This window comes from Micromonospora sp. NPDC050795, assembly GCF_044456785.1.
GTDB lineage: Bacteria > Actinomycetota > Actinomycetes > Mycobacteriales > Micromonosporaceae > Micromonospora.
Genome location: NZ_JBITGE010000045.1, coordinates 1 through 48,320 on the forward strand (window position 1 = coordinate 1; position 48,320 = coordinate 48,320).

General features: G+C 71.1%; 42 protein-coding genes and 2 pseudogenes. 19 read left to right on the forward strand and 25 right to left on the reverse strand.

The window, feature by feature from the left end:
• Nucleotides 1–181: 181 nt before the first annotated feature.
• The gene (locus ACIBEF_RS28710) at nt 182–1,354 is read right to left on the reverse strand and encodes a lactonase family protein (protein ID WP_396796377.1); all 1,173 of its coding nucleotides are present in this window, start codon (nt 1,352–1,354) and stop codon (nt 182–184) included.
• Between the two features lie 228 nt (nt 1,355–1,582).
• On the opposite strand from ACIBEF_RS28710, the gene ACIBEF_RS28715 reads away from it, so the two are divergent.
• A complete protein-coding gene (locus ACIBEF_RS28715) occupies nt 1,583–1,978 on the forward strand; it encodes a hypothetical protein (RefSeq protein WP_396796379.1) in 396 nt (131 codons plus the stop codon).
• Nucleotides 1,979–2,030: 52 nt separating this feature from the next.
• On the opposite strand, the gene ACIBEF_RS28720 is transcribed toward ACIBEF_RS28715, so the two are convergent.
• The gene (locus ACIBEF_RS28720) at nt 2,031–2,780 is read right to left on the reverse strand and encodes a glyoxalase (protein ID WP_396796381.1); all 750 of its coding nucleotides are present in this window, start codon (nt 2,778–2,780) and stop codon (nt 2,031–2,033) included.
• Nucleotides 2,781–2,946: 166 nt separating this feature from the next.
• Here ACIBEF_RS28720 and ACIBEF_RS28725 point away from each other — a divergent pair, with 166 nt between their 5' ends.
• Genes ACIBEF_RS28725 through ACIBEF_RS28740 form a run of 4 tightly spaced genes read left to right on the forward strand, consistent with a single transcriptional unit; the run spans nt 2,947 to nt 6,198 of the window.
• Entirely contained in the window at nt 2,947–3,873 is a 927-nt protein-coding gene (locus tag ACIBEF_RS28725; RefSeq protein ID WP_396796383.1) for a hypothetical protein, read from the forward strand.
• A complete protein-coding gene (locus tag ACIBEF_RS28730; protein WP_396796384.1) occupies nt 3,870–4,319 on the forward strand; it encodes an ABA4-like family protein in 450 nt (149 codons plus the stop codon). Before ACIBEF_RS28725 ends, ACIBEF_RS28730 begins: the two co-directional genes overlap by 4 nt.
• 5 nt (nt 4,320–4,324) lie before the next feature.
• A complete protein-coding gene (locus ACIBEF_RS28735; protein WP_396796386.1) occupies nt 4,325–5,575 on the forward strand; it encodes a sensor histidine kinase in 1,251 nt (416 codons plus the stop codon).
• Nucleotides 5,572–6,198 carry a response regulator gene (locus ACIBEF_RS28740; RefSeq protein ID WP_396796387.1) on the forward strand — a complete coding sequence of 209 codons (627 nt, stop codon included), beginning with the start codon at nt 5,572–5,574 and terminating at the stop codon, nt 6,196–6,198. Before ACIBEF_RS28735 ends, ACIBEF_RS28740 begins: the two co-directional genes overlap by 4 nt.
• Before the next feature lie 3 nt (nt 6,199–6,201).
• Here the strand turns inward: ACIBEF_RS28740 and ACIBEF_RS28745 are convergent, their stop codons facing one another.
• Nucleotides 6,202–6,918, reverse strand: a complete 717-nt coding sequence (locus tag ACIBEF_RS28745; RefSeq protein ID WP_396796389.1) for a YoaK family protein — start codon at nt 6,916–6,918, stop codon at nt 6,202–6,204.
• Between the two features lie 70 nt (nt 6,919–6,988).
• Between ACIBEF_RS28745 and ACIBEF_RS28750 the strand changes: the two genes are divergently transcribed.
• Entirely contained in the window at nt 6,989–7,669 is a 681-nt protein-coding gene (locus tag ACIBEF_RS28750; protein ID WP_355006525.1) for a GntR family transcriptional regulator, read from the forward strand.
• A 23-nt stretch (nt 7,670–7,692) separates the two neighbouring features.
• Here ACIBEF_RS28750 and ACIBEF_RS28755 read toward each other — a convergent pair whose 3' ends face one another.
• The 12 genes from ACIBEF_RS28755 to ACIBEF_RS28810 all read right to left on the reverse strand — a co-directional run bounded on the left by ACIBEF_RS28755 (nt 7,693) and on the right by ACIBEF_RS28810 (nt 25,898).
• Entirely contained in the window at nt 7,693–9,483 is a 1,791-nt protein-coding gene (locus ACIBEF_RS28755) for a gamma-glutamyltransferase family protein (RefSeq protein ID WP_396796390.1), read from the reverse strand.
• On the reverse strand, nt 9,480–10,481 hold the full coding sequence (locus ACIBEF_RS28760; RefSeq protein WP_396796392.1) for an ABC transporter ATP-binding protein: 1,002 nt from the start codon (nt 10,479–10,481) through the stop codon (nt 9,480–9,482). Before ACIBEF_RS28760 ends, ACIBEF_RS28755 begins: the two co-directional genes overlap by 4 nt.
• Entirely contained in the window at nt 10,478–11,485 is a 1,008-nt protein-coding gene (locus ACIBEF_RS28765; RefSeq protein WP_396796393.1) for an ABC transporter ATP-binding protein, read from the reverse strand. Before ACIBEF_RS28765 ends, ACIBEF_RS28760 begins: the two co-directional genes overlap by 4 nt.
• Nucleotides 11,482–12,369 carry an ABC transporter permease gene (locus ACIBEF_RS28770; RefSeq protein ID WP_357207970.1) on the reverse strand — a complete coding sequence of 296 codons (888 nt, stop codon included), beginning with the start codon at nt 12,367–12,369 and terminating at the stop codon, nt 11,482–11,484. The genes ACIBEF_RS28765 and ACIBEF_RS28770 overlap by 4 nt, the downstream gene beginning before the upstream one ends.
• A complete protein-coding gene (locus ACIBEF_RS28775; protein WP_396796395.1) occupies nt 12,366–13,322 on the reverse strand; it encodes an ABC transporter permease in 957 nt (318 codons plus the stop codon). Before ACIBEF_RS28775 ends, ACIBEF_RS28770 begins: the two co-directional genes overlap by 4 nt.
• A gap of 6 nt (nt 13,323–13,328) precedes the next feature.
• Nucleotides 13,329–14,990: an ABC transporter substrate-binding protein gene (locus ACIBEF_RS28780; protein ID WP_396796396.1), complete on the reverse strand. Its 1,662-nt coding sequence runs from the start codon at nt 14,988–14,990 to the stop codon at nt 13,329–13,331.
• A gap of 116 nt (nt 14,991–15,106) precedes the next feature.
• Entirely contained in the window at nt 15,107–16,294 is a 1,188-nt protein-coding gene (locus tag ACIBEF_RS28785) for an MFS transporter (protein WP_396796397.1), read from the reverse strand.
• Between the two features lie 126 nt (nt 16,295–16,420).
• Entirely contained in the window at nt 16,421–20,458 is a 4,038-nt protein-coding gene (locus ACIBEF_RS28790) for a discoidin domain-containing protein (RefSeq protein ID WP_396796399.1), read from the reverse strand.
• A 450-nt stretch (nt 20,459–20,908) separates the two neighbouring features.
• Nucleotides 20,909–22,843: a Na+/H+ antiporter NhaA gene (locus ACIBEF_RS28795; RefSeq protein ID WP_396796400.1), complete on the reverse strand. Its 1,935-nt coding sequence runs from the start codon at nt 22,841–22,843 to the stop codon at nt 20,909–20,911.
• 43 nt (nt 22,844–22,886) lie between these two features.
• On the reverse strand, nt 22,887–24,392 hold the full coding sequence (locus tag ACIBEF_RS28800; RefSeq protein WP_396796402.1) for a tripartite tricarboxylate transporter permease: 1,506 nt from the start codon (nt 24,390–24,392) through the stop codon (nt 22,887–22,889).
• 20 nt (nt 24,393–24,412) lie between these two features.
• Nucleotides 24,413–24,874 (reverse strand): tripartite tricarboxylate transporter TctB family protein, encoded by a 462-nt coding sequence (locus tag ACIBEF_RS28805; protein WP_396796403.1) that lies wholly within the window; start codon nt 24,872–24,874, stop codon nt 24,413–24,415.
• Nucleotide 24,875: 1 nt separating this feature from the next.
• Complete coding sequence (locus ACIBEF_RS28810; RefSeq protein ID WP_396796405.1) at nt 24,876–25,898, reverse strand: tripartite tricarboxylate transporter substrate-binding protein; 1,023 nt, start codon at nt 25,896–25,898, stop codon at nt 24,876–24,878.
• 41 nt (nt 25,899–25,939) lie between these two features.
• Between ACIBEF_RS28810 and ACIBEF_RS28815 the strand changes: the two genes are divergently transcribed.
• Together ACIBEF_RS28815 and ACIBEF_RS28820 are read left to right on the forward strand one after the other, a co-directional pair.
• Nucleotides 25,940–26,656 (forward strand): response regulator transcription factor, encoded by a 717-nt coding sequence (locus tag ACIBEF_RS28815; protein ID WP_396796407.1) that lies wholly within the window; start codon nt 25,940–25,942, stop codon nt 26,654–26,656.
• A gap of 4 nt (nt 26,657–26,660) precedes the next feature.
• Nucleotides 26,661–28,073 (forward strand): ATP-binding protein, encoded by a 1,413-nt coding sequence (locus tag ACIBEF_RS28820; RefSeq protein ID WP_396796408.1) that lies wholly within the window; start codon nt 26,661–26,663, stop codon nt 28,071–28,073.
• 13 nt (nt 28,074–28,086) lie between these two features.
• On the opposite strand, the gene ACIBEF_RS28825 is transcribed toward ACIBEF_RS28820, so the two are convergent.
• A complete protein-coding gene (locus ACIBEF_RS28825) occupies nt 28,087–29,031 on the reverse strand; it encodes a TAXI family TRAP transporter solute-binding subunit (protein WP_396796410.1) in 945 nt (314 codons plus the stop codon).
• A gap of 295 nt (nt 29,032–29,326) precedes the next feature.
• Here ACIBEF_RS28825 and ACIBEF_RS28830 point away from each other — a divergent pair, with 295 nt between their 5' ends.
• The 6 genes and pseudogenes from ACIBEF_RS28830 to ACIBEF_RS28855 all read left to right on the forward strand — a co-directional run bounded on the left by ACIBEF_RS28830 (nt 29,327) and on the right by ACIBEF_RS28855 (nt 32,723).
• Nucleotides 29,327–29,770 carry a YbaB/EbfC family DNA-binding protein gene (locus tag ACIBEF_RS28830; RefSeq protein ID WP_396796411.1) on the forward strand — a complete coding sequence of 148 codons (444 nt, stop codon included), beginning with the start codon at nt 29,327–29,329 and terminating at the stop codon, nt 29,768–29,770.
• The gene (locus ACIBEF_RS28835; protein WP_396796412.1) at nt 29,757–30,077 is read left to right on the forward strand and encodes a type VII secretion target; all 321 of its coding nucleotides are present in this window, start codon (nt 29,757–29,759) and stop codon (nt 30,075–30,077) included. The genes ACIBEF_RS28830 and ACIBEF_RS28835 overlap by 14 nt, the downstream gene beginning before the upstream one ends.
• The gene (locus ACIBEF_RS28840) at nt 30,074–31,234 is read left to right on the forward strand and encodes a WXG100 family type VII secretion target (protein ID WP_396796413.1); all 1,161 of its coding nucleotides are present in this window, start codon (nt 30,074–30,076) and stop codon (nt 31,232–31,234) included. The genes ACIBEF_RS28835 and ACIBEF_RS28840 overlap by 4 nt, the downstream gene beginning before the upstream one ends.
• Nucleotide 31,235: 1 nt before the next feature.
• Nucleotides 31,236–31,439 carry a DUF4926 domain-containing protein gene (locus ACIBEF_RS28845; RefSeq protein ID WP_396796415.1) on the forward strand — a complete coding sequence of 68 codons (204 nt, stop codon included), beginning with the start codon at nt 31,236–31,238 and terminating at the stop codon, nt 31,437–31,439.
• A gap of 40 nt (nt 31,440–31,479) precedes the next feature.
• Nucleotides 31,480–31,890: pseudogene (locus ACIBEF_RS28850) on the forward strand (glycoside hydrolase family 15 protein); the annotation flags it as partial.
• Nucleotides 31,887–32,723, forward strand: coding sequence for an aldo/keto reductase (locus tag ACIBEF_RS28855; protein WP_396796417.1), 837 nt, complete (start codon nt 31,887–31,889; stop codon nt 32,721–32,723). The pseudogene ACIBEF_RS28850 and the gene ACIBEF_RS28855, both read left to right, overlap by 4 nt.
• Nucleotides 32,724–32,891: 168 nt before the next feature.
• Here the strand turns inward: ACIBEF_RS28855 and ACIBEF_RS28860 are convergent, their stop codons facing one another.
• Both ACIBEF_RS28860 and ACIBEF_RS28865 read right to left on the reverse strand, forming a co-directional pair.
• On the reverse strand, nt 32,892–34,961 hold the full coding sequence (locus tag ACIBEF_RS28860) for a phosphocholine-specific phospholipase C (RefSeq protein ID WP_396796418.1): 2,070 nt from the start codon (nt 34,959–34,961) through the stop codon (nt 32,892–32,894).
• Between the two features lie 134 nt (nt 34,962–35,095).
• Nucleotides 35,096–36,022, reverse strand: coding sequence for an AraC family transcriptional regulator (locus ACIBEF_RS28865; protein ID WP_396796420.1), 927 nt, complete (start codon nt 36,020–36,022; stop codon nt 35,096–35,098).
• A gap of 103 nt (nt 36,023–36,125) precedes the next feature.
• Between ACIBEF_RS28865 and ACIBEF_RS28870 the strand changes: the two genes are divergently transcribed.
• The 5 genes from ACIBEF_RS28870 to ACIBEF_RS28890 all read left to right on the forward strand — a co-directional run bounded on the left by ACIBEF_RS28870 (nt 36,126) and on the right by ACIBEF_RS28890 (nt 40,159).
• Nucleotides 36,126–36,956, forward strand: a complete 831-nt coding sequence (locus ACIBEF_RS28870; protein ID WP_396796421.1) for an NAD(P)H-binding protein — start codon at nt 36,126–36,128, stop codon at nt 36,954–36,956.
• A gap of 80 nt (nt 36,957–37,036) precedes the next feature.
• Complete coding sequence (locus ACIBEF_RS28875; RefSeq protein ID WP_396796423.1) at nt 37,037–38,080, forward strand: SEC-C metal-binding domain-containing protein; 1,044 nt, start codon at nt 37,037–37,039, stop codon at nt 38,078–38,080.
• Nucleotides 38,081–38,168: 88 nt separating this feature from the next.
• Nucleotides 38,169–38,915 carry a metallophosphoesterase gene (locus ACIBEF_RS28880; protein WP_396796425.1) on the forward strand — a complete coding sequence of 249 codons (747 nt, stop codon included), beginning with the start codon at nt 38,169–38,171 and terminating at the stop codon, nt 38,913–38,915.
• Between the two features lie 2 nt (nt 38,916–38,917).
• Nucleotides 38,918–39,553: a LysE family translocator gene (locus ACIBEF_RS28885; RefSeq protein WP_357221247.1), complete on the forward strand. Its 636-nt coding sequence runs from the start codon at nt 38,918–38,920 to the stop codon at nt 39,551–39,553.
• A 90-nt stretch (nt 39,554–39,643) separates the two neighbouring features.
• Entirely contained in the window at nt 39,644–40,159 is a 516-nt protein-coding gene (locus tag ACIBEF_RS28890) for a DUF2231 domain-containing protein (RefSeq protein ID WP_396796427.1), read from the forward strand.
• A 3-nt stretch (nt 40,160–40,162) separates the two neighbouring features.
• Here the strand turns inward: ACIBEF_RS28890 and ACIBEF_RS28895 are convergent, their stop codons facing one another.
• The 7 genes and pseudogenes from ACIBEF_RS28895 to ACIBEF_RS28925 form a co-directional block, all read right to left on the reverse strand.
• Nucleotides 40,163–40,810: a DUF998 domain-containing protein gene (locus tag ACIBEF_RS28895; protein ID WP_396796429.1), complete on the reverse strand. Its 648-nt coding sequence runs from the start codon at nt 40,808–40,810 to the stop codon at nt 40,163–40,165.
• Nucleotides 40,811–40,967: 157 nt separating this feature from the next.
• Nucleotides 40,968–44,303 (reverse strand): S8 family peptidase, encoded by a 3,336-nt coding sequence (locus tag ACIBEF_RS28900; RefSeq protein ID WP_396796431.1) that lies wholly within the window; start codon nt 44,301–44,303, stop codon nt 40,968–40,970.
• 102 nt (nt 44,304–44,405) lie between these two features.
• The gene (locus tag ACIBEF_RS28905) at nt 44,406–45,398 is read right to left on the reverse strand and encodes an LLM class flavin-dependent oxidoreductase (protein WP_396796433.1); all 993 of its coding nucleotides are present in this window, start codon (nt 45,396–45,398) and stop codon (nt 44,406–44,408) included.
• The gene (locus ACIBEF_RS28910) at nt 45,395–45,721 is read right to left on the reverse strand and encodes a TIGR04076 family protein (RefSeq protein ID WP_396796435.1); all 327 of its coding nucleotides are present in this window, start codon (nt 45,719–45,721) and stop codon (nt 45,395–45,397) included. The genes ACIBEF_RS28905 and ACIBEF_RS28910 overlap by 4 nt, the downstream gene beginning before the upstream one ends.
• Nucleotides 45,718–46,089 (reverse strand): nuclear transport factor 2 family protein, encoded by a 372-nt coding sequence (locus tag ACIBEF_RS28915; protein ID WP_396796437.1) that lies wholly within the window; start codon nt 46,087–46,089, stop codon nt 45,718–45,720. Before ACIBEF_RS28915 ends, ACIBEF_RS28910 begins: the two co-directional genes overlap by 4 nt.
• 37 nt (nt 46,090–46,126) lie before the next feature.
• Nucleotides 46,127–47,029: a DUF885 domain-containing protein gene (locus tag ACIBEF_RS28920; protein ID WP_396796439.1), complete on the reverse strand. Its 903-nt coding sequence runs from the start codon at nt 47,027–47,029 to the stop codon at nt 46,127–46,129.
• Nucleotides 47,030–47,095: 66 nt separating this feature from the next.
• Nucleotides 47,096–48,208, reverse strand: a pseudogene (locus tag ACIBEF_RS28925) (ABC transporter substrate-binding protein); the annotation flags it as partial.
• Between the last annotated feature and the right edge of the window lie 112 nt (nt 48,209–48,320).

Here is a 48,320-nt window from a genome sequence, read left to right on the forward strand (position 1 = left end):
ATGCGGAACCTTCGACAAGCTCCACCTCACCCGGAGGTCCTCACCCATTTCAAGATCTACGCCCCGTCACCAACGTCCATGGACAGAACACCTAGGGCCTGTTTCATAAGGGCGGTCGAGCCCGGGCGGCAGACGACGCTGGTCCCGGTCGACGAACGACCGGGACCAGCGGGTGGTGCGCTCAGGAGGCGGCGATGCCCTCCATGCCGATGCCGTCGGTGAACTTCGGCAGACCCTCCACAGTGGTGACGAGATTCAGGGACCCGTCCTCGTGCACCTTGTAGCCCTGCACGTTGCCAGCGGTGGCGTTCTGCACGTACAGGAAGCCGTCGCTGGTGGTCATGTCGATCGACCCGCCGTTGGTGTCGGCGGCGACGTTCTTGACGAGTTCGAGCTTGCCGTCGTCGTCGACCCGGTAGGAGCTGATGGTGGAGCTGCCGGCGTTGGCGACGAAGAAGTAGTCGCCGACACGCTGGATCCAGCACGGCGCCTGCTGCCCGTTGGGCACCGACGGGCCGACCTGGTCGAGCGCGCCGTCGTCCTCCAGCTCGAACCGGCTGACCGCGTTTGCGCCCGACTCGGTGACCAGCAACGAGTCATCGGTGTCGAAGGTGAAGCCGAACGGGGTGTTCCCCGCGTCGCTGATCACGGGGTCACGGGACAGCTTCCCGCCGCGGCCGATCTCGTAGCTGAACATGACGTTCGCGTTCTTGGTGGACACCAGGACGAACTCGCCGTCCGGGTCGATCTTGACCTGGGCCGGGGCGGAAGCGAACGCGGGCGGGTTGCCGTTGTGCAGCCCGAGCGACCGGTTGGCGTCCTCGATCCGGGACAGACGCCCCTTGTGCAGCTCGAAGCCCTGCACCGAGCCCTCGCCGCCGGCGTTGAGGACGTAGACGAGGTCGCCACGGACCGCGACGCTGACCGGCAGCAGACCGCCGGACCAGATGACCTGGAGCTTGTGCAGCCTGGTGCCCTCGACGCGGAAGACCGTCACGGTGTTGCTGCCGGCGTTCACGGCGAACAGCAGTCCGCGGTGGTAGATCAGGGAGCCCTGCGAGGCCAGCGCGTCGAGCGGCGCGCCGATGGTGAAGCCGCCCAGCCCTCCGGTCTCGTACTCGCCCGCCTTGGTGAGACGGCCGTCTTCGTCGCGGTCGTACACCTTGATGGTGTTGCCTTCGGCCTTGTTGGTCTGGACGAAGACAGCGCCCTCGTCGCCGTCGTGGTGATCACCCCCCTTGCGGTCGTCGTGGTACCCGGGGCCACCGCCATCGGCGAAGGCGGTCCCGGGGATCGATCCGATGCTGGTCAGACCTGCGAGGAGGGCTGCCGCGAGCGCGACACTGCGCTTCATCACTGACTCCTTATGCACCCGAAGGGAGGAATACGAGTTTTCCTCTCCTTCGAAAGCTATCGGAGCAGCTAGGCAGGTTGGTCGTAGTTACCCTAAAGGGGTAATTTCATGCCAATATGAGAAATGCCCAGACGAACGGGCGACTGTGGCGCTGCTCCGCCACAGCGCACCGAATGCTCGGTCCGACGGTGATGGCGTGTCAGAACCACCGGATGGGATGCTGCACTGGTGATTCGCCGACACGCCGTCTGGCTCGGTCTGGCGATCGGGCTGCTCACCGGCTGCTCCGAGCCGCCGTACCCGCTCCCCGACCGGGACGCGGCTGAGGTGCAGGCCGAGGAGGCGCGTCTCGCGACGCTCCTCCCCGCCGAGTTGCTGGGCGGACCAGGCACCTGCGAGGTTCGGCTGCTGGGGCGAGACGGTTCCTCGTCGTTCGCCTGGGCGCACTGCGAAGCAGCACCGGGGGCCGGGATCGGTTCCGGAGTCTCCGTACCGGTGCGGGTGGACGGCGATCGCGTCACGCAGCCCGGCGATGGGAGCGAATACTCCGCGAGCGTGCGTCGCATGTTCCCGGAGCGGTTGGCGGAAACGGTCCTCGACGACGACACCGACGTGCGGCCCTGACGGATTCGGGCGACAACACCATCGCTGAGGCCAGACGCGGCGAGGTCCGGGGTCAGCGCGGGTCGGGCCACCACGGTTCGAGGAGGGTGGGGTCGGCGACATACTGCCCCGCCTGTGTCCGCTGTTCCGGAGTCAGCGACAGCGCCTGGAGTCGGGCGCCCCACTCGGCCACCCGGTCGGCCTTGTCCAGGGCGGTGGCCAACTCGATCAGGCCGGCCAGCGCCATCGCCTGCTCGACCACCGGGGCGTCCTCGGCGCGACGGCGCATCCCCGAGTCGAGCGCTCGGTAGGCCGCCCGGTCGTCCATCTTGAACTCGCGCAGGATCCGCGCGTTGTCGAGCACCCGGGCCAGCCCGTCGACCTCCTTCGACCCGCCGTACTCCACGTCCTTCGGTTCGTCGCGCTGAATGAAGACGATGGAGTTGCCCGACGGATCGACGATGCTGAACCGTGACGACCCGGCGCGGTAGCGGGTCATCCGAGGCCGGCCCTTGAACAGCACCTTGCCGTAGCTGCGGCGCATCGCCTCGGCGAACGCCGCGTGGTACGGCCCCACCGCGTCCACCATCACCAGGCATCCGCCGGACTGCTCCTTCGCCGGGTCGAGATCCTTCGGTGCCGGCCCGTAGTGCAGGTCGAACCCGCTCCACCGAAACGCCAGGTACACGTACGGCCTGGTCTGCTCGTAGGTCACCTCGAACCCGAGCGCCCGCCAGAACGCCAGGGTCTCCTCCGGGGCTGGGCAGTGCAGCAGCGGCACTGTGGTCTCGTTCGGCTGGACACGGTCCTCGTTGGTCGTCATCGTCACTCCCGGTCCCGTCGGTTGGCCGGCCATTGTGCCAGTACCACCGAGCGGCTTCGACGGGTTTCGTCTCCTACCAGGGGAGGAGGACCGCTCCGACCACCGGCCGCAACCGGGGCTCGAGGTCGGACGCGATCGACGTACGCGGCCACGAACATCTACAGACATGACAACAGTTCTGCGCCGGGCGACGCGCTGGAACCGCCCACTGATGTTCCTGGTATCCGTGATGGCGGTGCTCGGCGTCGTCGCCGTCGTCGGCATCCTGGTCGACCCGCGCGTCCTCACCGGGGCGCCGATCTGGCTCAAGCCGTTCAAGTTCGCGGTGTCGTTCGTGCTGTACGGCGCGACGCTCGCCTGGATGCTCTCCCTGCTGCCGCGACGCAGCCGGGCCGTCGAGAGAGCGGTCGTCGTCATCATCGCGGTGGCCGTCGTCGAGAACGCGTGGATAGTCGGGCAGGTGATACGCGGGCAGACCAGCCACTACAACGCCACCACTCCTCTGAACACCGTGTTGGTCGCGTCGATGGGCGCGGCGATCATGGTGCTGTTCTTCGCGCACCTCGTCATCGCGATCGTGGTCCTGATCCAGCGGATCCCCGACAGGGTCGCCGCGACCGCCGTCGGGTGGGGGCTCGGCCTGTCCCTGCTGGGCATGCTCGCGGCGGTGCCGATGGTGCTGCCGATGCAGGACCCGGGGATCGAGGGGATCGGCGGGGCGCACAGCGTCGGGGTGCCCGACGGTGGGCCGGGGTTGCCCATCGTCGGCTGGAGCACCACCGGCGGTGACCTGCGGATCGGGCACTTCGTGGGGCTGCACGCCCTCCAGGCGCTGCCGATCCTGGCGATCCTGCTGACCCGGTTCGCCACGCGGTGGGACGAGCGCACAAGGGCCCGGCTGCTGGTCGTCGCGGGTGGCGCGTACGGCGTACTCACCGTGCTGTTGACCTGGCAGGCCCTGCGCGAACAGCCGCTGCTGCGGCCGGACGCCGCCACGCTCGCCGCGGTCGCGGCCCTGGCGGTCGCGACGGCGACCGCGACCGGCCTGGTGCTGGCCCGCCGACGTCGCCCGGAACTGGCGCTGGCCGCGTGACCGCGACGCTGTTCTCTCTCACGTTCGCGGTGGCCGCGCCGTTCTGGGCACTGATGATCCTGCTGCCCCGCTGGTCGTGGACCGCCCGGATCATCGCCTCGCCGCTGATCGTGCTGCCGGTCGTGGTGATCTACGCGCTGCTGGTGCTCCCGGCGTTCGGCGAGGTGCTGCCGGCCGTGGCGTCGCCGACCCTGGCCGGGGTACGGGACCTGCTCGGCACCTCCGACGGTGCGGCGGCGGGCTGGGCGCACATGATCGCGTTCGATCTGTTCGTCGGGCGGTGGGCGTGGTTGGACAGCCGGGAACGGGGGGTGCCGGCACTGGTGATGGCTCCGGTGCTGGTGCTGACCATCCTGCTTGGACCGCTCGGTTTGGCCGCGTACCTCGCGGTCCGGGCCCGGTGGCGGCGGCCGGCGGCCGCCACCGGCTCACAGCACCTAGGCTGATGACCGTGAGCTGGCCGAGGCGACTGTTCGACATGCGGGACGCGCTCGTGCGGATGGCGCTGCTCGACCTCACCGGGGTGTGCTATCTGCTCTTCGTCCCGCACTCGGCCAGCACGCCCACGGCGACACAGTGGATCCTGGCGGTGCTCGCGTTCACCGTGGGGCTGGCGGTGCACCGTTGGCCGGTCGTCAACCTGCTGACGCAGGCCGCCCTGCTGGCGGTCGCGATCCGTCTGGTCGACGACTTCACCATCAACCAGGTTGGCGCGAGTTGGGCCCTGCTCGAGATCACCATGCGGGCGCGCCGGCCCCGGACCATCTGGCTGTCCGCCGCGCTGCTGGTGGTGGTGGACCTGACCGACTCGGCCGGCGACCCGGTCGGCCAGGTCACCTCGGGCGTCGTCGGCCTGGCTCTGGAGGTCGGCGTGCCAGTGCTGCTCGGCCTGGTCATACGCACCAACCGGGAGCTGAGTCGGCAGGCCGTGGAGCGGGCCCTGGCCGAGCAGCGCCAGCACGAGTCGGAGAGCCGCGCGGCGCGCGCCGACGAGCGCAGCGCCATCGCCCGCGAGCTGCACGACGTCGTGGCGCACCACGTGGCGTCGATGGTTCTGCGGGTCGGCGTGGCCCGGCACGTGCTCACCGACCTGGACCCCCGGGTGGGCGAGGTCTTCGACGACGTGCACGGCACCGGCACCTCGGCCCTCGCGGAGCTGCGCCGGCTGGTCGCGGTGCTGCGCAACCCCGACGGGGTACGCGGCGACGCGGCGCTGACCGCTATCGAACCGTCCGCGCTGCCGGCGGCGATCGGCGCGTCCATGGATCGGGCCCGGCAGGCGGGTGTCATTGTGGAGGCCGACCTCGACCCGGCGATCGGTTCACTCGACGCGGTGCGCGGCATGGCGGTGCTGCGACTCACGCAGGAGGCGCTGACGAACGTGGCCAAGCACGCGGGTGCGTCAGCGATCGCGCATCTCGTGGTCGCCGTCCGGGACGGCTCCGTGCACTGGGAGGTCACCGACAACGGGCGCGGCGGGGGGCCGGCGGGCGTGCCGGCCGGTGGCGGGCACGGCATCACCGGGATGCGCGAGCGTGTCGAGGTCCTCGGTGGCCGGCTGGAGGCGGGCCGGACCGGCGCCGGGTGGCGGGTGCGTACCGTCCTTCCGGCGGTGACCGCCGCGTCCACCGACGCGCCGGTCGGGTCGGTGCCCCGCGAGCGGGAGGCCCCGGCCGGGTCGCCCGCGCCGGAGCCGGCGTGATCCGGGTGCTGCTGGTCGACGACCAGCACCTCATCCGGGCCGGGCTGCGCATGCTCTGCGACGCTCAACCCGACATCGAGGTCGTCGGGGAGGCCGACAACGGCCGCGAGGCGATCCCGCTGGCCGGGCGGCTCCTTCCCGACGTCGTCGTGATGGACCTGCGGATGCCCGGTGTCGACGGGATCACCGCGACCAGCCGAATCCTCGCCGAACGCCCCGCCACCCGCGTCCTGGTGCTGACCACGTTCGGCGACGACGACCATCTCTACCCGGCGCTGACCGCCGGAGCGTGCGGGTTCCTACTCAAGGACGCGCCCCCGACCGAGTTGCTGGACGGCATCCGCCGGGCCGCCGTCGGTGACAGCCCGTTCAGCCCCGAGGTGCTGCGCCGCCTCGTGCAGCGCGCGGTACACGCCCGCCCGGGGTCACCACCGGTGCTGCCGGGCCTGACCGCCCGGGAACGGGATGTGCTCGACCTGGTCGCCGAGGGACTGTCCAACACCGAGATCGCCGACCAGCTCCACATCGGTGTCACCACGGTCAAGACCCACATCACCAGCCTGATGACCAAGACCGGCAGCCCCAACCGGGTACGCCTGGCCCTGTTCGCTCGCGGCGTCTGACGCTCACGCCCGCATCCGCGCGGACACGGCGATGACGAGCACCAGCGGCACGATCAGCAGGGCCGGGGCGACGACCGGCAGGTGCAGGGCGACAAGGGCGCCGACCGCCGCGCCGACCATGAGGGCCAGCAGCACCTGGGCCTTGGGACGCAGGCTGGTCCACGGGCTGCGCGCGGCGACCCCGGCGATCAGGCTGGTGAGCGTGCCGGTCAGGTACGTGGAGGACAGGCCGGACACCCCGAAGCGTTGGATCGCACTGCTCTGCACGCCCAGCGCGACAGCGGACAGCATCAGCAGCGCCAGGTGGACACCCGCGTCGGGGGTGTGCAGGGTGACCTCCCAGACGACGGCGAACACCACGAACACCGACAGCTCCAGAACCAGCGCCCAGGTGACCCGCCGGGGCCAGACCGGATCGTCGGGCTGCGCCGAGCCGACGACGCGGGCGCCGGCGAGGACACCGACGATGAAGCTGACGATGGCGCAGCCCGACGTCAGAGCCAGGTCGGCTTCACCTCTGCCGGCCGAGAGCCCGAGCAGGACCATGTTGCCGGTCATCACGCTGGCGAAGGCGCCGCCGAGGGCGAGGAAGCCGAGAGCGTCGGCGCTCCCGGTGAGGAAGGTGAGGACGACGACGAGCGCGTGCCGTCGCCGCAGCAGGCGCGCGTCCCGGGGCGGGGTGACGTGGGGGCGGGTGACGCGGGGCGCTGTGCTCGACACTGTCGGCCGCCTTCCGGTAATTGTTCTTCGTATACACTTTGTGCGGACACGTTCACGGAGAGGCGACCAGGTGGCTGAAGACCTACGGGACAAGCTCGGCGCGCAACACCTGCCGCTCCGCGATCAGGTCCTCGCCGCGCTGCGGACCGCCATCATCGACGGCGACTACCTGCCCGGGGAACGGCTGACCGAGGACCGTCTCGCCGAGGACTTCGGCGTCTCCCGCAACCCCGTCCGGGAGGCGCTGCGCGTCGCCGAGGCCGAGGGGTTCGTCGTGATCCTCCCCCGCCGGGGAGCGGTCGTCGCCTCACCGAGCAGCGGGACCATCACCGACATGTTCGCCGTGCGCGAGCGACTTGAAGCTTTGGCCGCCCGGCTGGCCGCCGAGCGGGCCACCGCGGCCGACGTGGCGTCCCTGCGCGCCCTGCTCGACCAGGGCCGCGAGGCGACGCAGCGCCACGACCTGGCCCGGGTCGCCGAGCTGAACAGCACGCTGCACCTGCGCATCCTCCAGATCAGCGGAAACCCCTGGCTGTCGTCGATCGCCAAGTCGCTCTACCTCCATGTCCAGTGGGTCTTCCGGCTCGGGGCGGCCGAACGCGCGCCACACTCGTGGGCCGAGCACATCCAACTCGTCGACGCCATCGAGTCGGGCGACGGTGACCGCGCCGAGCGGGCCGCGCTCGACCACCTCGAAGCGGCATCCGCCGCCGCGTACGAGAACGCCGAAGGCGGCTACGGCACCCGCTGAGGGGCACGCGGCTGCGGCACCCGCTACCGGCCGCACGCGTAGCCCTGCATCCCCCGCGGGTTCGCACCGGCCGCCAGCACTCCCGTCGCCGGGTCACGGGTCACCGCGCAGAGCCGACCGAGGCTCCACCCGTCGGTGACCCACACCTCGTGCCCGTACGCCCGCAGCGCCGCCAGCACACCCTCGTCGAGCCGGTCCTCCACCACCAGGACACCGGGCTCCATGTCGCGGGGATAGAACGAGCCGGGCAGGCTGACGGTGTGCCACGCCGGCGCGTCGATGGCCTCCTGAAGGCTCTGCCCACCGACGAGGTGCCGCAGCAGGAACGGCAACTGCCACTGGTCCTGCTGGTCGCCACCGGGGGTGCCGCAGGCCAGCACCGGCTCACCGTCGCGGTGCACCATCGTCGGGCTCAACGTCGTACGCGGGCGGCGGCCCGGGGCCAGTGAGGAGGCGAGCCCCTCCTCCAGCCAGAACATCTGCAACCTGCTGCCCAGCGGAAAGCCCAGCTCCGGAATCGTCGGCGAACTCTGCAACCAGCCGCCGCTGGGGGTAGCGGAGATCATGTTGCCCCACCGGTCGACCACGTCCACGTGACAGGTGTCGCCCCGGGTCACCCCGTCCGACTGCACCGTCGGCTCTCCCGTTGTGGCATCGGTCGGCCCGGCAGGTCGAGCGGCACCGGGTCGGACGTGGGCTGGCAGGCGCGGCTGCGCCCCGTCCGGACGCCCCGGCCGCAACTCCGCCGACGCGCGATCGCCGATCAGGGCTGCCCGCTCCCGCGCGTACTGCGGTGAGAGCAGCGCCTTGGCGGGCACGTCGGCCCCGTCGCCGTACCAGGCCTCCCGGTCGGCGAAGGCGAGCTTGAGCGCCTCGACCTGGGCGTGCACACCTGCGGCGGTCGCCGGGTCGTACGCGCCCGGGTCGCCGAGCGCGTCCAGGATGGCCAGCGACTCCAGCAGCACCGGGCCCTGGCCCCAGAAACCGGTCTTCGCCACCTGGTAGCCCTGCCAGTCGAGGGTGGCGGGTGGCTCCCAGCTCGCCGAGTACGCGGCCAGGTCGTCGCCGGTGACCAGCCCGGCGTGTGGGCGTCCGCTGGAGTCCTGGAACGGTCGCCGGCTGAACGCGTCGATCGCCTCAGCGACGAAACCCGTGCTCCAGGCCCGGCGGGCGGCCTCGATCTGGGCTTCCCGGTCGGCACCGGCCGCCCGTCCCGCCTCGACGAGTCGGCGCAGGGTGTCCGCGTACGCCGGGTTGGTGACCAGCTCCCCCGCGGCCGGCGGTCGGCCGCCGCGCAGCCAGAGCGCGGCGGAGGTGGGCCAGTGTTCCTCGAACAACGACCGGACGGCCGCCACTGTGTCGCCGACCCGGCCCACCAGCGGGTGCCCGCCGCCGGCGTAGCCGATCGCCGGCTCCAGCACCTCGGCGAGGGTGAGCGTGCCGTGCTCGCGCAGCAGCAGGAGCCAGGCGTCCACCGCACCGGGTACTGCCGCCGCGAGCGGCCCGGCGCCCGGGATGAGGTCCATGCCGAGGGACCGGAAGTGCGCGATGGTGGCGCCGGCCGGGGCGGGCCCCTGCCCGCACAGCACCTTCGGTCGGGGGTCCCGTGCGGTGGCCACGATGGCCGGCACCTCGCCACCGGGCCCGTTCAGGTGCGGCTCCACGACGTGCAGGACGAACCCGGCGGTGACCGCCGCGTCGAAGGCGTTGCCCCCGCGTTCCAGGATGCCCATCGCCGACTGGCTGGCGAGCCAGTGGGTGGAGGACACCATGCCGAAGGTGCCCTGCAACGTGGGTCGGGTGGTGAACGTCATGACAGCACCTCACTGGGATCTGCGGTACGAACGTCGGGACCGGTCCCGTCCGGCCGGACCAGGTGGCACGCGGCCATGCCGTCGTCGATGGCTGTCTGCGCCGGCACCTCCGTCGCGCACCTGTCGAAGGCGAGCGGGCACCGGGTCCGGAACCGGCAGCCGGACGGCGGGTCGAGCGCGGACGGCAGGTCGTCGCCGAGCAGCACCGGCTGACGGTGGCGCTGACGCACCGGGTCGGCCACCGGCGCGGCGGAGAGAAGCGCCTGCGTGTACGGGTGTGCGGGCCGGGCGAAGATCCGCTCGCGGCTGCCGGTCTCGACGAGTTGACCCAGGTACATGACAGCGATGTCGTCGGCCAGGTATTCGACAGCGGAGAGGTCGTGGGTGATGAAGAGGCAGGCGAACCCGATGTCGCGTTGCAGGTCGGCGAGGAGGTTGAGCACCGACGCCTGCACTGACACGTCGAGCGCGCTGGTGGGTTCGTCCGCGATGAGCAGCATGGGCTCGGAGATCAGGGCCCGCGCGATGCTGACCCGTTGGCGTTGCCCACCGGACAGTTCGTGCGGATAGCGACGGGCCACCTCGGCGCGCAGGCCCACCCGTTCGAGTTGGGGGGCGACGCGGGCGTCCCGGTCGCGCCGGGAGATCCGCATGCCGGCCAGCCGCAGCGGTTCGGCCACGATCTCGCCCACCAGCATGCGCGGGTCCAGTGACGCGGCCGGGTCCTGGAAGACGATCGACACCGCGCCGCGATGAGGACGCAGTCGCCGTCGGGACAGGTGGGTGACGTCGGTGCCCGCGATCCGGACCGTTCCCGCTGTCGGTTCGACGAGCCGCACCACGCATCGGCCCACTGTCGACTTCCCGGAGCCGCTCTCCCCCACCAGGGCCGTGACCCGGCCCCGCGGGATGGTCAGGGACACGCCGTCCACGGCACGCACCGGGCCGAAGTGCATCACCAGGTCCGCTATCTCCAGGGCTTTCGGCTGCGGCGTCATCGGTTCGCCTCCTGAGGGGCCATCTCGCAGGGGTGCCAGCAGGCCGCGACATGGTCGGTGCCACCGACATCCTCCAACGGCGGGGCGGCCGCCCGGCACCGCTCGTCGGCGGCCGGGCAGCGATCCGCGAAGGTACAGGCGTCGGGTTGGCTGGCCAGCACGGGCACCAGCCCGGGGATCTCGGTCAACCGGTCGGTGCCGGCGTGCCGGCCCGGCTGCGGTGACGCGGACAGGAGCCCGGCCGTGTACCGGTGCCGGGGGTGGGCGAACAGGTCGTCCACCGGCGCCCGTTCCACCACCCGTCCCGCGTACATGACGACGACGCGGTCCGCGATGTCGGCGATCACGCCGAGGTCGTGGGTGATGATGAGGACGCTCGTGCCGAGCCGGTCGCGCAGGTCCCGCAGCACCTGGAGGATGCCGGCCTGGACGGTGACGTCCAGCGCGGTGGTCGGCTCGTCGGCCACCAGCACCTTCGGGCCGCAGGCCACCGCCATCGCGATCATCACGCGCTGCCGCATGCCGCCGGAGAGTTGGTGCGGGTAGCTGTCGACCCGCTGGGCGGCGGACGGGATACCGACGAGCGTCAACAGCTCGACGGCGCGGGCCCGTGCCGCCCGTCGGGACATCCGCTCGTGGACCTGGAGCACCTCCCCGATCTGCCGCCCCACGGTGAGCACCGGGTTCAACGACGTCATCGGTTCCTGGAAGATGTAGGCGATCTCTCGGCCACGGACCCGACGCAGGGCAGACTCGCGGGCGCCGACCAGCTGGGTGCCGTCCAGGCGCACCGACCCGGTGACCCGGGCGCTGCCCGGGAGCAGCCCGGCGAGGCTCATCGCGGTGACGCTCTTTCCGCACCCCGACTCGCCCACCATCCCGACGATCTCCCCGGCGGCGAGGTCCAGGCTGACCCCGTCGACCGCCGAGACGGTGCCGGTCTCGGTCGGGAACGACACCGACAGGTCGCGGATCTCGAGCACGGGCGCGGGGGCGGTGGTCATCGCCGGTCTCCCTTCGGGTCGAGGGCGTCACGCAGGGCGTCACCGAAGACGTTGAACGCCAGCGCCAGACCCATGATCACCACGCCGGGGAAGACGGCGGCCCACGGTGCGCGGGCGGCGAACTGCTGGGCGGTGGCGAGCATGGTGCCGAGGCTGGGCGCCGGGGGTTGGATGCCGAGACCGAGGAAGGACAGCACCGCCTCGCCGAGGATCGCGGCCGGGATGGCGACGGTGGCCTGCACCAGGATCACCGAGGTCGCGTTCGGCAGGATGTGCCGGGCCAGCACCCACAGGTCGCTCGCGCCGTCCACGACGGCCGCCGCGACGAAGTCCAGCGACTTGAGGCGCAGCGTGTCCGAGCGGACGACCCGGATCACGCCGGGGATCTGGGCGATGCCGATGGCCACCGCGGCGTTGCCGAGGCTGGCGCCCCGGATGGCCGCCAACCCCACCGCCATGATCAGAAACGGAAACGCCAGCAGCAGGTCGGTGAAGCGCGAGATCACCGCGTCCCAGGCCCGGAAGTAGCCGGCGGCGAGCCCGAGCGGCACCCCGATGACCAGCGACGTGGCCACCGCCAGGAGCCCGACCTGCAACGACGCCCGCGCACCGAGCATGATGCGGGAGAGGACGTCCCGACCGAGGTCGTCGGTGCCCAGCAGGTGCCCGGCGGTGCCGGGAGGCGCGAACGTACGGGCGAAGTCGGTCTGGTCAACCGAGTAGGGCGCGAGCCACGGCGAGAGCAGCGCGATGACGCCCGCCAGCGCGAGCACGACGAAGCTCACCACGGCGAGCGGGTTGCGCCGCAGCCGCCGCAGCACCCGCGTACGCCGGGTGATGCTGACGGTGCCGGTCTCCGCGATCGGTACGGTGAGGACGGTCATGCCGGATCTCCCGTCACCCGGATGCGTGGATCGATGACCGAGTAGAGCAGGTCCACGAAGAAATTGATCACGATGTAGGCCGCCGCGGTGAGCAGGACGACGGCTTGGATCACCGGGTAGTCCCGTTGGAACACCGCGTCGATGGTCATCTTGCCGAAGCCCGGCAGCCCGAAGATCTGTTCGGTGACGACCGCGCCCGAGATCAGCCCGCCGAGCTGGAGACCCACGACTGTCACCACCACGATGAGGCTGTTCCGCAGGGCGTGCCGGGTGATGACGGCGCGAGGTCGCACGCCCTTCGCCTTGGCCGTGCGTACGTAGTCGGAGGAGAGCGAGTCGAGCATCGCCGACCGGGTCTGCCGCATGATGATGGCGGCCAGGCCGGTGCCGAGGATCACGGCCGGCAGGACGATGTGGTGCAGGTTGTCCACGGGGTCCTCCAGGATCGGCACGAAGCCGGAGGCGGGGAAGAGCCCGGTCGCCACGGACAGGTAGAGGATCGCCAGCAGGCCCAGCCAGAAGTGCGGCACCGACAGGCCGATCAGGGCCAGGCCGTTGGCCAGCCACTCCGCCGGGCCTCCACGCCGGACCGCAGCGAGCACCCCGGCGCCGACGCCGAGCGCCGCCGCGATGAGGATCGCCAGGACGGACAGTTCGACGGTCACCGGCAGGGCGGTCGTGAGCATCGACGAGACCGGCGTGCCGGTGCGGATCGACACTCCGAAGTCGCCCTGCGCCATGCGCTCCACGTACTGGGCGAACTGCACGGGCAGCGGCTGGTCCAGCCCGTAGTGCCGACGGATGGCCTCCAGGGCCTCCGGCGACCGGTCCTCGCCGGCCAGGGCGAGGGCCGGGTCGCCGGGCAGCGCCCGTACGCCGACGAAGACCACGATCGTCGACAACAGCAGGGTCAGCGCCGACTGCCAGGCGCGGGTGAGCAGATATCGGGCCACGACGGCCTACTTGCCGAAGCCGGCGAAGGCCGCCCGGATCACGCCGTCGGGGTAGACCTGGAGGCCCTGGATCTGCTTGCTGACGGCGGTCAAATTGCGTTGCCGGTAGAGGTAGATCAGGGCGTCGTCCTGCTGGAGCACCGTGACCGCCTGCCCGTACAGCTTCCTGCGCTGCTCGACGTCGCCGGACTGGCGGGCCTGGGTCAGCAGGGAGTCGAGCTGCGGGTTGCTGTAGCCGGCGACGTTCTGGCTGGCGCCGGTGCCGACGAAGTTCGTGATGTTGGCGTCCGGGTCGATCCGGCCGCTCCACCCCAGTTGCAGCAGCTCGAAGTTGCCGCGGTCCTGCTCGTCCAGGAGCGACGAGTACTCCACTGGGTTGATCTTCAGATCGAATCCGCCGTCCTTGACCATGGACTGCAACGCCTGCGCGAGACGCAGCGTGTCGGGCGTGTTCGAGGCGAGCATCGTGACCGCGTACGGCGTCTGCACGCCGGCCTCGGCCAGCAACTGCTTGGCCTTGGCGGGGTCGTGCGCCGGGCAGGTCTGCGCCTCGGGGGACGAGAACGTGCTCGCGGGCGAGATCGGGGAGCAGGCGGCGGCGTGCAGACCGTTGAAGACCGCGTCGACCAGGGCCTTGCGGTCGATGGCGTGCTCGAAGGCCTGCCGCACCTTGGCGTTCTGGGCGAGGGGGCGGTTGATGGGCTTGGCCGCGGTGCCGACGCCGTCGACGTTGCCGATGTTGATGGTCAGGCCCTGGTAGCCGAGGGACTGCGACTGGAGGACGGAGACCGCCGGGTCCTGCCGGAGCGCGGCGACGTCCTGGGTGGAGATCGAGTCGGCGACCTGCGCGTCGCCGGAGCGCAGGTTGGCGGCGCGGATGCTGGCGTCGGTGAGGATCCGCCACGAGATGGTGTCCAGGTGCACCTTGCTCGCGTCGTAGTAGTTCGGGTCCCGCACCACCTCGATGGAGTTCTGCGGCACCCGCTTGGCGAACTTGAAGGGGCCGACGCAGACCGGAGCGGAGGCGAAGTCGTCACCCTTGGCCCGCAGCGCCTGAGCACTCATGATCATGCCGGCCCGGTCGGCGAGGGCCCCGAGCAGCGGCGCGAACGGCTGCTTCAGCCGAAGAACGACGGTCTGCGCGTCCGGGGTGTCGACGCCGTCGATGGGGCCGAGTTCGCTCTTGCGCGCTGACCGGGCATTGGTGAGGTGGCGTTGCAGGGTGGCCTTCACCGCGGCCGAGTCGAACGCCGTGCCGTCCGCGAAGCGCACGCCGGGCCGCAGCGGAATGGTCACCGTCCGGCCGTCACCGCTCGTGGTGGGCAGGGCCGTCGCGAGCTGCGGTACGACCTGCGCCTGCTCGTTGACGTCGTAGAGCTTCTGGCACATGGCTTGGAAGACGTAGCGGGAGTAGAGGCTTCTCGACAGCGTCGGGTCCAGCGCGTCGGGCTCGGCGGAGAGGGCGATGACCAGCTTGCCGCCCTGCTTCACGGCGGCGGGGTCGGCGGGCGTACCGAAGGAATCCTGGCCTGCCGACTGGTCGCCGCCGGACGTCTCGCCTTCGTTGTTCGACACCGGCGAGCAGGCGACGACGGTGCAGACGACGGCGGCCGCCGCCACGGCGGCCCGGAGTACCCGGCTGGTTTCGCGGACGGAGAGGTTCGTCATGGAGAGCTCCTCAAGTGGGCGATTCGGGGAGCGTATGTTGTATACGATGACCGCCGCAAGACCTCCGTGAATGGCTGACGAGGCACCCCTGACACCCGGAACAGACCGGCCGGGTATCAGCTCGCGGGCCGGGTCCGGCCGCCCCTGACCAGGCTGAGCAGCACGACCAGCGCGAGCACCGCCACCACCGCGCTGAAGACCTCGCCGGCCGGGCGCAGACCGATCGTCTGGATCAGCAGGCCGACCGCGACCGCCGGCACACCGAGCATGGCGAACAGGATGGCGAAGAAGGTCGACACCGCCTCGGCCCGGTGCTGCGGTTCGGTCTTCATCGTGATCGTCGCGATGCCGTCGCCGACCGCCACCCCGGACGCGACCCCGACGATCGCCGCGCTGATGAGCAACGTGGCCAGCAACGCCATCCACATGCTGAACGCTAGCAGGCCCGCCCCCACCACCAGGCCGGCGCAGGCGCTGGCCAGTGCGGCACGCGAGGACAGCACGCGGGTCAGCAGTTGGCCGAACGCCGCACCGGTGAACGCCACGAAGACCACCAGCGCGGCCAGGGTGTGTGAGGTCTCGTGCAGGACCATGCCGAGGAACAGCCCACTCACCGACGTGAGCACCCCGAGGGCGGCGAAGCCCGCGCCAGCGGTGATCGCCGAGCGGATGAAGGCACCGCGGATGGTGGCCGGCACGTGCAACCGCTGTACCCGCAGGGTCACCGGCGAACGTTCCCGGACCGTCTCCGGCACCCCGCGCAGCGCGATGATCGCGACCACCGCCAGGATCAGCACGATCACCCAGGGCAGCCGAAGCGGATCGGGTGCCACGTCCGACACGATCCCGGACAGCAGGGTGCCGGTGGCGAGGCCACCCAGGTTCGCGAAGATCGACACGGTGGCGGCACGCTTTGGGTGCCGAGGGTCGATCAGCTCAGCCAACGCCGCTGTCGCCGCACCGATGATCAGCGCGGCGGACAACCCGGCGAGGATCCGCCCCACGATGATCATCGCCAGGTCCACGGCGGCGAGGAAGACGGCGTCGGCGGCGACCGAGAGCAGCAGCGCGATGAGGATGACCGGGCGTCGGCCGATCTGGTCGGAGAGTCGACCGAAGACCAGCAGCCCGACGACGACCCCCAGCGCGTACAGCGCGTAGACGACCGTCACGGTCAACGACGAGAAGCCGAACTCCATCTCGTAGAGCGGATAGAGCGGGGTCGGCACTGTGGTGCCCACGAGCGTGATCCAGAAGGCGAACGCGACCCGTACCGCGCCGGACGTGGAACCGGACCGTGTCACTCGTACAGCGTGGGCCTCGATCCTGAGCCGAGGTGCGGTAACCGACCTAAACGCCCGCATCAGGTGACGCGCTGGCCGGGACGCGGTGGGAAGCGGCCCGCACGGAGCCGCTTCCCACGCGTACTCCTAGGAGTTGTAGGCCTGCGCGGTCACCGTGACCTGGCGGGCGAGGCCCGACCGGGCCGGCCAGGAGATCCGCACCTCGCGGCTCTCCCCCGGCAGGAGCCAGAAGTAGTTGTCGTCGTAGCGGGCCGGCAGGACCCGCTCGCCGCGCTGGTCGCGCACGGCGAGCCGCACCAACGCGGCGACCGTACGACCCTGGTTGCGGACCGTCGTGGTGACGGTGTTGCGCCTGTCCACGACGCGTACGGTGCTCGACGACGTCGACAGGCGGGTGCCCGCCAGGTCGTTGAGCACCCGCAACTGCGCGGCCTTGTCGTAGCGCCAGTAGGTGTTCTCCGCGAGCAACCGGTCCCGGCCGTCGCGCAGCTCCAGTCGCACCAGGTGCAGCCCGCCGCCGTCGGGCGCGGCGAGCGCGAAGGCCGCCGTGGTGGCCGAGCGGGCCACGTCCACCCGCTGACGTTGGGGCGAACCCAACGAACGGCCGCCCAGGTCGTAGCGTCGGGCGCTCACCGTGACCCCGCTCAGCGCGGCGGCGGTGTGGTTGACCACCCGGACCTGCCAGGTGCCCGGGTCGGCCTGGACGTGCACCGGCTCGCACCCCTTGCGGGCACCGTAGTAGGCGCCGTTCACGTCGAGGTCGTAGTCGTAGGTCTGCCAGACCGTGCTGTGCCACGCCGGGTGCGACATCCACAGCAGCAGACCGGTCGCGTCCTGCCACAGGTTGGCGTTCCACGCCTCGAACATGGCGCGGTGGCTCTCGTAGTTGACGAACTGCGCCCGGGTGGCGAACTCGTCGAGGGAGGCGGACTCACCGAGCCGCGCGTCGATCGCCGCCTGGTACGTGCCGACACGCTGGTTACCGATGGTCGACCAGTCGTGGTAGTTCCACACCTCGCCGATCGGCCACTCCGGCGCGTCCCCGACCAGGTTGCGCATGCTCTCGACCACCGACACCACCGGCATGCCGATCTCGGTGTGGAAGCCGAACGAGTCCGCCTCGTAGATCGTCTTGTCGGTGTAGGTCGTCGGGTCGACCCAGCCGTACGGCCCACGCCCGCTCACAATGCCGCTGGCGGAGTTGGGGATGTAGAGGATCTCCGGGTGCTCGGTGGCGACGGCCTGCTTGAGCCCGGCGTCGACGATCGGCGGCGGGTCCCCCTCGTTCGCGCCGCACCAGACCACGATGCTCGGGTGGTGGCGGAACCGCCGGATGGTGTCGGCGGCGATGTCGACGTAGCCGGGCGGGTTGGGCAGGAAGGCCCCGGCCTGCCAGAAGTCGTTCCACACCAGGATGCCCTGCTCGTCGCAGGCCTGGTACAGCTCCTCACGGTTGCTGCTGCCGAGCCAGTTGCGGATCATCGTGAAGTTCATGTCGCGGTGCATCGCGACGGTGTCGGCCAGCCGGTCGGGCAGCACCCGGCGCAGCAGCTCGTCCCAGCCCCAGTTGCCGCCGCGAGCGAACACCGGCACGCCGTTCACCGTGATCTTCAGCTCGGTGATCTTGTTGCTGACCGCCTTGACGTCGGTCCAGCGCTGCCCGTCGTCGGAGACCTGGATGACGAAATCGCGAGCGTACGCCTGCTCCCAGACGATGGTGACCTGGTCGAAGCTGACCGGAGCGCCGAGGTCGACCTGGATCCACTGGTTGTCCTCGAACTGTGACGACCAGCGGGTCCGGGGGTTGCCGTCGACGGCCCGGTCCGGGCCGTTGGAGTCGCCGTCGGACGACGACGCGGTGGCGGTCCGGCGCAGCGCCAGGTCGACGCCCGGCTCGGCCTGCCGCTGCACCGAGAGCGCCCACATGGACACACCCCACGAGGTGACCCGCGCGCCGGTCTGGATGCGCAGGTGCTGCGCGGTCTGGCTCGCGAAGGTCTCGACCTGGGTGGCGCGGCTGCCCAGCGGGGCGTCGTTGCTGACCGACGTCACGTCGTTCCAGGCGTCCCCGTCGGAGGAGACCTGGACGCGGTAGTCCAGCGCGTACGCCTGCTCCCACACGATGGTAACCCGGTCGAAGTCGACCGCCGCGCCGAGGTCGACCTGGATCCACTGGTCGTCCTCGGCCTGCGAGGCCCAGCGGGTCGCCGCGTCGCCGTCCACGGCCTTGCCGGGACCGTTGCCGTCGTTCTCCGAGGACGACGCGGTGGCGTCGCGGCGCAGGGCGAGATCCGGGCCGGTGCCGTCGGCCACCGACAGCGAGAACATCGAGATGCCCCAACCGGTGGCGCGCTGGCCGGCCTGGACACGCACGTGCCGAGCGTGCTGCCGGTCGAACGTGACCGTCTGGGTCGCCGCGCCGTCGACGAACTCCAGGGCGGGCTTGCCGGGCGGCGAGATGACGATCGGCTGGTGCCAGTCGTAGGCGAACTCGCGAACACCGAAGCGGAGCGCCCGCCGGTCGCTGACCGAGCGCTTGACGGTGGCGGTGAGCGTGAGGTCGTACAGGTGGGGGTCGCCGTAGCCGTTGGGCCACCAGAGTCGGGGGTTGCGCAGCCGCAGCGCGCGGAAGCGCTCCGGCGCGAAGGTGACTGTGGTGCTCCCGCCGGCGGGAACGGTCACCGTGGACTCGACGCGTACCTTGTCGAACTCGGCGCGGACGGTGACAGTGGTGGCGCTGGTCGCCGCGTTGCGGACCGGCACCCGGATGGTGACCTCGGCGGTGTCGGTCTTCGGCAGGTCCGGCAGCGTGGTCTGCACGTGCGGGTCACCGATGACCACCGCGCCGGTGCTGCGCAGGCGGACGTGGTCCCAGAGGCCGGTGACCCGGTCGCGCACGGCCGGCATCCAGTCCCACCCGGACACCGCCAGGTAGGTCGGCGCGTCAAGGTAGTGGTGGGCCGACTGGAGGAAGGTACGACCGTCGGGGCCCTTGTCGCCGGGGGTGCCCGGGTGCGGCATCGGGGTGACCCGGACGGCGAGGACGTGCTCGCCACGGTGACCGGCCAACGCGTCGGTGATGTCGAAGGCGGCCCGCGCGAACGGGTGCTTGACGCTGCCGACCTGCACGCCGTTGACCCAGGCGGTCGCCTCGTGGTTGATCCCGTCGAACTCCAGCCAGATCCGTCGGCCGGCCGAGGTGTCGAGGTCGCGCGGCAGCCGCAGCGCGCGCCGGTACCACCACGTGTGCCGGGACAGCGCCTCCGGGATGCGCATGTTGTTGAAGCCGGACACCGGGTCGGGCAGGTGGCCCTGCTCGACCAGGGCGCCCAGTACGGTGCCGGGCACCGTCGCCGGCAGCCAGGACCGGACGTCGACGCCGGCGCGGGAGAGCTCGGCGCCGTCGGCGGTGCCGGCGAAGTCGTCCATCGTCAACGACCAGCCCGACTCCAGCGGCACCGTGCCGTCCGCGGCCACCCGCAGCTCGGGGGCCGGGCCGGTGTTGCCGCCCTCCCAACTGGTCCAGCCCTCGGCCTTCGGCCGGCCGGCCGGCGGTACGCCGTAGACCTGGAAGCCGTTGAGGCCCACCGGGTTGCTGTTCGAGCGCTTCGTGGCGGTCATCCGGATCCACCTGGCGGTGACCGGCTCGGGCAGCTTGATGGTCTGCGCGCCGCCCCGGCCCTCGCTGGTCTCGTACACCGACCGCCAGGCACGGCCGTCGGTGGAGACCTCGATCCGGTACGCGGTCGCGGCGCTGGAGAGGATCTCGTCACCGTCGGTGTCGGTGTAGTTGCCGTCGAACGGCCCGTCGTCGAGCGTGGCCTCGAAGACCAGGGAAACGGCCTCGATCCGGCACAGCGCCTGGAGGTCCACCGAGATCCACTGTGGATCGCCGTTGGCCGCGCGCCATCCACTCCCCCGGACGCCCACCTGCGGCAGGCCGTCCACCGCGAAGGTGGCCGGCGTCGGCGCGTAGTCGGTCGAGGAGACCGCCACCGGGCGGTACCGGGCCAGGTCCGTGGCAGCGGGGGTGGCGGTCGGCGGCGGCACGGCGGCGGCGGACGCGGGGGCGTTCGGGAGTGCCGCGGTCACCCCGACCGACGCCAGCAGCGTCGCGCCGGCGGAGAGGAAGGTACGCCGGGAAATCGGCGATGGCTCGGACATCTTGCCTCCAGACATGACAACGTTGTCAGGTAGCGGGGGGTCTGTGACAACGTTGTCAGATGGTGGCCCGATGTTTCCCCGGAGTCAAGGGTCCGAGTCGATCGTGATTCCCCGAACACGGTCCGCAGCTGTTCCACTTCGGACGTCGACAGGCGGCCGCCGATCCCTCCTGGTGATCAGAATCGGCCAGGCGTCGCCATCATCCTGACGACCCGGAACGGCGTCGCGTCCGGTGTCGTCATGTCGCCCCACAACTCGGCACGGGAGTGCGGGCTATATGGGCGCTGCCTTTGGAGCTGATGCCGCAAACGATTCAGCTCCAAAGGCACCGACCAACACCTCTCCACCCCGCGACGCGCAGGCGGATCGGAGGTCACGGCGGCAGATCCCTCGGCAGCTGACCACGGCGCCCGTCGACCACCTAGCCCGGGACGACCGCGCGCCCGACGGTCAGCTCGCCGTGCCGTTTTCCCTGCGGTCGGGGTCCCGAGGGTGGTACTCGGGGCGGAGCTTCGCGCTCGCGAACGCCGCCTTCACCGCCGCCGAGAGCGCGGCCATGTCGTACGCGCCGTGGTGCCGCCGGCCGTTGATGAAAAAGGTCGGGGTGCCGGTGACACCGCTGAGGTCGGCCGAGTCGACGTCCTCGGCGATCCGGTCCACGCCCATCCGCCTCACCATGTGCTCCCGGAACCCGTCCAGGTCCAGGCCGAGCTGTTCGGCGTAGCCGAGCACGTCGGCGGGGTCGAGAGCGTCCTGGTGGGCGAGCAGCAGGTCGTGCATCTCCCAGAACGCGCCCTGCTCCCCCGCCGCCTCGGCGGCCTCGGCGGCGAGCTGGGCATGCGGGTGGACGTCGGTGAGCGGCAGGTGCCGCCAGACGTACCGGACGTTGGCGAAGTCCGCCAACAGCTCCCGGACCACCGGCTCGGCCTGCCCGCAGTAGGGGCACTCGAAGTCGCCGTACTCCACCACGGTCACCGGCGCGTCGAGCGCCCCCCGCATGTGGTCGCGGTCCGCATCGACCGGCAGCATCAGGTCGATGATCCCCTCGGTGACGCCCAGCAGCGCGCGGGTCCGCCGCGCCGGCGAGAGTCGACCGACAGACCGGAACACCAGCCAGGTGACGACTGACGCGCCGAGCGTCGCCACGAGGATGCCGAACTTCGCCTCGTCCAGGGCCGGGCCACTCAGGGCATGGGTGGCGATCAGGAGGGCGACGGTGAAACCGATGCCGGAGATCGTGCCGACCCCCGCGACCGCGACCCACCCGACGGGTGGCCGGAACCGGTTTCCGCTGATACGGGTCACCAACCACGCGGTGGCCACGATCCCGGCCGGCTTGCCGACGACGTACGCGACCACGACCCCCAGCGTGACCGGGGAGGTCACCGCCCTGGCCAGCAGGTCGCCGTCGATCACGATGCCGACGTTGGCCAGCGCGAACAGCGGCACCACCAGGTAGCTCGCCAACGGGTGGTAGAGCGTCTGCAACCGCTCGTTGGGCGACAGCGCCGAGATGAGCCCCGCCCGGGCCATCCGGGCCAGTTGTGGGGTGGGCTGCTCCCGAAAGAGGCGGAACTGGTCGCTGGCCCGCTGCAGGTCGCCGCGGCCGGGATCGTAGGCGTAGGTCAGCAGCCCCATCACCAGGCCCACCGCGACCGGGTCGACACCGGACATCGAGACGGCGAGCCAGGCCGCCACCCCGAGCAGCGCGTAGACCGGCCCGAACCGCACCCCGCAGCCCCGGACGAGCAACACCACGCCGAAGATCGCCGCCGCGACGACCAGCGCCGTCAGCGAGGGGTGATGCGGGTACGCGATGGCCAGCACCGCGATCGCCACCACGTCGTCGACGACGGAGACGGTCAGCAGGAAACCCCGCAGCCGTTCCGAGAAGCGCGGCCCGAAGACGGCCAGGGCGCCGAGCGCGAGCGCCGTGTCGGTGGCCATCACCGCACCCCAGCCCGCCGCAGTGGTGTGCCCGGCGTTGATGGCGAGGTAGATGGCGATCGGCACGAGCATGCCGCCGACCCCGGCCAGTATCGGCAACGCCAGGCGACGCCGTTCCCGCAGTTCACCGATGTCGAACTCGCGGCGCAACTCCAGCCCCGCGACCAGAAAGAAGAACGTCATCAGGCCGCTGTTGATCCAGGTGCGCATGTCATGCGCCACCTGCCAGTCGCCGAGCCGGACCGAGAAGGAAGTGTTCCAGACCGACTCGTACGACGATGCGCTGAGGTTCGCCCAGACGAGAGCCGCCACCGCGGCGATCAGCACCACCCGCGCGCCGCCGGTCTCGGTACGCAGGAACGAGCGCAGCGGCGCGTCGAACCGCCGGTCCCAGATGGTTCGGGCGGACCACCCCCGCTGCGTGTTGTCGCTCGTCACGGAAACAATCTTCGTCGCCCCGACCGTCACGTGGATCGGATTGCTAGTCCTCCTCGGCGAAGACGACAGCGCGGCGCTGGCGGATCGTCGGCAGGACGGCGACGACGAGCGCGACGACGGCCAGAACCAGCAGCGCCGCGGAGATCGGCCGGGTCACGAAGACCGACGGGTCGCCGCGGGAGATGATGAGCGCGCGCCGCAGGTTCTCCTCGAGCAGCGGGCCGAGGACGAAGCCGAGCAGCAGGGGCGCCGGCTCGCACCCGCACTTGATCAGGATGTAGCCCAGGATCCCGAAGAACGCGATCGCGTAGACGTCGTACGCGTTGGAGTTCAGGGAGTAGGTGCCGATCGCGGCGAACAGGATGATCATCGGGAAGAGCACCTGGTACGGGATGCGCAACATGCGCACCCAGAGGCCGATCAGCGGCAGGTTCAACAGCAGCAGGAGCACGTTGCCGATCCACATCGAGGCGATCAGGCCCCAGAACAGCGCCGGCTCGTCGTTGATGACGTTCGGGCCCGGGGTGATGCCGTGGACGATGAACGCGCCGATCATCAGTGCCATCACCGGGTGAGCGGGTAGGCCCAGTGTGAGCAGCGGAATGAACGACGTCTGCGCGGCGGCGTTGTTCGCCGACTCGGGGCCGGCGACGCCCTCGATCGCGCCCCGCCCGAACTCCTGCGGCCGCTTCGAGACGCGCTTCTCGACCGCGTACGAGGTGAACGAGGCCAGCACGTGGCCGCCGCCGGGGAGAACACCGAGCGCGGCGCCGAGACCGGTGCCCCGCAGGATCGGGGCGATGATCCGACGCCGGTCCTCGCGGGTGGGCCAGAGGTTGGTCACCTTACTGACGATCGCCGTACGGGTCTGCTCGTTCTCCAGGTTGCGCAGGATCTCGGCCACCCCGAACAGGCCCACGGCGACCGACACGAAGTCGATGCCGCCGTACAGCTCGCGCTGCTCGAACACGAAGCGGGGCGTTCCGGTGTAGATGTCCTGGCCGACAGTGCCGAGCAGCACGCCGAGCGCGATCATCGCCAGTGCCTTGAGCGCGGTGCCGCGCGCCAGCGCGATCGACACGATCAGGCCGAACAGCACGAGTGAGAAATAGTCGGCCGGGCCGAACTTCAACGCGACGCTGGCCAGGGGCGGGGCCGCGGCGGCCAGCGCCACTGTTGCGACAGTACCGGCGGCGAAGGACCCGATCGCCGCGGCCGCCAGGGCGGGGCCGGCCCGGCCCTGGCGGGCCATCTCGTGCCCGTCCAGCGCCGTGACCGCCGCTGACGACTCACCGGGCAGGTTGATCAGGATGGCGGTCGTCGAGCCGCCGTACTGCGCCCCGTAGTAGATGCCGGCCAGCATGATCAGCGCGGTGACCGGCTCGAAGCTGAACGTGATCGGCAGCAGCATCGCCACCGTGGCCGTGGGCCCGATGCCGGGCAGCACACCGACGGCGGTCCCGAGCAGCACTCCCACGAAGCAGTAGAGGACGTTCTGGATCAGCAGGGCCGTCGAGAAGCCCAACGCGAGGTTGTCGAGGAGTTCCATGCCTCAATCCGGATGCCGCGTCAGAGACCCAGCCAGGGGCCCCACAGCGGGATCCGCAGCTGAAGTCCGACGACAAAGATGAGCGTGCTGGCCACGGTCAGCCCGGCGGCCACGGCCACCGCCGTGAGCAGCCGTACGCGTGAGCTGGCCAGGGCGGTGAGCAGTGCGGTCACCGCCGTCGTCGGGACGAACCCGAGCCGCCGGATGGTGAACCCGAAGAACAGGACCGCGAGCACGATGACGGCGACCGCCCGCCACGGGACCGGCCCGAACGAGATCACCTCGCCGGCGACAAGGCCCTTGAGGGCGATCGCCAGGCCGAGGGCGACCACGGCTGCGCCGACCAGCAGCGGGAAGGCGCCAGGGCCCATTCGTGTCGGGGTGCCCAGCTCGTAGCCGAGCGCCCCCACCACGAATGCGCCACCGATCAGGACGAAGATCCCCCCGGCGAGGACGTCCGGGAACGACCGACGGCGCTCCACCTCAGGAGACCTTGACCCCGGAGTCGGCAATGATCTTCGCCCAGGTGCCGAGTTGCTCGTCGAGCTTCGCCCGGTGCGCGTCCGGGGTCGCGTCCTGGGCCGGGACTGGCGCGGTGCCGAGTTTTGCCATCTGGTCGATGACCCCCTGGTCGGCCAGTGCCACCTTCAACGCCTCGGACAGCTTCTGCACGACCTCCGGCGGCGTGTCGGCCGGAACGTAGAGACCGTGCCACACGCTGACCTTCAGCTGCGGCAGCCCGGCCTCGGTGGTGGTGGGCAGGTCGGGAAGGCTCTTCACCCGCTCGGGTGTGGTGACCGCGTACGCCTTCACCTTTCCCGCGGCGATCTGGCCGCTGGTGTTCGTCGTCTGGTCGCACATGAAGTCGACCTGGCCGCCGACCAGGTCGGTCAGCGCGGGACCGGTGCCCTGGTAGGGAACCTCCTGGAGCTTCACGCCGGTAGTGCTCTGAAACAGCAGACCGCACAGGTGCGACGCGGCGCCGATGCCGGCGTTGGCCAGCGTGACCTTGTTGGCGTTCGCCTTCACGTGGGTCACCAGGTCCTGGAGGGTCGCGGGCGCGAAATCCTTGCGGGCGACGATCGTCATCGGCACCTCGGTGACGAGCCCTACCGTCTCGAAGTCCTCCAGGGGCTTGTAGCCGAGGCTCTTGTAGAGGGCGGGTGCCGTCGACATGCCGATGTGGTGCATGAGCACCGTGTAGCCGTCCGGCTTGGCCCGCGCGACATCGCCGGCGCCGACAGTGCCCCCGGCGCCCTCGACGTTCTGGACGACGATCTTGCCGCCGAGCTTCGCGGCCATCGGCCCGGCGATCATCCGGGTGACAGTGTCCGTCGGGCCGCCCGCGCTGAACGGCACGACGATCGTGATGTTCTCGTCCGGGTAGTTCGCGGCGTCCCCGCCGCCGGTGGCCCCTCCGTTGCCGGAACAGGCGGCGGCGAGCGAGACGACACCGATCGCGGCGATCATCCGCGCGGCGGCCCGGTACCTGCTGGTCGTACGCATATGGCGACCTCCCCATCAACGCATGGACATCCCTCGGCACGTTGACTCTCAGTCTCGGCTGGTCGGGGCCCGGATGGTGTCAGAAAAATCCCAAGAACCCGGGCCGGCACGAGCCCCGTTCAGGGCCGTACCTGACCCAGGCGGGCTTCGAGGTTCACCGCGTCGCCACCGCCGCGGACGCCGAACGCGCCGCGCCGTCCGACGTGGTCCTCGTCGACCTGGGTCTCCCCGACGGCGACGGGCTCGACGTGATCCGCAAGCTGCGCGACCACCCGCAGACCGCCGTCATCGCGGTGACAGCGCGATCCGAGGAGCACGAACGGGTCCGTGGGCTGCGCGCCGGCGCCGACGACTACATCGTCAGACCGTTCGGCATCCCCGAGTTGCTCGCCCGGATCGACGCCGTCCTGCGGCGTACCAGGGCCGCTCGTGCCCTCGGCCAGACCGACGAGCCGCTCGTCCTCGGCCCGATACGCATCGGCGTCGGCACCCGAGAGGTCACCGTCGACGGCGCACTCGTGCCGCTGACCCGCAAGGAGTTCGAACTGCTCCTGCTCCTGGCCCGGCGGGCGCCCAACGTGGTCAGCCGCGACGTCATCCTCGACCAGATCTGGGGCGCGTCCTGGGAGTCGTCGAGCCGCACCCTGGACACCCACATCGCGGCGTTGCGGCACAAGCTGGGGCCGGACGTGGTCATCCGCACCGTCCACGGCGTCGGCTATCGGCTGCTGGCCGACCAGCCGGAGCTGATCGGCTGACCGGGTGCACCGCCGGCTGCTCGTCGTCCTGGTGCCCCTCGCCGTGCTCCTCGTCGCGGCGCTCGGGGTGCCGCTCAGCGTCACCGTCGCCGAACGGGAAATGCAGGAGACGTACGTCAACCGTCTGGGCGACGTCGGTCGGTTCGCCTCGCTGGCCGAGACCGCGCTGTCGACCGGCCGCACCGAGGCTTTACAGCAGGAGCTGACGCGGTACCACGAGCTCTACGGCATCCCGGTCGCGCTGATCGACACGTCGGGTGCGGTGCTGCTCGGACCGGCCGACGCGTACCGGAAGGCGGCGCAAGCCGAGGCGGCGTTGCCCCGGATCGTGACCGCCGCGCTTGCCGGTGCCCGCTCCGACCCGTCCTGGGAGTGGGCGCCGTGGGACGATTCCGCACTCGTGGTGGCGGAGCCGGTCGGCCGGAACAGTGAGGTCGTCGGCGCCGTCGTGACGATCTCCGACCTGACCCGGACGCGGGAGCTCATCCTCGTACGCTGGGCCCGGCTGGCCGGGCTCGGGCTGCTGCCGTTGCTCGCGCTGACGGCAGTCGCCTGGCCGGTGTCGGCGTGGGTGCTGCGACCGGTGCGGAAACTCGACGCGGCGACCGCACGGATCTCCGAGGGCGACCTGACCATCCGCGCCGACGCCGAGGCCGGCCCCATCGAGCTGCGGCGGCTGGCGCGGTCGTTCAACACCATGATGGACGCCGTCGAGAACGCCGCCCAGCGGCAGCGTGCCTTCGTCTCCGACGCGTCGCACCAGCTACGCAACCCGTTGACCAGCCTCCGGCTCGCCGTGGAGAGCCTGGCACCACACCTACGGCCCGAGGGCGACGGGCAGCAGATGTACGACGTCGCCGTCGACGAGCTGAAGGCGATGCAGCGGATGCTGAATTCGCTGCAGGCCAGCGCCCGGATGGAGAGCCTGCGGACGGCGTCACCGGTGGACCTCGACGAGGTGCTGGCGACCCGGGTGGACCGGTGGCGGGCCCTGACGGCCACGGCCGGGCAGACCCTGACTGTCGCCGTACCCCCGGGGTTGCGGTTGTGGGAACCGCCGGGCGGCCTGGGTAGCATCCTGGACGAGCTGATCAGCAACGCGTTGCGACTGTCCGACGCGCAGGCCGTGGAGGTGACCGCACAGGCCGCCCCTGCTGGCACGGTGGTCACTGTCGCCGTCCGCGACGACGGCCAGGGCATCGACGTGTCCGAGCGGGCCCAGGCGTTGCAACGGTTCTGGCGCTCACCTCGGCACCAGAACGTGTCCGGGACCGGGCTGGGCCTGGCGATCTGCGCCGACCTGATCGGGGCGGCCGGCGGTGAGCTGCGGCTTGAAGAGGGCCTGCCCCGTCCGGACGGGTCCGGGCACGGGCTCGCCGCAGTGGTGGTGTTGCCGGTCGCGCCGGCCTTGGTTTGACGTGGTCCCGGGTTCAGCGTTTGCGGTCGCGGAACCAGGCCGCCGCGCCCGGATGGAGCGGGACCGACGCGGTGGAGATCCCGGTACGCACGTTGATCTGCCACGCCTCCGGAAGGGCCTCCGCATCGTCGCGGCCAGCCGAGGTGATCGCTCCGGTGTGCGTGAAGATCGTGTCGGTGATGGCGTAGACCAGATCGTCAGGCAGGTCGTCGCGCGCCAGCAGCACATTCGGTACCGCAACGGTGCGGGTCGCCGGGACACCGGCATAGGCAGCCGCGTGGATCATGGCTGGGGCATACGGACCCGGGTACGCCGTGAAGAGCCTGTCCGCCTGCGCGTCCAGCGGAATCAACCGGATCGGGTGCCGCTGCGCCAACTCCGTGATGGCGGGTGTGGGGACGCCGGTCAGCGAGAACATGGCGTCGATCGTGCCGTCGCGCAGCGCTGCCGCCGACTCGGCCTGGCTGATGTTCCGGCCGTTGGCGTTGAGCGGGCCGAGCTGCAGGACCCGCCGCGACGTGAACTCCGTGCCGGAGTCGTGGGCACCGAGGGACACGCGATTGCCCGCAAGGTCCCGAAACTCTGTTATGGCCGAACCGGCCATGACCACGAGGTGCAGATGACTGTCGTAGAGCCGGCAGATCGCCGACAGCCCTCCGGGCGCGCTGCCGTCGCTGGTGATCAGGGCGTCCAGGCTGGTCAGGCCCAGGTGCACCTCGCCGGCCCGCAGCATCCGGATATTGTCGGTGGACGCCCCGCTCGGCACCGTGGTCACCGTGGCACCCGGCACCTGCTCGGAGATGTGCTCGGCCAGCGCCCCACCGATCCGCCGGTAGACCGCCCCCGCCGGCCCGGTAGCCAGGCGCAGCTGGACGTCGTCCACCTCAGGCCGCCCCGAACAACCAACAAGCACCCCGCCCCCGACCAGCAACACCGCCCGCCGAGAAAACCCCGCCATCCCAAAAGGATACGAACCCCGGCCCCACCCCATCCCGCCCCGCCCGCCCCGCCCGCCCCTCACGCCCCTCACGCCCCTCACGCCCCTCACGCCCCTCACCGCGTCGATCTTGCAGCTTCGGTCGTCGAGATGCGGGTTTCTGCGTCATTTGTCGCGACAGAAACTGCAAGATCGACGCGCGACTCGACGAGGCGGACGCGGCGCGACGGGGTCGCCCGCTGCGTCTGGCGCGACGGCCTTGTCGTTCGCCCCTGCGGGCATGCACGCAGCGCCACTGGTTGGTAGCGTGCCGGTGATGTCGTCGGTTGCCGCCGGCGGCGGTCCCCTCGGGAGGGTCGACGTGTGGGCGGACGACGCTGCGCTCGACGCCGCGGAGCGCCGACTCGACGAGTGGGAGACATCGCTCGCCGAGCGGGCGGCACGGGCCAAGACCCTGTCGGCGACTCTGCGCGATCTGACCGGCACCGCCCACAACACCGACCGGACTGTCGACGTCACAGTCGACTCAGTCGGCCTGCTGATCGACCTACGGCTCGACGAACGCGTCCGGCAACAACCAGCGGCGCACACCGCTCGGCAGATCCTGGAGACCGCCGCTGCCGCGCGCGCTGACCTGCTTCGACAGATCAGCGCCGCAGCCACGGAGTCATTTGGTGACGACGCGAGCGCCCAGGCCATCATCGACTCGTACCGCAGCCGGCTCCTTCCCGACCAGGGACCGAACGATGCCCGCCGGTGACGGCATCCAGGTCGACCCGGACGACCTGACCGCCCACGCGGCCCACCTCGACCGCTGCGCCAGCGGCCTCGACACCGCCCAGCAGGCAGGCCAGCACGTCCGATTGAGCACCGACGCCTACGGGCAGCTCTGCGCGATGATGCCGGTGCTGCTCGACGGCCTCCAGCGCACCCTGCTCGACAGCATCGGCGCCGCCGCCGCATCGGTACGGGACACCGCCGGCAAGCTGCGGGTCGGAGCCGACCGCTACCGAAGCTCCGACGCCCACGCCCAGCAGCTACTCGACGGGGTGCGGCGACACAGGTGACGTCGAACCCGCTCGTCGCCGCCGCTGCGGACACCCCACCCAGCGCCTGGGCGGGCGTGTGGATCTGCGAGGACATCGAACTCATCGCCCAGGGCGTCCGCACCGGCAGTTGGATCGACGGCAGCCTCGGCGTCGTGAGCGCCGGCCTGGACGCCCTCGCCCTCGTCTCCGACCCGGTCGGCGCCCTGCTCCAGTACGGGATCGCCTGGCTCATCGAACACGTCAAGCCACTCAGCGAGGCGCTGGACTGGCTCGCCGGCGACCCCGCGCAGATCACCGCACACACGCAGACCTGGCGCAACGTCGCCGGGTCGCTCCGCGACGACGCCGCCGAACTGGCACGCGCCGTGCGCACCGACGTCGCCGGCTGGGGCGGCAGCGCCGGCCCCGCCTACCGGGCCTGGACCGCCGAACAGCAACAGGCCATCACCGGCCTCGCCCAGGGCGCCGACACCATGGCCGCGATCACCGAAGGGGCCGCCGGCCTGGTGGCCGCCGTCCGACTCCTCGTCCGCGACGCCATCGCCGCCTGCGTGTCCCGCATCATCGTGTACGCGGGCGAACTCCTCATCACCGGCGGACTGGCCGCGCCGCTGGTCGTGGAGCAGGTCACGACCTTGGTGGCGTCGTGGGGTGCGCGGATCGCGCGGTTGTTGCGCGGGCTGCTGGCCAGCCTGCGGCGGTTGATTCCGGAGATGCGTCGGCTCGGCGACCTCATCGAGAAACTCAAGCAGGCTTTGGGGCGACTCAGGAGGCAGTCGCCCGAACCGCAGAGACCCGACGGCCCGAAGCCGACAAAGATTCCGGGGGATCCCACCGGACCGGACTTCACCACGGCCGAGATCGACTCGCGGAAGATCGCCGCCTACGCCATGAACCCGGACCACCCTGTCGGGGGGCACAAGTATCGCGTCATCAACTCCGCCACCGGCCTCGGCCCAGATGACGCCGACGCGGTCTTGCAGCAGATCCGCGAAGGCGTACTCACCGGCAAGCCTCTGCTCGGCAAGGCCGACGAATTCGGCCAGCGGTGGAACGTGGACCTACCTCTCACCGGGCCGGATGGCACGATCATCGTGCGCACAGCCTGGATATTGAAGAATGAGGCATCTGCACCTCGGATGGTGACCGTCTCGTTCCCGCCCAAGGAAGGATGACATGCTAGAGCTGTACGACGTGGTTGAGCTCCGAGAAGCCATACCCGGAGAAGACCTGCCCGCGGGGGCAGTGGGAGCGATCGTCGATGTCTTCGACGGCCCCCCGCCGAGGTACGAAGTCGAGTTCACCGATACCGATGGACGCACCGTCGCCATGGTCACGCTCCGGGCCGACCAGCTGATGCAGCGCGATGGCCATCTTTAATGAGTGGTAGACGGCGTACACGTCGCCTAACGACTCCCGGGATCTCGACGCGGCCCTGCTCGTCCTGCCGCTGCTCGACATGGACCGGACCATGTCACCTCGGGTCCGGGGCACCATCGACGCCATCCGGAACAGGCTCTCCGCCGGCGGGCCACTGCTCTACCGCTACCCGCCCGGACGTGACGGCCTGCCCGGCACCGAGGGCGCGTTCCTGCCCTGCTCGTTCTGGCTCGTTCAGGCCCTCGCCCGCACCGGGAGTCGCCGTGGGGCAGTCGAGCTGTTCGAGGCCATGCTCGACCACGCCAGCCCACTCGGCCTCTACCCGGAAGAGGTGGACCCGGCGACGGGTGCCCACCTCGGCAACTACCCTCAGACGCTGACCCACGCCGCGCTCATCCAGGCCGCACTCGCCATCCGGGACGCCCCCACGCGGGTAGGGTTCCGATCGTGACGATTCCGCACCTGACTGCTGCTGACGGCACGACTCTGCCGGCGATCGGGCTCGGCACGTACAAGCTGAACGGCTCGGCGGGTGTCGACGCGATCGGTCAGGCGATCCGGACGGGCTACCGGTTGATCGACTCGGCGGTGAACTACGAGAACGAGGGCGCTGTCGGCCGGGCCGCCCGGTCGGCCGGTGAGGTGCGGGACGAGCTGGTCGTCACCTCGAAGCTGCCGGGTCGGCACCACCGCTACGACGAGGCGCTGACGACCATCGAGGAGAGTGTGTTCCGCACCGGCCTCGACCGGGTCGACCTGTACCTGATCCACTGGCCGAACCCCAAGGAAGACCTGTACGTGCAGGCGTGGCGGGCGCTGATCGAGGCGCGTGAGCGCGGCCTGGTGCGGCACATCGGGCTCTCCAACTTCCTGCCCGAGCACATCGAGCGGTTGGTGGCCGAGACCGGGGTCGCCCCGGTGGTCAACCAGATCGAGGTGCACCCGTACTTTCCGCAGCAGGAGGCGCTCGACTACCACCGGGAGCACGGCATCCTGGTGCAGGGGTGGAGCCCGCTCGGCCACGGCAACGACCTCCAGCAGCACCCCGTCGTCGTGGAGATCGCGACCGCGCACGGCGTCAGCCCGGCGCAGACGATCCTCGCCTGGCACGTGGCCCGTCAGGTGATTCCGCTGCCCAAGGCCGCCTCCCCGCAGCGGCAGGCCGAGAACCTGGACGTCTTCGGTATCACGCTCACCGACGCGCAGGTCGAGGCCATCACCGCGCTGGGCCGCCCGGACGGGCGCCTCTCGGACCAGGACCCGGCGGTGTACGAGGAGTTCTGATCGCTCCCCGAGCATGCTCGACCAGCTCCACGGAGCGTGACCTCTGCGGGATCGGACGCGGTAATGAGCGTGATGACTGTGAGGCATCAATATGCCTGTGAGTCATCACGCTCATCACCACATCGGCCGGCAAAATTCAGTGAGCTCGAACGCCGGCGTGACGAACGCTCAGACGAGCCCGCCGAGGGCCGGGTCGCTGATGCTGTCCTTGCCGTTCTCGACATGACCCGCGCAGCGGTACGCGAATTCGGCGTCGCCCGCGACGGAAGCCGTCAGGTCGTACCAGCCGTGGGTGCGGGCGAGCGGCCACGTGGCGCGCTCGATCTCGCCGGGTCGCAGCGACAGCGTGACCGGTCGGGCGTGGTACCCGTCGCGGACGGTCACCTCGACCCGCTTCGACCCGCGGTTGGTGAGCGTGAGGGCGAGCTTGTAGCCGTGCTCGTCGTAGGCGGGGGTGACGTCGAGGTGGGACCGCCCGTCGGCGAACCGGCGGAAGAACCCGTTCGGCCCGTGCACTGACAGGTCGTACCCGGAGGTGACCGGCCAGGTGTCGCTCAGGTGCTTGCCCGGCTCGACGGTGTAGCTGCGCGGGGCGTCCGCGCTGCCCGCCTGGCGGACCTGGAACACCGCGGCGACGCCGCCGGAGTTGCGGAGGTCGATCCGGAACGAGTCGTCGCCGCGGTGCCCGTCGGCGTGCAGGGTGTACGGGATGGCGCGCGCAGGGCGTACGCCGTGCTCCTGCTTGGGCAGCCGCTGGTCCGTCGGCGGGACGGGCACCTCGTCGGGGTGCCGGACCAGGTCCTCGGGCTTGAAGTCGTCGGTGTCGGGCAACCTGACGTCGCGCGAGCGGTTCGGGTGCCGGAAGTCGAAGGCCGTGGTCAGGTCGCCGACGACGGCCCGCCGCCACGGGGTGATGTTCTTCTCGATCAGGTCCGGCCGGCCGTGCCCGAACCGCGCCTCCAGGAACTTGATCAGTGAGGTGTGGTCGAAGACCTGGGAGTTGACGTAGCCGCCGCGCGTCCATGGCGAGACGATGACCATCGGCACCCGGATGCCGAGGCCGTACGGCCCGGCCGGGTGGTCGGCGTCGCCGGGGAAGATCTCGTTGGTGGTCGGTACCGTCGACTGTCCGTGCTCGCGGCTCTGCGGGGGCGTCGGCGGGACCACGTGGTCGAAGAAGCCGCCCTCCTCGTCGTACGTGATGAAGAGCGCCATCTTGCTCCACACCTCGGGGTTCGCGGCGAGGATGTCGATGACCTGCGAGATGTACCAGGAGCCGTACGCCGGTTCCCAGTTCGGGTGCTCGGTGTACGCCTCGGGGGCGGTGATCCAGGAGACCTCCGGCAGGCGTCCGGCCTCGACGTCGGCGCGGAAGTCGGCCAGCAGCGCCTCCGGGTCGCGGCCCTGGGTGCGGATCTCCGTGCCGGTCTTGGCCTTGTCGGCCAGCGGCGTTCCGGGCTGCGCGTTCTGGTACTGGTGGAAGTAGAGCAGCGAGTTGTCGCCGTAGTTGCCGATGTACGGGTCGTTCGTCCAGCCCCAGGACCCGGCGGCGTTGAGGCCGGTGCCGACGTCCTGGTAGATCTTCCAGGAGATGCCGTTGCGCTCCAGCCGATCCGGGTACGTGGACCAGTCGTAGCCGGCCTCGGCGTTGGTGATGACCGGGCCGACGCCCTTGCCGTCGTTGCCGACCCAGCCGCTCCACATGTGGTAACGGTTGGGGTCGGTCGGGCCCATCAGCGAGCAGTGGTAGCTGTCGCAGACAGTGAACGCGTCGGCGAGCGCGTAGTGGTACGGCAGGTCCTGGCGGGTGTGGTAAGTCATCGCCGTGACGCCCTTGTTCGGCACCCACTTGTCGAACCGGCCGTCGTTCCAGGCGGCGTGCCCGTCGTTCCAGCCGTGCGGCGGGTCCGGCAGGAAGGTCTGGCCGAGGTCCTTCACCTCGGGGCGGAAGGGCAGCAGCTCGTCGTTCCCGTTGGGCTGGTGCCACACGTCCCTGCCGGACGGCAGTGTCGCCGGATGGGGGTCACCGAAGCCGCGTACGCCCCGCATGGTGCCGAAGTAGTGGTCGAAGGAGCGGTTCTCCTGCATCAGGATGATGACGTGCTCGACGTCCTTGATCGTGCCGGTCCGGTTGTTCGCCGGGATGGCGAGCGCCTTGCTGAGGTCCAACGGGAGCGCCGCGCCGATCGCGGGAACTCCCATCGCCTTGAGGAACGTACGGCGATCCACAGTGCCCATAACTCCGCCTTTGTGCGACCTGGTCGGGAAACTGGCGACCGGACGCTACCGACGACGGGTTGACGGCAGATGACCGTAGTTCGTTGGTTTTGCGACCACTCGTCGACCGGCTCTGGGCCCTTGACGTGCAGCGGTCACGCCGCCGTGGCGTCGACCCGGGTGAGCCGTCGATGCCCGCTCGGGCTCAGGCCGTGCACGCGTTTGAAGGCCGCGCTGAAGCCGAACGCGTCCGCGTACCCGAGGCGACGCGCCACGGCGGCGACCGTCGCTGTCGATTCGGACAGCAGGTCCGCGGCCACCGCCATGCGCCAGTCGGTCAGGTAGGTGAGCGGCGGTTCACCCACCAACGCGGTGAACCGTTTCGCCAGTGTGGACCGGGAGACCCCGGCATGGGCGGCCAGGCTGGCCAGGGTCCACGGTCGGCCCGGGGCGTCGTGCATGGCGCGCAGCACCGGACCGACAGTGTCGTCGCTCAGCGCCCGGTACCAGCTGGGCGCCTCGGCCTCCGGCTGGTCGAACCAGTCCCGAACCGTGCACACCAACAACCAGTCCAGCAGGCGGTCGAGCACGACCTGCCGTCCGGGCCGACCCGCGTCGAGCTGGGCGTCCAGGTAGTCGCGCAGCGCGGCGCAGTCCTGGTCTTCCGGCACGACGAGCACCGGCGGCAGCGCGCCCAGCAACCGCTGCGGCACGCGACCCCGGACGTGGTACACCCCGACCAGCAGCACGAGACGGTCGGTGTGATCCGCGCCCACCGGGTCGATCACCCCGGTCTGGCCGCGCCGGACGTCCCGCAGTTCCCCGGGCTCGAAGCTCGACCGGGGCTCGGCGGAGAAGACGAACGGCGCCGGCCCTCGCACGATGGCCGCCTCGCCGACCCGGACCAGGCGAGGCTTGTCGCTGTCCGGATGGGAGATCCAGCCCTCGCCCCGCATCGGGACGCAGAGCGTCAGGGGGGCGCCGTCGGTGAACCGCAGCGCCCACGGCGGGGTCAGCACCGACCGGCCGAAGGCCGCGCCGTCGGCGTGCAGACCGCGCAGCAGATTGTCGAACGGGTCCATGTCACCGACGATAGATCGCGGAGGATGGACCGCGGACGATCGGACATGCCCGGCGTACGACAGGACATGTCCCGCCCACGACCGGGCGCGTTGACTCGTGGTCATGACGACGGACGCACCTTCGACCCTCGTGATGGCCGGCACCGGCAAGACCGGTCGCCGGCTGGTCCAGACGCTGCGGGCAGGGGGTCACCACGCCCGGGCCGCCTCTCGCTCCGGTGAGGTGCGGTTCGACTGGTCGCGGCGGGACACCTGGCGGCCGGCCGTGGCAGGTTCCTCTGCCGTCTATCTGCTCGCTCCGGAGGACCCGGCGCTGGCCACCGACTTCGTGACGCAGGCAGTCGACTCCGGTGTCGGTCGGATCGTGGCGCTCTCCGGGCGCGGGATCGACCGGGTCAGCGATTTCTCCCCCGGCATGCTCGCCGCGGAAGAGGCGGTGCGGAAGTCCGGCATCGAGTGGACGATCATCCGGGCGAACAACTTCAGTCAGAACTTCAGCGAGGACCTGTTTCGCCAACCACTGCTCGACGGTCGGCTGGCCCTGCCGATGGGGGCCACGCCCGAGCCGTTCGTCGACGCGCAGGACGTCGCCGACGTGGCGGCGACGCTGTTGACCTCGCCCGGTCACCACGAACAGGTGTACGACCTGTCCGGCCCCCGTGCGCTCACCTTCGCCGCAGCGGTGGCGACGATCGCCCGGGTGACCGGCCGCTCGATCCGCTACGTCGAGCTCACTCCGGAGCAGTACCACGCCGAACTGCTCGCCGAGGGCTTTCCGGCGGAGGCGGCCACGGCGCTGAACGCCCTGTTCGCCGGGATGCGGGCGGGCCATCTCGCCGAACCCACCGACGGGGTGCGTCGGGTTCTCGGACGGGACCCGGTCGACTTCGACACCTACGCCACGCGGGCCGCTGCGGCCGGCGCGTGGTCGTAGTCCGCCCGGCGGGCGGCATGAGAGCGGGCTAACAGGTGATCTGCCCGCGTACCGCGAGCACCCCGACGTACCGTGAGATCGTGCCGACGAGAGAAACACTCACCAAGGCTGACCTCGCCGAACTTCGCCGCTCGGCGCTCGGGACGGCGAATCCGCTCGGTGTCGCCGCCGACCTCGCGGAGGCCGTCGAACAGGGCCGGTTGGAGGACCCTGACGACGCCGGGGACGCGCTGACGCTGGCCGCCGAGATCGCGGAGATCCGGGCCAGGCCCGAGGCCGCGCTGCGGTACGCGGAGCAGGCCCTGGCGGCGTACCCGTCCGGCGATGATCCTCGGGCCGGGTTCGCCCGCGCGCTGCGGGCCCGTGCGCTGTTCCGGGCCGGCGGTCACGACGACGAGGCGATGGCGGAACTGACCGCGTTGCGCCCGTTGCTGCTCGTGCAGCCCGACGCCCCCGCCTACGTCAGTGCCGCGCTGGACGCCGGCGGGCGTTCGGCGACCGCCGAGACGTGGCTGAGCGAGGCGGCCGACACGCTCCTCAAGGAGCATGCGACCGCCGCGTCCGGGCCGGCCAGCACCGCCATCGACCCGGTGGTCGATCTCGGTCCGCCGGACGCGCCCGGTGTCGCCTTCTTCCTGTTGCGACAGCGCCATCGGGTACGGCGCAATCTGAACCTGCCGCACGACCGGCAGGACGACCTGGCGGACCGGCTGGAGACCCAGCTCGTCCGTCGGGCCGGTGAGCGCAGGGACGCCGAGTCGGATCTGCTCTTCTGGCCTCGGGCCGAGTTCGATCGCCTGCTCGCCGAGCATCCCGCCCTCACCGAGGTGTACGGGCCGGACTGGGACGCGCACCGGGGCCGGCTGGAGACGGAGCTGGTTCGGCTGCGGGGTGCCGGTCAGGCCGGTTTGGGCGTGTTCGGCGCGACGGTGGCCGGGTTGACGGCGTTCGCGGGTCGACGTGACGGCGATCCGGCCGACGCGGCGGTCCGCGCGGGCTACGCGGCCGAGGTGTCGGCGCGGCCCAGCGCGCGAATCGCCTGGCCGCCGGAGCGCAACGACGCCTGCTGGTGCGGGTCGGGCCTGAAGTACAAGAAGGACTGCCTGCCGCGCTCGCGGAGCTGACCGCGGCGGTCATCGCGCTGCGCTGGCCGACCTCGCCCGGAGTAGCGTTCCTGACGGCTTTGACGTTGATAGCCGTTAGGAGAGCCTCGTGCTGGTCATCGCGCATCTCAGTGACACCCACCTCGACAGCCATCCCCGGTCGGCCGAGCGGACCGACCGGGTCATGGACTACCTGCACGGCCTGCCACGACCTGTCGACGCGATCCTGATCACCGGGGACATCGCCGACCACGGCGAGGTGGCCGAGTACGAGACCGCCGCGAAGCTCTTCGAATCCCCGCTGCCGGTCATGGTCTGCCCCGGCAACCACGATGTACGCGACGCGTACCGCAAGGGTCTGCTCGGTGACGACGACGGCGGCACCGGCCCGATCAACGCCCGCCACGACGTGGCCGGGGCGGTCTTCCTCCTGGCCGACTCGTCCGTGCCCGGTGCCGACGAGGGTCACCTGGACGAGGAGACGATGGCCTGGCTCGCCGACGAGCTGGGTTCGGTGCCCGCCGGGACACCCACGTTCATCGCCCTGCATCACCCGCCGGTCGTGCTGCACCACCCGGTCATCGACCCGATGCGGCTACTGCCGGCCGACCCCCTGGCCGCACTCGTCGCCGCCCACCCGCAGGTCGTCGCCGTGCTGACCGGGCATTTCCACACCGCCGCCGCGAGCACCTTCGCGGGCCGTCCACTGCGGATCGCCCCGGGTGTGGTCTCCACCCTGCGGATGCCCTGGGAGGGCGACGGCCCGTTGACCACCCAGACCCAGCCGCCCGGCGTCGCGTTCCACGTCTACGACGACGCGGGCCTGCTCACCACCCACTACCGGGTGGTGGTCTGAGGATGCACGGGGTCGCGGTGCTCGGCTTCCTGGTCGCCGTCGCGCCGATCACCGCCACGCCGGGCGCGAGCCTGACCCTGGTCGTCTCGCGGGTCGCCACCGGCGGGCGGCGGCAGGGCTGGTGGGTCATCCTGGGTACGGTGACCGGGCTCTACGTGCACGCCACGCTGGCCGCTGTCGGCCTGGCCGCGCTGGTACTCCGCTCGTCGCAGGCGTTCTGGGTGGTCAAGCTGGTCGGGGCCGGTTATCTGGTCGGGCTCGGGCTCTGGATGCTCTGGTCCGCGTCGCGCCGTCGCCCGGAGGCGGGACGGCGACCGACGGTTTCCGCCCGGAGGCTGCCCTGGCGCGTGGACCACCCGTACCTGCAAGGGTTGCTCGGCAACGTGCTGAACCCCAAGGCCGCCGCCATCTACCTCACCTTGGCGCCGCAGTTCCTCGAACCGGGCCGGCCGGTGCTGCTGCCGATGGTGCTGCTCGCCACGGCGCACGCCGCGCTGCACACCTGTTGGCTCGCCGGCTGGACCGTCGTCTCCGGTGCGGCCGCCCGGTTGCTCCGCACCGCATCGGTGCGACGAATGCTCGATCGGCTGACCGGCGTGATCCTGGTCGGCCTCGGCGTCCGCGCGGCGACGACCTGAGTCACGTCGCGACAGGTGATCGATCAGCGGGGATGACACGACTGCTTGGTACCGATAGCGTCCCGGTGTGGACGATCACCGTCCAGGCCGATGTCACCGGAGGAGACGCCGATGTTCGAGGAGATCATGGGCATCCCGGCCCACCCTCTGCTGCTGCACGCCGCTGTCGCGTTCGTGCCGCTGCTGGCCCTGCTGACTGTCGGCTACGCGTTCGTCCCGCCGATCCGGCCGCACACCCGGTGGGTGCTGGGTCTGCTGGCGGTGGGTGCGCCGGTCGCCGCCCTGCTGACCAAGCTCTCCGGCGACGCCTTCCTCGAGCGGATGCGCGCCGCTAACCGGGTCACGCCCGAGTTCCTCCCGAAGCTGGAGGCGCACCAGGAGTTCGGTGACATCACGCTCTACGCCAGCATCGGGTTGGGGGTGGTGGCCCTGGCGCTGGTCCGGCTCGTCCCGCCGAGGGCCACCGACGCCAGCGCGGACGGGCGACCCGCTAAGCCGCTGACCCTGGCGTTGCAGGTGCTGTCGCTGGTGGCCGCCGCCGTCACCGTGTATTACGTGGTGCGCACCGGCGACTCCGGGGCGAAGGCGGTCTGGGAGGGCCAGTGACGGTCAGGCGACCTCGTCGCGTGTTCGCCAGGAGAGTGCCACGAGCCACCCCGAGATGAGCACCGCTCCGACGGCGAAGCGGATGCTCGCACTCCCCTCGCTCCACGGCAGTGCGGTGAGAACGAACGCGACGGCACCGCTGGTGGCGCTGTAGAGCGCCCAGGTCCGGTCCCCCTGGGCGGCGAACCGTCGAGCGAGCAGCAGGCCGGCCGCGATCAGCGACAGGAACGCCGCCGCGCCGCACACCGTGTGCAGGACGCTGCCCGTGCTGGCCTGCTCGGGCAGCCCCGCCGGGGCGCCGGGTGGCCAGCCGAGTGCGGGATCGGGCACGAAGATCCCACCGCCGACCATCGCCACCCCGTACACGCCGACGAGCACCGGCACCACGGTGCCGGCGCGGCCCGGTCGCAGTGCCTGCCACAGGCCCAGCGCGAAGGCGACGGCCAGGACGCCGGCGCCCACAAACGCGATGACCTGCAACCAGCCGAGGTCACCGAGGGTTAGTGAGCTGATCGCGTGCCGACGCAGGTCGAAGCCGGATCGGGTGAACGCCTGCCCGAACGACAGGACGGGGAAGAGCAGGCCGGCGACAGTGCCACAGCCCAGCAGGAGACGGATTCGGCGCGGTGGTGTCTCGGCGACGGACGTCATGGGTGTGCCTCTCGTTGTCGGCGTCACGGTTCACCGTCACGACGAACGAGGCGGGGCCGGATCGACACCGTCCCCACGGGAATCGAGGGCTCCCACAGACCGGCGGGGTGCTGGTGCGGCCCGGTCGGGGGCCCGGGCCGCACCAGCGGGGTGACCATCAGCCGGCGTGGTACGCCCGGATGATGGTCTGGTCGATTCCGCTGCCGCCGTTGGCGGCGGCCTTCACCCGCAGCGAGACTGCCTGCCCGGCGGTGGCCTTCGGCAGCTCGACCCGGTAGCTGTCACCGCTGCCGGTGACCCGGGCCGACTTCCAGGTGGCGCCGTCGTCGGTCGACGTCCAGACCTGGAACGACGTCACCTTCTGCGTCTTCACACCGTGCGCCTGCCGGACGGCCAGCTCAGCCGTTCCGTCGACCGGGTGGTTGTTGTGGTCCATCGGCAGGGCGTAGTCGACCGCGAGCAGCGGCAACGGCACGCTCCCGGTCCCGTCCGGTCCGGCTGACCGGAACGTCCACGACGTGTTGACCTTGGTGGAGATCGGGAGGATCAGACTCGTGTCGACGTCGAGGGTCACCCGGTAGTCGGCCATCGACTGCGCAACGGTGAAGTCGCCGTACGGGCCGGACCGCTCGTCGACCAGCTTGCCGTCGCGGTACAGCGACAGCTTGCGTTTCACACCGATCGCCTCGCCCTGGAGGCAGTCGGCCCGCTGGTGCTGGTCGGTCAGCGTCACCATGTCCAGGTGCAGGTTGCCCCGGGACCGCGACGGCGGGGTGGCACAACTCCAGTCGGCGCCGGCCGGGTCGTCGTACCAGTCGGAGTGCAGCGGCTGCCGCGCCCAGACCTTGGACTGCCGGCTGCCCGGCAGGTACCGGCGCGGCGCTTCCAGGGCCGCCAGCCCGCCGTAGACGCCCTCGTCGGCCCAGACGATCTCCGGCGAGAGGTACGACGTCCGGCTCGGCGGCATGACGCCCTCGTAGGTCTGGGTCACCGCCACCCCGTCAGGGGTGGAGCCCGTACGGACGAGCAGGGTGTACATCTCCGGTGAGTCGGTCTGGTGGAACCGCTCGTCGATGCGGGCCAGTCGGGCCTGTTCGGCCCTGGTCACCCGGAACGACGGGTCGGCCGGCACGCCGTTGGCGTACTCGTGCACGATGTTGTAGCGGTACGGCTGCGCGGTGCCGGCCGGCGAGTCCATGTTGACGGCCGCCCAGGTGCGCCGCGATCCGATGGTGGGCTTCGGGATCGCCACGCTGCGGACCGCCGTGGCCACGCCGAACCCGCTGATCTGGTGCCACCACGGCAGGCCGTTCACCGCGGTCTGGAAGGTGGTGACGTCGGTCCGGGTGGTCGTGGTGGCCGCCCCGTCGACGGTCGCCGTGACCGGCCGGGCCTGCGCCGGGTCGAGGGTCACGCTCCGGGCGGCGTGCACGTCCAGGTCACCCGCCGCGGTGAGGGTGCTCTCCTGCACGTCGCTGTCGACGTAGTAGGCGATCGACGCGCCGAGCACCGAGTACCGGCCTGCCGGCACCCGCAGGGTGAAGGTCTCCCCGGGTGTGCCGCCGCCCCCGCCGTAGAACAGCAGGGGGTCGGTGAGGTTGGCGACCATGAGGTTGATCCAGGTGTCCGCGCCGTCCCGCAGGCCGGGCATCGGCTTGGTGTGGATCGTCAGGTCGTAGCTGGGCGGCTCGACGTAGAAACTCACCGGCGTGGTCACGACCGGCTTGCGTCCGCTGCGGGCGGTGACGGTGGCCAGGTAGAGGCCCGGCCGGCTGCCCAGCGCCGCGCGGTTGATCCGCAGGGTCGCCGTCCCGGTGGCGCCCCGCTTGAGGGTCACCCGGCTCGTCGACAGCGACGCCGCGCCGCGCGGCACGGGCTGGCCGTCGTGGTTGACGATCGACACGTCGAGGTCGAGGACGGCAGTCGACTCGCCGGTCCAGCTCAGCTTCGTCTCGTTGGTTCCGGACTGCGGGTACGCGAACGTGCCGAGGTTGACCACCGGCTGGTCGCTGGTCGGGCCGCCGAGGGCACGGGCCGCGTTGAGCCGGCCGGCGCCGACGGCGTACGGGTCGATGCCGGTGAGCGGGTCGGCGGCACCGACGAGGGCGGCCTTGAGCCGCTCTCCGGTCCAGTCCGGGTGGCGCTGGGCGAGCAGTGCGGCGGCACCCGCCACGTGCGGGCTCGCCATCGAGGTGCCGCTGATCGCCTCGTAGTACCTGTCGATCGGGTCCTGGAGGTTGGTGCCGGCGGCTCGGGCGGCGACGATGTCGACACCGGGTGCGACGAGCTCCGGCTTGGCCACGTTACTGGTGACAAGCGGTCCCCGGCTGGAGAAGTCGGCGAGCCTGTCGTCGCGGTCGACGGCCCCGACGGTGAGCGCGGTGGAGGCCGACCCGGGCGAGGAGATCTGCGCGCCGCTGTTGCCCGCGGCGATGACGAACAGGGTGCCGGTGGACCTACTCAGACCGTCGACGGCGAGCGAGAGCGGGTCGGTGCCGTCGTCCGGTGCGCTGCCACCGAGGCTCATGTTGATGACGTCGGCCCGGGTGGCGGCCCACTCCATGCCGGCGATGATGCCGGAGTCCTCGCCGGAGCCGTGGTCGTCGAGAACCTTGCCGATCACCAGCTTGGCGTCCGGCGCCACGCCGCGACGCTGACCGTGGGCGGCCGCGCCGGTGCCGGCGATGGTCGAGGCGACGTGCGTACCGTGGCCGTTGTGGTCGACGGCGTCACCACCCTCGGCGGTGAAGTCGGCCCGCTCGGCGACCCGGCCGACCAGGTCCGGGTGGGTGAAGTCGGCGCCGGTGTCGAGCACCGCGACCCGGACGCCCTTGCCGGTGTAGCCGGCCTTCCAGGCGTCCGGCGCGGCGATCTGGCCGAGGTTGCGGTCCAGGCCGGCGGGTCGCCCACCGCCGGTCAGGGCGGTGGCGTGCACCTTGCGGTCGAGCCAGACCTTCTTCGCGCCGGCGAGCAGCGAGTTGGTGGCGAGCTTCGCGGTGGCGGGGCTCTTCTTGGGTACGCGGCCGGCGACCGCACTGATGCTGGGCAGCGGGAGCACGTCACCGAGCGCGGCCACCCGGGCGGACGCGGTGGCGGGCTGCACGATCAGCGGCAGCTCGGCGGAGTTGTCGTCGTCGTAGCCGTCGGCGATCAGGGTGGTGACGTCGAACAGGTCCGGGTCGAGGACCGGGCCGACCTGGGACGCGACGCGGGCGGGGATGACGTGCAGGTGACCGTCGGGCCCGCAGCTCTGCTGGATCACCGCGTTCTCGTCGACCGGCCGGATCGTGGCCTGCGGGCATCCCGAGCCGTTGCTGCGGACGGTCACCACGTCGCCGGTCAGCAGGGTGACGGTGTGGGTCCTGCCGTCGACCGAGGCGGCGGGTGCGCCGGGTCGGTCGATGCCGCCGGCTGTGGCTGCGCCGCCCGGTAGGGCGGTCAGCGTCGTGGCCGTGACGGCAACCGCCAACAGCCACCGCGTTTTCCTGAGCATGCTGCTCCTCGTCTAATGTGGACGAAAGTGCCTCTTCGGGCAACTTCCTGCAAGATCATATGCAGGTCAACGATCTTCGGGGAGTCCTCGACGAGGAGGTTTTCACGCTCTTAACAGTGGAAGCACCCGCCGGCCGAGCAGGTCGATGCCGCCGTGCGGCGTCAACCCGTGCGGGGTGCCGAACTCCACCCGACTCGCCCCGGCGTCGAACACCGCCGCCGCCTGCCCCGCGACGTGCTCGGGCGTGCCGGAGAAGGCGAACAGATCGAGCAGGTCGTCGCCGATCAGCGCGCCGGCGAGGTCGTCCTCCCGACGGCCGACGTGCTGCTGGATCCGGGCCAGCAGCTCCGGGTCCACCTCGATCGTCGGGTCGAGGGCGGCGACCACCGCCAGGTACATGGCCACCTCCCGGCGGGCCACCCGCCGTGCCAGCGCACCGTCCTCGTCGACGACGGTGACCGCGCCGAGCACGACACCCGTGCCGTCCCGGTCCGCGACCGCCGCGTCGTCCAGCCAGGCACGCATCATCCGGGCCATCGCCGGGTTGGCCGACCCGCCGACCTTGACCTCGCCGGCGAACCCGGCCGCCGCCCGCGCGGTCTGCCGCCCCCAGGTGCCGACGAGGACCGGCACGTCGGCACGGGCCGGCGCGTACCGCAGCGACGTGCCCGGCGCGACAGTGAACTCCCCGCCCTGGAAACCGCTGTCGTCGCCGGCGAGCAGCAGCCGCACGACGGCGACCGTCTCGACGATGCGCCGGATCGGACGGACCTGCGGCACACCGATCTCGTTGAGCCAGGTGCCCCGGGCCAGGCCCAGGTAGGCCCGACCCCGCGAGGCCAGGTCCAGCGCGGCCACCTGACCGGCGACCTCGACCGGGTGCATGGTGAACGGGTTGAGGCACGCCGCGCCCAGGCGGATCCGCCGGGTGTGCCGGGCCGCCACCAGCAACGGGAAGATCGGCGGTTGGTACATCAGGTCACCGAAGACCGACAGCACGTCGAAACCGTGCCGTTCGGTCAACTCGGCAAGCTCCGCGTACTCGTCGGCGGACTTGTCGGACTGAAGGCCGATGCCGACCAGCCCAGCGCTCACGTCAGCTCCTCGGTGGGGATGCGCTGAAGGCCGGTCCGTTCGATGCGCATGATGAGCCGCTCGTCCGGGTCCGGACAGGCGACGTGGCTGTCCCTTGCCATCCAGTCCCCCTCGGCCAGCGCCCGCTGCTTCGCCGGCAGCAACGGCAGGCACGCCGCCAGGGCGTAGAGGCAGAAGTGCCCCCCGGCCGGGATGGTCAGCCGATTCGACTCCGTCACGTCGAAGTGGTCGCCCGGTTTGAGGCCGCACACCGAGCGGCCCTCGATCCGCTCCACCACGACCCGCAGGTCGTACAGGTCGGTGGTGGGTTCCTCGGCGCTCATCGAACGGCCTCCGCGTGGTGGTGCATGATGCGCCAGGAGCCGTCCTCGCGGCGCAGGACGTCGGTGACCCGGAAGCACTCGTCCGGCCGGCTGTCGGCGAAGCGGGCCCGCAGCACGTACCGGACCAGACCGGTGTCGCCCCAGGCGTCGGCACGCAGGTGTTCCGGCGCGACCGAGACCGGCGCCGCCCCCGTCGCCCGGGTCGCCCGCCGGTCGCGCAGGTCGTCCAGCGCGGGCAGGCCGGACAGCAGGCCGTCGGCGTCGGACTCCCAGAACGTCAGGTCGGGATGCAGGTGCGCGTCGAAGGCCGGCCGGTCGCCGAGGGACCGGTACAGGTCGGTGATGGTGGTGGTGAGCTCATCGCTCATCGGCTGTCACTTCCGATCGGGTACGGCGGTGCGGGGGTCAGGGCAGGTCGGCCAGGCGGGCGCGGAGCGGGTCCAGTCCCATGGGTCCGAGAGCCAACGCGGTGTGGTGGAAGCGTTTCCGGTCGAAGGCCGTACCCTCGCGCCGCTCGGCGTCCCGGCGGGCCTGCTGCCACAGCCGCGCGCCGACCTTGAAGGCCAGGGCCTGCGCCGGCCAGCCGAGATACCTGTCGACCTCGAAGCGCGCGGTCTCGGCGTCCAGCCCGACGACACGGGTGAGGACGTCCACCGCGAGAGAAGGCGTCCAACGGCGTTCCTCGGTGAACCCGTTGCCGGCCGGGATCGGCAGCCCGAGGTGCAGACCCAGGTCGATGACCACGCGGGCGGCCCGCCACAGCTGACCGTCGAGCATGCCGAGCCGCTCGGCCGGGTCGGCGTACAGGCCGATCTCGTCGGCGAGACGCTCGGCGTAGTGCGCCCACCCCTCGGCGTACCCGTGCACCTGGCAGAGGGTGCGCTGCCACGGGTGCAGGGCGTCGGTGGTGAGGGTGACGGCGTGCTGGAGGTGGTGGCCGGGCAGCCCCTCGTGGCAGAGCGTCCCGACGTGCCGCCACACCGGCACCGTCGACTCGCCGGTGGGCACCGACCACCAGATCGCGCCGGGACGCGTCAACGCCGGGTCGGGGGGCGTGTAGTACATGACCCCGGAGGTGGCGGGGCTGATCCGGCACACCACCCGGCGGGTGGCGGACGGGATGTCGAAGTGGGTGCCGTCGAGCGCGTCGGTCAGTTGCTCGGTGCGCTGGCGCAGCCACTCCTCCAGGGCTGGCCCGGCCGCCACCCGCCCGGCCGGGTCGGCGTCCAGGGCCGCCCGCGCGGCAACCACCCGCTGATGGCCCAGCTCACCCGCGACGGTCCGCAGCTCGGCGGCGGTGCGGGCCAACTCCGCCCAGCCGTCGTGGCGACCGCGCCCGGCTCACCGTCGTGGACTGTCGTCATGTCGTCGGGACTACTTGCGCCCGACCGCGGCGACGTCCACCTGCCAACCGGCGGCGGTGTAGTCCGCCCCGGTCAGGTCCGTGGTCGCCACGACGATGGAGGAGTTGCTGGCCAGCACGAGGTACGGCGAGGACGCGTTCATCAGCCGCTGCCACTCCTGCATGGCGGTGGCCCGGCCGGCCAGGTCGAGGGTCTCGGTGACCTTCTTACCGGCGGCCACCACGGCCGGGTCGGCCCGCTCGACCGTCCAGCCGGAGCGCAGCGCGGTCGCCTGGCCCGGTGCCATGTTGTTGATCAGTGAGTCGGCGACCGGGTAGTTCAGGCTCTGCGGGGTGAACCCGAGCGGAGACTTCCCGCCGCGCATCTCGTCGAGGAACGTGGTGAGCGGCTGCGGGTTGAGCTCCAGCTTGATGCCGGCCTCGGCGGCGTCGCCCTGCACCTTGGTGGCCACCGTGCCGAGGTCCACACCCTTGTAGGTGATGGCCGGGTAGGTGAACTTGACCGTCGGGTTCGTCAGGCCGGCCTCGGTGAGCAGCGCCTTGGCCTTGGCCACGTCCCGCTTGGACTCCTCGCCGGCCGGCAGCGCGCCCGGGAAGGCGGGCGCGACCAGCCCGGCGCCGGGGGCGGCGCCTTTGCCGTACAGGGCGGCGATTCCCTGGTAGTCGATGGCGGCGCGCAGTGCCTGGTTGAACTTCGGGTTCGAGGTGACCGCCGAGACGGCCGGGTCGGCGTTGAGGAAGAGGAAGTAGACGGTGTCCTGCACGCCGGAGGTCTGCAGGCTGCCCGGCAGGCCGTCGAGGAGCTTGCCGGAGATGTCCAGGGACACCTCGGCGGCCTCGGCGCGTTGCATGGTCAGCTTCTGGGTCTGCACATCCATGTTGCGCAGCACCACCCGGGAGAACTGCGGCTTCGTGCCCCAGTACTTCGGGTTGGCCTCCAGCACCACCTGCGACGAGGGGTCGTAGGACTTCAGCACGTACGGGCCGCTGCCGACGGAGTTGATGTCCAGGTACTGCTGCGCGGTGTCGCCCTGGGCGGCGTCGGCGCCGTCGCGGGCGCCGTGCTCCTTGGCGACCTTGGCGTTGAGCACCGCTGTCGACGGCATCGACAGCACCACCGGGGTGTTCGGGTCGGGGGTAGCCTAGACGAGTAAGTCCGAAGTTGGTTCAGTGGTCGTAGGCGATCAGGGATCTCGTCACGGGCTGGCCGGTGGTCCGGTTGTGCCAGATCGCGGC

What these genes read in the sequence shown, in the direction of transcription:
- ACIBEF_RS28870 (WP_396796421.1), top strand. Translation starts at nt 36,126, where the DNA reads ATGACGACGGACGCACCTTCGACCCTCGTGATGGCCGGCACCGGCAAG.
- ACIBEF_RS28835 (WP_396796412.1), top strand. Translation starts at nt 29,757, where the DNA reads ATGCCCGCCGGTGACGGCATCCAGGTCGACCCGGACGACCTGACCGCC.
- ACIBEF_RS28900 (WP_396796431.1), bottom strand. Translation starts at nt 44,303, where the DNA reads ATGCTCAGGAAAACGCGGTGGCTGTTGGCGGTTGCCGTCACGGCCACG.
- ACIBEF_RS28885 (WP_357221247.1), top strand. Translation starts at nt 38,918, where the DNA reads ATGCACGGGGTCGCGGTGCTCGGCTTCCTGGTCGCCGTCGCGCCGATC.
- ACIBEF_RS28890 (WP_396796427.1), top strand. Translation starts at nt 39,644, where the DNA reads ATGTCACCGGAGGAGACGCCGATGTTCGAGGAGATCATGGGCATCCCG.
- ACIBEF_RS28720 (WP_396796381.1), bottom strand. Translation starts at nt 2,780, where the DNA reads ATGACGACCAACGAGGACCGTGTCCAGCCGAACGAGACCACAGTGCCG.
- ACIBEF_RS28760 (WP_396796392.1), bottom strand. Translation starts at nt 10,481, where the DNA reads ATGACGCCGCAGCCGAAAGCCCTGGAGATAGCGGACCTGGTGATGCAC.
- ACIBEF_RS28825 (WP_396796410.1), bottom strand. Translation starts at nt 29,031, where the DNA reads ATGGCGGGGTTTTCTCGGCGGGCGGTGTTGCTGGTCGGGGGCGGGGTG.
- ACIBEF_RS28915 (WP_396796437.1), bottom strand. Translation starts at nt 46,089, where the DNA reads ATGAGCGATGAGCTCACCACCACCATCACCGACCTGTACCGGTCCCTC.
- ACIBEF_RS28780 (WP_396796396.1), bottom strand. Translation starts at nt 14,990, where the DNA reads ATGACGAACCTCTCCGTCCGCGAAACCAGCCGGGTACTCCGGGCCGCC.
- ACIBEF_RS28710 (WP_396796377.1), bottom strand. Translation starts at nt 1,354, where the DNA reads ATGAAGCGCAGTGTCGCGCTCGCGGCAGCCCTCCTCGCAGGTCTGACC.
- ACIBEF_RS28765 (WP_396796393.1), bottom strand. Translation starts at nt 11,485, where the DNA reads ATGACCACCGCCCCCGCGCCCGTGCTCGAGATCCGCGACCTGTCGGTG.
- ACIBEF_RS28830 (WP_396796411.1), top strand. Translation starts at nt 29,327, where the DNA reads ATGTCGTCGGTTGCCGCCGGCGGCGGTCCCCTCGGGAGGGTCGACGTG.
- ACIBEF_RS28770 (WP_357207970.1), bottom strand. Translation starts at nt 12,369, where the DNA reads ATGACCGTCCTCACCGTACCGATCGCGGAGACCGGCACCGTCAGCATC.
- ACIBEF_RS28845 (WP_396796415.1), top strand. Translation starts at nt 31,236, where the DNA reads ATGCTAGAGCTGTACGACGTGGTTGAGCTCCGAGAAGCCATACCCGGA.
- ACIBEF_RS28800 (WP_396796402.1), bottom strand. Translation starts at nt 24,392, where the DNA reads ATGGAACTCCTCGACAACCTCGCGTTGGGCTTCTCGACGGCCCTGCTG.
- ACIBEF_RS28910 (WP_396796435.1), bottom strand. Translation starts at nt 45,721, where the DNA reads ATGAGCGCCGAGGAACCCACCACCGACCTGTACGACCTGCGGGTCGTG.
- ACIBEF_RS28865 (WP_396796420.1), bottom strand. Translation starts at nt 36,022, where the DNA reads ATGGACCCGTTCGACAATCTGCTGCGCGGTCTGCACGCCGACGGCGCG.
- ACIBEF_RS28895 (WP_396796429.1), bottom strand. Translation starts at nt 40,810, where the DNA reads ATGACGTCCGTCGCCGAGACACCACCGCGCCGAATCCGTCTCCTGCTG.
- ACIBEF_RS28755 (WP_396796390.1), bottom strand. Translation starts at nt 9,483, where the DNA reads ATGACGTTCACCACCCGACCCACGTTGCAGGGCACCTTCGGCATGGTG.
- ACIBEF_RS28790 (WP_396796399.1), bottom strand. Translation starts at nt 20,458, where the DNA reads ATGTCCGAGCCATCGCCGATTTCCCGGCGTACCTTCCTCTCCGCCGGC.
- ACIBEF_RS28725 (WP_396796383.1), top strand. Translation starts at nt 2,947, where the DNA reads ATGACAACAGTTCTGCGCCGGGCGACGCGCTGGAACCGCCCACTGATG.
- ACIBEF_RS28810 (WP_396796405.1), bottom strand. Translation starts at nt 25,898, where the DNA reads ATGCGTACGACCAGCAGGTACCGGGCCGCCGCGCGGATGATCGCCGCG.
- ACIBEF_RS28860 (WP_396796418.1), bottom strand. Translation starts at nt 34,961, where the DNA reads ATGGGCACTGTGGATCGCCGTACGTTCCTCAAGGCGATGGGAGTTCCC.